We start from the raw sequence: 56,398 nt of genomic DNA, 5'->3' as shown, positions 1-56,398 counted from the left end.
CGGGTAGTCCTCGGGGCCGGTCGGGGTAGCCCTGGGGGAGGACCCCGGTGACGACCCTGGGACGACGCCCGGCAGGCCGCTTGAGCCGTAGCGTGAACCGGTGCTTCGCCTGATCCAGACCCTGCCGCGATGGCGGCTGCGCCATCCCTGGCTGTCCGACGCCGTGCTCGTCGCCCTCGTCGCCGTACCCCCGGTGATCGGCGAACGGCCCGGCTGGCGGCCGGTGTGGGTGCAGGTCGTGGTGTACGCCGCCTTCGTGCTGCCCCTGTTCGTGCGGCGCACCCGGCCGGTGGCGGCCGCCGTGGTCGTCACGGCAGCCTTCTGGGCGCAGTACCTGTGGCATGTGTGGGGTCAGGAACCGGGGCGCGGGGTCATCGCGCTGGCCGCGGTCTTCTACACCCTGGTGGTGCGGGGGCTGCGTCGGCAGGCGGCCGTCCTCGCGGTGTGCGCCGCGTGGTGTGTCCTGCTGTGGGTGCCGGACTGGCTGACGGCATCCGCCGCCCGGGACCGCAATGTGTGGTTCACTCCGGCGTCCGTGCTGTTCTGGCTCGCCGGATCCTGGATGTGCGGCGCGTACGTCCGGGCCCGCCGGGCCTACCTCGGCGAGTTCGCCCGGCGCGCCGAACTCGCCGAGTCGACGCGGCTGGCGCTGGCCCGTGCCGCTGTCGCCGAGGAACGGTCCCGTATCGCCCGTGACATCCACGACGTCCTCGCGCACGGCGTGACGGTGATGGTCCTCAACGCCGAGGGCGCCCGGCTGGCCGGTGCCACCGACCCCACGGCCGCCGACCGGGCCCTCGCGGTGATCGGCGCCACCGGGCGGGACGCGCTCGGTGAACTCCGGCGCCTGCTGGACGTGTTGCGCGGCGAGGAGGATGTGGCCGCGCACACCCTGGACGACCTCGCCCCGCTCGTCGCCCGCTGTCCCACCGACACCGTCCTCGAACTGCTCGGCGAGCGCGCGGAGGTGCCGGAGCAGGTGGTCGAGGAGACGTACCGGATCGTGCAGGAGGCGCTGACCAACGTGGCCAGGCACGCCGCGCCGGGCGCGCGGGCCCGGGTGCGCGTCGACCTCGGCGAGCCGGGCCCGCACCGCTGGATCCACGTCCGCGTCGACAACACGGCCGGCGGCACCCACGGCATCGACGGCACGGACGCCATCGCCGGCGCCACCGCCACCCGTCCCGCACCGCCCTCCGGCGGACGCGGCCTCACCGGCATGCGGGAACGGGCCGCCCGGCACGGCGGCACCGTGACGGCCGGTCCCACCCCCGACGGTGGCTGGCGCGTCACCGCGAGCCTGCGGCCCCAGCCGGTCCCGGCGGTGACCCGGTGAGCGCCCCGTCCCGGATCCTGCTCTGCGACGACCAGCAACTGATCCGGATGGGACTGCGCATGGTCATCGACAGCCAGCCCGATCTCACGGTGGTCGGTGAGGCGGCGGACGGGCAGACGGTGCTGGAGCGCAGCGCCGAACTCCGCCCGGACCTGGTCCTGATGGACATCCGCATGCCCGGCGTGGACGGCCTCGCCGCCACTCGCCGGCTGTGCGCCGGCCCGGCCGCGCCCAAGGTGCTGGTGGTGACGACGTTCGACCTCGACGAGTACGCCTACGGTGCGCTGCGCGCCGGGGCCAGCGGCTTCCTGGTGAAGGACGCGCTCGGCGAGGAGATCCTGGTGACCGTCCGCGCCGTCCTGCGCGGCGACGTGATGATGGCTCCCTCGGTGATCCGCCGCCTGGTGGAGCGCTTCGTGCTGCCGGAGAGCTCCGCCGCCCACACCGATCGCCTCGGCCTGGTGACGGACCGGGAACGGGAGGTGCTCACACTGGTCGCGCGCGGCCTGAGCAACCGGGAGATCGCCGGCCGGCTGCACCTCGGCGAGACGACGGTGAAGACCCATCTCGGCCGGATCCTGGCCAAGCTGGACCTCCGGGACCGCGTGCACGCCGTGATCTTCGCCTACGAGAGCGGACTGGTCCGGGTGGGCGCCTGAGCGGTGACGAGGGACTCCAGGGCGCGGGCGGAGGGCGAGCCGGGCTCGGCCGTGATCAGGACCACCTCCTGGTCGTCCTCCGGGACCAGCAGCACATCGCAGTTCAACCGCAGCCGGCCCAGCTCAGGATGGTCCAGGGTCTTGGCGCGGTGGCCCGGCGCGTGCACCGGGTGGGTCTGCCAGATCTTCCGGAACTCGTCGCTCTCGGCATGCAACTCCTCCAGCAGGGCGGCGAGTTGGGGATCCTGCGGGTAGCGTTCCGCGGCCCGGCGCAGCCGCGCCACCGCGATGTGCCCGAACTCCGGTGTCCCGGACGTCTCGTACGTGCGCCCCTCACCCAAGAAGCGCCGCCGGGCCAGGTTGGCGGTGTCCCGTGCCAGGTCGTCGCCGAGCAGAGCCCGGGCGGCCCGATTCCAGGCGACGACGCCGTAGGTGGCGTCGGTGACGATTGCCGCGGTCGCGGGCAGCCGCTCAAGCATCCGCGCGACCTGCGGGCGCACCCGCCGCACGGGCCGGGCGGCGGGCGGGGCGGCCGAGCCGGCCAGCCGGAACAGATGAGTGCGCTCGGCCGGGGCGAGCCGCAGCGCGGAGGCGAGCGCGTCCAGGACGCGGGGGGAGGGCCGGGGCCCGCGGGCCTGTTCGAGCCGGACGTAGTAGTCGACCGACATATGGGCCAGCTCCGCGACCTCCTCCCGGCGCAGGCCGGGTGTCCGGCGCGGGACGCCGTCCGGCAGGCCGACCTTCCCGGCGCTGAGCGCCGCCCGGCGTTCCCGCAAGAAGCGGGCCAGTTCCTGCCTCGCCATGCCGCTGCCTCCCAGTCCGGCCCGGTACAGGATCCTGCCTGGTACAGGTGATCCCTGGCAGGACGGCGCCGGCCGGGGAATCGTGGCCGGGCATGAACGATCGCACAGCACTCTTCACCGGTGCCAACAAGGGCATCGGCCACCACATCGCCCGCCTGCTCGCCGCCGAGGGTTTCACCGTGTACGTCGGCTCCCGTGACGCCGGACGCGGCACGGCCGCGGCGGCGGAGATCGGCGCCGGTGCCCACCCCCTGGTCCTCGACGTCACCGACGCGGACGGCGTCGCACGCGCCGCGGCCCGCGTCGACCGCCTCGACCTGCTCGTCAACAACGCCGGCATCGCCGTCCCCCTCGACCCGCCCGCCGAGGCCACCTTGGCGGACTTCCGCCGGACGTACGAGACGAACGTCTTCGGCGTGGTCGCCGTCACCAACGCCTTCCTGCCCGCCCTGCGCCGCTCGGCCCGGCCCCGCATCGTGAACGTCTCCAGCGGCACCGCTTCCCTCACCTGGAGCACCGGCCCCAACCCGCAATTCACCCCGGGCAACGGCTACGGCGCCGCCTACCGCTCCGCCAAGTCCGCGCTCAACGCGCTCACCGTCTTCTACGCCCAGACGCTCGGCGCGCCCTTCAAGGTGAACGCGCTCGCCCCCGGTGCACGGGCCACCGATCTCAACCCCCGGGCCAGGGCGGTGGGCGGCGACCCGGAAGAGGGCGCACGCGGAGCCGTACGACTCGCGCTGCTCCCGGACGACGGGCCGACGGGCGGGTTCTTCTCCTGGGACGGGACATCGGTGCCCTGGTGACCCCACACGGTCGCCGGGCACGGGCCTGCCTCGGCGGCGGACCGATGACCGAGATCGGGCGCCCGTACGCGCTTCATCCCTCGGCCACCGGGTCGGTGCGCGCCGCCGTGTTCACCTCGGGTTCCGGTCGGCCATCAGCAGCCTGGAGACGTCGGAGGAGCCGCCCGGCGCGGAGGAGGTCTTCCGGATCCTGCGCACCATGGGGGAGCGGGGCCTGCTGGAGTGCTTCCCGGCCTTGTCGATGGGGCGGCGTGCCAAGGCGCGGTCGTTCCAGCGGCTGGACGGCCCGGCACGACGGATCATGGTGACGTACTGAGCGCGGGGGCGGAAAATCCGGCACAGGGGCATAGACGCACGGACGGCTGGGCAAAAGTGATCTTGGAGGGTGCGATGCGCGAGGAGACGGGTGTCGAGCTGAGTACCGTGCCGAAGCTCATCGGCATCCACCATCGCGCCGACGCCGAAGGCACCGCGATCCGCCTGAGCCACGAGCACGACGACCACTCCTTCGTCGCGCCGGACGCCCTGGCCGGCTTGTTGCCCTCCGCCCACACCGGCACGCCCAAGGTTCTCGACGCCGCGCGGACGCAGCGATGAGTTTTCGCGGCCCGCAGAGTCTCACCATGGTCATCGACTGCCCAGGGAGGAACACGTGGCTCAGCTGCTGAGGGTGCAGAACTTCAACGTCTCCAGCGACGGAATCGGCGCCGGTGAGGACCAGACCTTCGAGAGACCGTTCGGCCACGTCGACCCCGGGAGGCTGTTCTCCTGGGCCGGTGCCACGGCGAGCTGGCCGATGCGCACCGACCCGGGCGGGAGCCGCGGACTCGACGACTACTTCACCCGGGACTTCGCCCGCAACATCGGTGCCGAGATCATGGGCCGCAACAAGTTCGGCCCCCAGCGCGGCCCCTGGCAGGATCATGAGTGGCGCGGCTGGTGGGGTGACGAACCCCCCTTCCGCACCCCGGTGTTCGTCATGACCCACCACAAGCGTCCCTCGTTCACGCTCTCCGACACCACGTTCCACTTCGTCGACGGCGACCCCGCCACGGTCCTGGCGCAGGCACGGGAGGCGGCGCAGGGCAAGGACGTCCGACTCGGCGGCGGAGCCACCACGATCCGGGAGTTCCTCGACGCCGACCTGGTCGACACCCTCCATGTGGCGGTCTCGCCGGTGAAGCTCGGGTCCGGTGTACGACTCTGGGAGTCCCCCGAGGAACTGCTCGACCGGTTCCACCTTGAGGTCGTGCCCAGCCCGAGCGGCGTGGCGCATCACCTGTTCTGGCGAAGGTGACACCGGGGCGCGGACACCCGACCGGCATCGCTGTGCAAGGGAGTGGTCTGTTTGTCCTCCTCCGCCTTCCGTACGGTCCCGGCCTCCGCCGACGTCGTGATCATCGGTGGTGGCGTGATGGGCGCGAGCACCGCCTTCCACCTCGCCGAGGCCGGGGTGCGGAACATCGTCCTCGTCGAACGCGGCGACCTCGGCCGCGGCAGCTCGGGCAAGCCGATCGGCGGGGTACGCGCCCAGTTCTCCGATCCGCTCAACATCGAGCTGGGCAACCGCAGTCTGCGTGCCTTCCGGGAGTTCGCCCACCGGCCCGGCGCCGACATCGAGCTCGACACCGTCGGCTATCTCTTCCTGCTCGACAGCGCACGGCAGGTGAGCGACTTCGAGGCCGGTGTCGGGCTCCAGAACAGCCTCGGCGTGCCGAGCCGCATGATCAGCCCCGAGGAGGCCCGGCGGCTGTGCCCGTACGTCAGCACCGAGGGCCTCGTGGCCGCCGCGTACTCCCCGGCCGACGGGCACGCCCGCCCCGCACGGGTCGTCCAGGGATACGCGCGGGCGGCGGCGCGGGCCGGTGTCACCGTCGCCACCCACACCGACGTCCACGGCATCGACGCGGCCGCAGACCGCATCGCCGCCGTACATACCGGCCACGGCCGCATCGCGTGCTCCACCGTCATCTGTACGGCAGGGGCCTGGTCGGCGCGGATCGGCGCCATGGTGGGCGTCGACCTCCCGGTGCGGCCGGTGAAGCGGCAGCTGGCGTTGACCGCGCCGCTCGTCCCGCCCGCCCCGCGCATCCCGTTCACCATCGACTTCTCCTCGACCGCCTACTTCCACAACAGCGATGACGGCCTGCTGCTGGGACTGGCGGATCCCGGTCAGGAGGAGGGCTTCGACACCACCTGGACCCCGCACTGGCTGGAGCTGTTCCGCGCGGTCGCCCGCCGCCGTGCCCCGGCGCTGGCCGAGATGAGGACCGTCGGCGGATGGGCCGGCCTGTACGAGGTCACACCGGACCACAACGCGCTGATCGGCCGGTCCGGCGCCCTGCCCGGTTTCCTGTATGCCACCGGATTCTCCGGCCACGGCTTCTTGCAGGCGCCCGCCGTCGGCGAAGTGATGCGCGATCTGTACCTGGGCCGGGAGCCGTTCACCGACATCGCGCCGCTCAGCGCCGACCGGTTCCGCCACGGCACCGGCACCCGCCCCGAAGCCCACGTGGTGTGAACCCCCGACCGAGAGGCCGAACCATGCCGACGATCAGCCAGTGGCGGCTGCGGGCCGCGTTCGCGGCGCGGCTGTCGCACATGTACGGGCAGGAGGTGCCCGCCTACACCACGCTCGTGGACGTCTCACGGGAGGTGAACGAGGACGTCCTGCGCGCGCGGGGAGCCGACGCCGAACGCCTCGGGTCCATCGGCCGGGTGACCGCCGAGCGGCACGGAGCCATCCGCGTCGGCAGGCCACGGGAACTACGGCAGGTCGCCCGCGTCTTCGCCGCTCTCGGCATGCACCCCGTCGGCTTCTACGACCTGAGGGAGGCCGCCGCCAGCGCCGTACCCGTCATCTCCACCGCCTTCCGGCCCGTCGACGGCGCGGAACTCGCACGCAACCCCTTCCGGGTGTTCACGTCCATGCTCACCCCCGCCGACCCCCGTTTCTTCGACGCCGACCTGCGCTCGCGCTTGGAGGCCTTCCTCGCCGGCCGCGAACTCTTCCCGCCCGAGCTGCTCACGCTGGCCGACCGCGCCGCCGCCGAGCGCGCGCTGCCCGACGCCGAGGCCGAGCGGTTCCTTCAACTGGCGGTCGCAGCTTTCGAGTTGTCAGCCGAACCGGTCGACCGGGCGTGGTACGAGACCCTGGAGAAGGTCTCCGCCGTCGCCGCGGACATCGGCGGCGTCCGCAGCACACACATCAACCACCTCACCCCGCGCGTCCTCGACATCGACGAGCTGTACCGCCGTATGACCGACCGCGGCATCGAGATGATCGACACCATCCAGGGCCCACCCGCCTGGCAGGGCCCAGACGTCCTGCTGCGGCAGACCTCCTTCCGCGCCCTGGCCGAACCCCGCGCCATGCGCGCCCCGGACGGCAGGGTCGTCAGCGGCACCCTGCGGGTCCGCTTCGGCGAGGTCGAAGCACGTGGCATCGCCCTCACCCGCCAGGGCCGTGCCCGCTACGACGAACTCCTCGGCCGTATCGACGAGCAGGCCGCCCAGAACCCCATGGAAGCCCGCGGGGACATCGCACGCGCCGTGTGGGAGCGGCACATGCCCGGCAGCGAGGAGGAACTCGCCGCCGGGGGACTGGCCTTCTTCACCTACCGGGTCACCGACGACCGGCCCCGCGACGGCAGCCGGCCGCCCACCACCCTCGCCGAACTGGTGCGGCAGGGCTGGGTCCGTGCCGAGCCCATCGTCTACGAGGACTTCCTGCCCCGCTCCGCCGCCGGCATCTTCCAGTCCAACCTCAGCGGCGACGGCACCCGCGACAACGGTCGGCAGGGCGCCGCGTACGACGCCGACTGGCTCTCCGGCGCCATCGGCCGCGACGTCCTCGACCCCTTCGCGCTGTACGAGGAGCAGCAGAACCGCTCCCTCGCACAGGTCGCCCGCGAGCTGGACCTCCCCGCCACCCTCGGCTGACCCTCACACCTCAAGGGACCCCCATGACCAGCACCGCACTGCCCACCACGGAAGAGCTGCGCACCCGCGCCCGTGCCGCCCTCGGGACCATCGGCGCCGACGTGCCCGAGGGCGACGATCTCCCGGCCCGCTCGCCCCTGACCGGCGAGAACCTCTTCGGACTGACGGCCGCCACCGACGCCGATACCGTAGACGCCGTCACCGCCGCCCGTACGGCGTTCCTGGCCTGGCGCGTCACGCCCGCGCCGCGCCGAGGTGAACTGGTCCGCCGGCTGGGCGAGTTGCTGCGCGAGCACAAGAGAGACCTGGCCGACCTCGTCACCATCGAGGCGGGCAAGATCCGCTCCGAGGCGCTCGGCGAGATCCAGGAGATGATCGACATCTGTGACTTCGCGGTCGGCCTGTCCCGCCAGCTCTACGGCCGCACGATCGCCTCCGAACGCCCCGGCCACCGGCTCGCCGAGACCTGGCACCCCCTGGGCGTCGTCGGCGTCATCTCCGCCTTCAACTTCCCCGCCGCCGTGTGGTCCTGGAACACCGCCATCGCCCTGGTCTGCGGCGACACCGTGATCTGGAAGCCCTCGGAACTCACCCCGCTGACCTCCCTGGCCTGCGACCACCTGCTCGCCCGCGCCGCCGCCGAGACCGGCGCCCCGCGCGACGTCCACCGCCTGCTCCTGGGGGACCGCGCGGTCGGCGAGAAGCTCGTGGACGACACCCGCGTCGCCCTGGTCAGTGCCACCGGCTCCACCCGCATGGGCCGGGAGGTCGGCCCTCGCGTCGCCGCCCGCTTCGGCCGCAGCCTGCTGGAACTCGGCGGGAACAACGCCGCGATCGTCGCCCCGTCCGCCGACCTCGACCTCGCCGTGCCGGCCATCGTCTTCGCCGCGGCCGGCACCGCGGGCCAGCGCTGTACGACCCTGCGCCGTCTCATCGTCCACCGCGACATCGCCGACACCCTCATCGAGCGGCTGACCGCCGCCTACACCAGGCTGCCCATCGGCAACCCGTTCGACGGCACCACACTCGTCGGCCCGCTCATCTCCACCTCGGCCCTTGACGCCATGCACAGCGCCCTCACCCGCGTCCAGGCCCAGGGCGGCAAGATCCTCGCCGGCGGAAACCGGCGCCTCGCCGAAGCGGCACCTGCGGCGGCCTACACCGAACCGGTCCTCGTCCGCGTCGACGAACGGACCGACGTCGTACGGGAGGAGACCTTCGCACCGATCCTGTACGTCCTCACCTACGACACCCTCGACGAGGCGATCACGCTTCACAACGATGTCCCCCAGGGCCTGTCGTCCAGCATCTTCACCCGCGACCAGCAGGAGGCCGAGATCTTCCTGTCCGCCGCCGGCTCCGACTGCGGCATCGCCAACGTCAACATCGGCACCTCCGGAGCCGAGATCGGCGGCGCGTTCGGCGGCGAGAAGGACTCCGGCGGCGGCCGGGAATCCGGCTCCGACGCCTGGAAGTCCTACATGCGCCCGGCCACCAACACCATCAACTACTCCAGCGAACTCCCCCTCGCCCAGGGCATCAGCTTCCTCTGACCGGGCACCACGCGAGGGACCGGCATGCGGCCATGACCGATCCCGTGCGGCCCCCGTTGCTCTTCCTGGACGTTCGACGGAACGCTCCTGCCCTACGACGGAGCACGGCTGCCCTCGACCCCTGAAGGCTGGGCCGCCTGGCAGGAGGCATCGAACCCTCAGCCGGCGAAGATCGACCTCGGACACGGCCCGCGTCTGCCGGCGCTGCCCTGCGCCCTGATGTGGGCCACCGCCTGGCGGGAGAACGCCAACGAGGTGACAGCTCCGCTGCTCGGGCTGCCCGAGCTTCCGGTGGCGGACTTGCCGGAGGGGGCCGAGGCGGGCGCGCCGAACTGGACGACCAGTGCCCTTGTCCGGGCCGCGGCGGGGCGCCCGTTCATCCGGGTGGACGACGCGATCACCGAACTCGACCGGGCCTGGCTGCCCACGCACCACCGAGGGCCGGCCCTCCTCCACCGCGTCGACTCCAGGACCGGACTCACGGAGCTCGGCTTCGCCGTGCTGGACGACCGGCCGACCCATTGCCTGCCACACGATGACCAGGTGGTCATGCCGTGTTCACCCGGGCGCCGCTGAGGGGCGCCAGTGTGCGGGGTCGTCAGCTCAACTGTTCGGCAGGGAGGGCATCATGACCGCACAGGCAGACACCCCGGACGGGTCGCCGACGGCTTCCGACGGGGTCAGCCGCCGTCACGCACTGGGGCTTCTCGGCACCGCGGGGGCGGGCGCGGCCGTCACCCCCTTGCTGGGAGCGGGCCCGGCGCAGGCCGCCCCGCTCGGCGCCCCGGCGCTCCACCGCACCGCGGACTCGGCCGGCGCACCTCCGGTGCAGGGGCTGCACCTGACCTTCGGGGCAGACCCGCGGACCCAGATGACGGTCTCGTGGCTCACCGACCGACCGGTGACCAGACCCGTGGTCCACTACGGCACGCTGGAGCACGGCTTCGGGTCCGGCGCGCCGGCCCGCACGGTCAGTTACGTCGATGGCATCTCCGGCCGTACCGTCTACGTCCACCACGCCTCGCTGAACCGCCTCACCCCCGGCACCGACTACCTCTACCTCGCCACGCACGAGGGGGCGACGCCCGACAGCGGTACGTTCCGCACGGCCCCGCGCGGACGCGAGCCGTTCACCTTCACCAGCTTCGGAGACCAGTCTGCTCCGCAGGTGACGTGGGCGGCGGACGGCACAGTGGCCCTGGACGCGAACTCGACCCCCGCGACGAAGGACATCGTCACCGGCATCGAACAGGTCGCCCCGCTCTTCCACCTCCTCAACGGCGATCTCTGCTACGCCAACCTCGACGTCGACCGGGTCCGCACCTGGAACAACTTCTTCACCAACAACACCCGTTCGGCGCGCTTCCGCCCATGGATGCCGGCCGCCGGCAACCACGAGATCGAGAAGGCCAACGGCGCGCTCGGCCTCGACGCCTACCAGGCCTATTTCTCCCTGCCCTCCACCGAGACCGACGCCGAACTGGCCGGTCTGTGGTACGCGTTCACGGTCGGTTCGGTCCGGGTGATCGTGCTGCAGAACGACGACAACTGCCTCCAGGACGGCGGCGACCACTACATCAGCGGTTACTCCGGCGGACGCCAACTCGCATTCCTGGAGCGGGAGCTGAAGGCCGCCCGCTCCTCCCGGGAGGTCGACTGGATCGTCGTCGCGATGCACCAGGTGATGATCAGTTCCTCGGACGCGAACGGCGCCGACCTGGGCCTGCGCCAGAAGTACGGCCCGCTGTTCGACAGGTACGGCGTCGATCTCGTCCTGTGCGGTCACGAGCACAACTACGAACGCTCGCTGGCCGTCCGGGGTGTCGTCCCGGGCAGCGAGACGCTCACGCCCCGCCCGGTCTCCCAGGCCACCGACTCCATCGACACGGGCATGGGCACCGTGCACATGATCCTCGGTGGCGGAGGCGTTTCGGGAACCACGAACCAGAAGTTCTTCACCGACGGCACCGCGAAGGTGATCACCGCGGTGTCCGCGACAGCTGGCGCGAACGGCAAGCGCACCTCCACCTACACCAAGGAGGAGGCGGTCTGGACGGGCGTCCGGGACGTCGAACACCCTTATGGCTTCGCGGCGTTCACCGTCGATCCCGGCCGGCACGCCGGTGACACGACACGGATGCACGTGACCTACTACAACGTGAACAAGCCGCACGGCGAGTTGTCGGTATTCGAGACCTTCACCCTGCACCGCAGGCGCTCGGACGGGCACGCCGAGCGGCCGTGACAGAGTGCCCGTGCAAGAGCCGATCACGGGAAGGACCGTTCATGGCAGCGGAGTTGACCGAGCAGGTGCGCAAGCGACTGGAGGAACCGAACTTCTGGTACGTGGCCACGGTGACGCCGGACGGGGCGCCGCATGTCACGCCGATGTGGGTGGGACTGGAGGACGGACTGATCGTCTTCAACACCTCGGTCGGCCGGATCAAGGAGGAGAACCTTCGCCACGACGCCCGGGTCCACCTCTCGCACGCCGACGCGGAGAACCCCTATGACCGGGTACAGATCTCCGGCCGCGCGGTGCGCTTCGTGACGGGGGAGGAGGCCGAGCGCGGCATGGACCGGCTGGCCCGCAGGTACCTGGGGCTCGACGGATACCCCTGGCTGATCGAAGGCGAGCAGCGGGTCCACGTCCTGGTCGAGCCGGAGCGGGTGCGCCACATCGTGGGCGTCGAACCGTTCCGGCCCGGCATCATCCCCTCGTGACCTGCGAGTAGAAGCCTCGTGACCTGCGAGTAGGGGCGAACGAACTGGTTCGTTTGACGCGCGAGGAGAGTCGTGTCAGGCTGAAGCGAACCATCTAGTTCGTTCGGTCATGGGAGGCCTGCCGTGTCTGGCACCGCTGTCACGGCCCCGCCGGCCCAGACGGGGCTGAGCGGCAGGCTGCCCCTGGTGATGGCGCTGGCCTGCGGGGTCGCCGTGGCGAACGTCTACTTCCCGCAGGCGATCACGCCGTTGATCGCCCACGGCTTCGGCATCGGCCAGGACGCTGCGGCCGTTCTGGCAACCGTCACGCAATTCGGCTATGCCGCCGGGATCTTCCTGCTGGTGCCCCTCGGCGACCGGCTGCCGCGGCGACCGCTCGTCACGCTGCTGTTGGCCGTGACCGCGCTCGCGCTGCTCGTCGCCGGCCTCGCCCCGGCCGTCGGGCCGCTGCTCGCCGCCGGTGCGGTGGTCGGCGCGGCCACCGTGGTGCCGCAGATTCTGCTCCCCATGGCCGCGGGCATGGCCGAGCCAGAACGCCGGGGTGCGGTCACCGGCACTCTGCAGGCCGGACTGATCGGTGGCATCCTGCTGGCCCGCGCCTTCGGCGGCGTACTGGGCGAGCACTTCGGCTGGCGCGCCCCGTACCTGGTGGCGGCCGCGCTCACCGGCCTGCTGGCCCTCGTGCTCGGCCTCACCCTGCCGCGCAGTGCCCCGGCCGTGCGCGACCGCTATCCCACCCTGCTCGCCGACACCCTCCGACTGTTGCGCCACGAGCCCCAGCTGCGGCGGTCGGTCTCCTTCCAGGTCACCGTCTTCGGCGCCTTCAGCGCGGCCTGGACCGCGGTCGCCCTGCTGATCACGGGCCCTCGCTACGGCTTGGGAACCCAGGCCGTAGGTCTGCTCGCGCTGATCGGCGCGGCCAGCATGTTCCTGGCGCCCGCAGCCGGCCGCTGGGTCGACCGGTACGGCCCCGACCGCGTCAACCTGGGGTGCGTCCTGCTCGCCCTCGCCTCTGGCGCGCTCCTCCTCACCGGCCTCGCGGGCGGTCCGGCCGGCCTCGCCGGGCTCGCCGCCGGGCTGCTCCTGATCGACGTGGCGGTGCAGTGCGGCCAGGTGGCCAACCAGGCCCGCATCTTCGCCCTGCGTCCCGAGGCTCGCAGCCGCCTCAACACCGGCTACATGACCTGCGGGTTCGTCGGCGCCAGCGCCGGCTCCTGGCTGGGGACGCGCGCGTTCACCCAACTGGGCTGGGGCGCCGTCTGCGCCCTGGTCGCCCTTGCCGCGCTCCTTGCCCTCGGCGCGTACCTGTCCGGCCGCCACGGCACCACGGCACCACGGCACAGAGTGACTCATGACGAGGTCTCCGCCAGGGTGCCGGAGCAGACCCCTCGCTCCGCCGCCGTTGTCCGCACGGCTCGCGCGTCCGATGACGGCGCGGGCAGGACATGGAACGGCGAGTCGGTCCTGGCATGCCATGCCGACCCGTTCGCCCATGGCATCCCGATGGATCGTGAACCGCTGCACCGCGCCCTGCGCCAAACCGGCCCCGTGGTGTACCTGGCGCGCTACGACGTCCACGCGCCGGTCCGCTACGAACAGGTGCACGCCGCCCTCGTCGACCGGCGGCACTCTGGGGCGGGCCTGCCGACTTCCGCCACGAGAAGCCCTGGCGGCTCCCGAGCCTGCTGCTGGAGGCCGACCCGCCCCGGCACGACACCCCGCGCCGGGTGCTGCGTGAGACCCTCGCCCCGCCGGCCCTGCGCCGGCAGCGCGCGAGGCGGCACGCCCTGGCCGGGAAACTGATCGACCAAGTCCTGGCCGATGGCGGTGAGTTCGATGCCTTCACCGCGCCGGTGGAGGGCTTCCCGCTGCGCGCGTTCCCGGACGCGGTGGGCCTCGACCCGGAAGGCCGGGAGAACCCGCTGCTGTACGGCAAGAAGGCCGTCAACGCCTTCGGCCCGCGCGACTACCTCGTCACGGCGGACGCTTACCGGATGACGGGTCTGTCAGCGTGGGTGGACGCGCAGTGCGCATGGGAGGCATTGAGCGAGGACGGCTTCGGCGCGGCAGTCCGGGGCCGCTGCCGACCGCGGTGAACTCACCCGCACGCAAGCACCGTTGGTGGCGCGGTCGCGGCTCACCGCCGGGGCAGAGCTTCTTCCTGGCCCCTGGGCCGACCCCGACCGCTTCGACCCCGCCCGCGACCCTCCGGCCACGTCGGCTTCGGCACCGCCACCCCGACAAGCCCCTGCGCTCGTGGGCGCCCTTGCCCGTGCGCGTTCACCCGGTTGCCTGACCAGCCGACGCGGGCCCAGGGCCGCTCCCGAGGTTCTTCGAATCCGCCGCATAGGATGGCCGAATGACCACAGTACTGCTGAAGACCTCGGCCGGAGACATCACCCTGGACCTCGATGAGGCGAAGGCCCCGAAGACGGTGGCGAACTTCGTCGAGTATGTCCGGGCCGGCCATTACGACGGCACCATCTTCCACCGGGTGATCCCGGGTTTCATGATTCAGGGCGGCGGCCTGACCGCGGACATGAAGCAGAAGCCCGCGCCGCAGCGGGTGGAGAACGAGGCCAAGAACGGCCTGAGGAACGACAAGTACACCGTGGCGATGGCGCGGACGTCGGATCCGCATTCGGCGAGCGCTCAGTTCTTCATCAACACCACCGGCAACGACTTCCTGAACTACCCCGGTCAGGATGGCTGGGGCTACGCGGTGTTCGGGAAGGTCGTGGCGGGCAACGACGTGGTGGACGCGATCGAGGGCGTGGCCACCACCTCCCGGGGCGGGCACGGCGACGTGCCGGTGGAGCCGGTGACGATCGAGTCCGCGCAGCTGGTCTGAGGCCGGTCACCGCCGCCCGCGTCGCCCGTCGCCGAGGCGACGCGGGCGTAGACCCCGCTCAGACGGTCAAAGGAACCGAGCCCAGCCACGGGGCACGAAGCAGACGCCGAAGGCCATGGGCGCTCACGGGCCACGGGCTGCCCGGCGGGAGCGTCGCCAGGATCTCGTACTCGACGGCACCGTCGACGTGCGGCCTCGTCGCACCTGCGGTCGCGCCGTACCTTCGGCGCGTCCACGGCATGCTGCAGCCCCTCGACAGACGAGCCGTACCGAACGCTTCGGCGATCCGGCGATCCGGCGACCCGCCGTCGGCACCTACGAGGAGCAGTTTTTGGCCGGCCTGGAGCGGAGCGGTCCCCTTGGTGAGGAGTAACAGCCCCGTCGGCCACCAGCCGACGTCAGGGTGACGCAGGCACGATGCCGTCGAGCACCGAGTCGACCACCTGCCTGGAGAACTCGGCGTCAGGCCGCGGCGCGTCGGGGTGGAGGAGCGAACGGGAGAGGACCGGGCCGACGATGAGCTCGCCGATGAGGGCCGGGTCCAGGTCCGGTCGGATCTCGCCGTGCCGCTGGGCCGCGGCGAGCAGGTCGTACAGGGCCTGTCGGCGCGGGCCGATGACCGTGCGCAGGAAAGCCTCGTTGAGCTCGGGCAGTGTGCGGATCTCCGCCGCCAGGACGGCGAGGTTGGTGCCGGAGTTCTCGCCGAGGTAGTCGCGCCGGATGCTCTCCAGGACACGGAACAGAGCCTCGCGCAGCGGCACGCCGGTGAGGACGGTCTCCTCCTCGACCTCGGCCTGAAGACGCTCCAGCACATGCAGCAGAAGCGCCTCCTTGCCGGGCCAGCGCCGGTAGAGGGTGGCCTTGCTGATTCCGGCCTGGCCGGCCACCGCCTCCATAGGCATCGCGCTCAGACCCATGCCGCGCTGCATCAGCCGTAGCACCGCCTCCACGATCCGGTCCTCCGTGCCCTCGCGGCGGGGCCGCCCCCGGTGGCGCGTCGCAGGCCGGACCGTGCCGACCGCGGTCCCTGTGGTGTCGGTCATCGCCCCATTGTCCCAGTGCCCGTGCGGCCGGAGCGGCTCCGGTGGTGCAAGACGATTGTGCTGCGCCACCGGGTGTTCGCAAGCTTTCCGCATGGAAGGGATTGAAACGTTTCAAATCCTTCTGTGCTGCTGACCAACGTGCCCCTGACGAAAGGAATCCGAGCCGTGGCCGAGGACAACGGAACCGCCCTGAGCCGCCGGCACCTGCTCGGCGTCATGACGGCGACGGCGGCAGGGGCGGCTCTCCCGCTCACCGCCGCGCCGGGGGCTCGGGCGGCGAGCGCGGCGGCATCCGCCGGACACGGCTCCGCACCCGCGCACCTGCGGGTCGGCTCCAGGGTCGAGCCGCTGGGTACGGAGACCGCGCCGACGTTCAGCTGGGTGCCCCCGGTGGCCCGGCAGAGCGCGTACGAGATCCAGGTCGGCACCGCACCCGGCGCGGCCGACATCTGGCACAGCGGGAAGGTGGCCGCCGCCGAGAGCGTCGAGGTGCCCTACCGGGGTGGTGCGCCACGCTTGGAGCAGACGTACTTCTGGCGCGTGCGCTCCTGGGACGACCAGGGCGTGCCCGGTCCCTGGAGCGAGTCCGCGACCTGGGAGACCGGCCTGCTGAAGGGCGAGCGCGACTGGTCGGGCGCGCGGTGGATCGGCGGCCGTCTGCCGCAGGACCACGACTGGCAGGACCTCACCGCGACGGTCGTCTTACATCCACTTCTGCGACTACATGGACGAGGTCGGCCGCAGGCTCGGCCGCACCGAACGCGCCGCCCACTACGCGCAGTTGGCGCGCACCCTGCGCCGGGCGTTCATCGCCCACTACTGGGACCCCTCCCAGGGGCACTTCACCCGTGGCAGCATCTCCAGCGAGAACGCGATGGCCATCGCCGTCGACCTGGTGCCCGGCTCGGACCTGGACCCCGACGACCCGCGCCATCTCGCCGGCACGAAGACGCTGGACGAGAACAGGAAGGCGCTCGCGCAACTCCTCGCCGACCGTATCGTGGCCGCCGGACACCACATCCAGAACGACATGTACGGCTCGCGCTACGAGTTCAACATCCTCAGCGAGTACGGATACACGGACCTCGCCCTCAAGGCCGTCACTCAGACCGGCGTTCCCGGCTACGTCCACCAGATCGCCGAGGGCGCCACCTCGCTGTGGGAGCAGTGGACCGACCGCCTCTCGGTCGACCACCACTACCGCTCCAACGTGGCCACCTGGTTCTACCAGAGCCTGGCCGGCATCAAGTCGACGTCAACTGCGTACGAGACACTGCGCATTCGTCCGTACATCCCCTCGGTCGCGGTCAACAGCCGTGTCCCGAAGGACACTCAGGACACCGACCTCGTGTCCGCGACTCTCGACCATGTCAGCGCCTCGATCGACACGGTGCGCGGCACGGTGAGCTCGGCGTGGCGGCGCCGCCCGGACGGCAGGATCGACCTCGCGGTGACCGTCCCCTACACCACGGACGCCGAGATCTGGGTTCCCACCCAGGGCCGGCCCGTCGCCGCACCAGCAGGAGCCGTCTTCGTCCGCGACGACGCCTCCGGTGGGGCTGCCTACCAGGTGTACCGGGCAGGGGCGGGGTCCTACCGCTTCAATGCCTGACCGTCTGAACTGCTGTACTGTGCCGAGCGGTTGGCGTCGGCACAGTGAAGTGCGTCCGGGCGGTGAGTCCGCGCCGTGCGGGAGGATCTCCTGGATGCGGGCCAGGTCCTCGGCGCAGAGCGTCCCGATACCCGAGCCGGGTCCGGGCGCCGTCGTCGTGGCCGTCGGCGCCGGGGTGGAGGGGCCGGCCGTCCGGCGACGAGGTGCTGAGCTGGGCGGTGGTGGGCTCCCTGCACATGGCCGGCGCCACGGGGTACGCGGCCGCCCGCGAGATCCTCCTGGAGCTGGTCGGCCTGGTCGCCACCGGAACCGTCGAGGTGCCGATCGCCGCCACGTACCCGCTCGACCGTGTCGCCGACGCCTCCGCCGAACTGGAACGGCGGCACAGCCCGGGCAAGATCGCGCTGGTCCCCTGAGCGGCCCCGGACCCCGGGCTGCTGCGGAGCTCAAACGAACTGGTTCGTTACCATGAGGGCATGGCATACGACTCGGCAGCGACCAGAGAGCGCATCCTCGCGGCGGCGACCACGGAGTTCGCCGCGCACGGCGTCTCCGGTGCCCGGGTGGACCGTATCGCCACCGAAGCCAAGGCCAACAAGCGTGCGATCTATGACTATTTCGGCGACAAGAACAAGCTCTTCGCCGTCGTCCTGGAGCGCGCGCTGGCAGAGCTGGCCGAGGCCGTACCGCCCAGCGAGGACCTGCCCGGGTACGCGGAGCGCCTCTTCGCCTATCACCGGGCCCGTCCCGAGGCACTGCGCCTGGTGATGTGGGAGGCCCTGGAGATCGGCGACCAGCCGGTCCCGGCCGAGGAGGCTCGCACCCGCCACTACCAGGACAAGATCGACGCCGCCGAATCCGGCGGCGCGGGCGGCGACGCCCGCACCCGCGTGTTCTTCACCCTCGCCCTGGCCGGCTGGAGCATCGCCATGCCCCAGTTGCGCCGGATGATCCTCGGCCCCGACTACAGCCTCGACGACCTCGGCGCGGACGTCGCCCGGGCCGTGCGGACCCTGCCGGCCGGCCAGGAGCAGCGGTAGGGCCGGCTCACGGCGCCGGCGGGCCCGAGTGCGATGCAGGCGAAGCCGAGCGCGATCCGGGTGCGCGGCCGGGAACGGAAAGCGATGTGCACGGCCGGGGCCGTCACCAGGCAGCACAGGTGAGGCAGCGCGGACAGTACGCCGGAGAGGGCCGGCGAGGCGTGTTCTCCACGATTCGCCCCGGCGAGGCCTGCGTGACCTGCCCCCGCAGCCTAAAGTGATCGACATGGCGATACCCGTACATGCCCTCGTGCACCGTCCGTTGACCGTACAGGCCGTCGCGGAGCTGGTCGCACTGCCGACGGCGCCGCAGGTGCCCGACGACTCCGACGCCATGACCGAGGAGATGCGGCGTCGCGGATGGGAATGGGAGCACCAACTCGTCTGCGACTCCTTCCGCACCGCTCACCAGCACGTGGTCTGCGACGAGTACGGCAACCCGTTCGGTAACGCCGGCTCACGGACGTTCCTCGTCTTCGGCGAGGTGTACCCCGTCGACCCGAGCGACGAGGACATGAGGAACGGTCCATGGCTGTACGGCTATATCGAGGGCTGGGAGCAGGTGCCCGGCTGGGTCAGCCGCAGACCGTCCACCGACGAGGACTGTGAGGCCGTACTCGCGCAGGCGGCGCAGGCGGTCACCGAGCACCTGGGCGAAGCCCCCGAGCGGACGACCGCGTCGTCGTACACCGCGGGTATCGGCCCCGAGCTGACGCACCGCATCTGGCGCACCCCCACGCACGCGCTCATTCTCGGGCCGACGGCCGACAACGGCCCCTACGGCTATCTCACGCACCTGCAACTGTCCTCCACGCCACTGACCTGCGCCCCCGACCTGCCCCCTGCAGGCGACAAGGTCGGCTTGGACAGATGGATCGCGGCGCATACCGACTGGTAGAGCGCAGGTGCACCGGCCTCCTGGGAGAGACGGGCGGTCAGAGGCAACAGCACGAGCGTCAGGGTTCCGACGAACGCCGCGGCAGTCTGTGCGACGAGCACCGTGGTGGCGTCCACGTCACCATCCGGCTGAAGGTGTCGACGAGTTCCTGGGTCGCTTCGCCGGCGATGCCCACACGGACGTCCAGGCGCGGAGCCTGTCCGGTTGCCCAGGCAGCCGAGCCGCGCTGGTGCCGGCGTCCGGACCTGCGTCGCAGCGTGCCGAATGCATCGATGCCCAGCTCGCCTGTGCCGCCGCCGGGAAACTGGCCCCGTATGCGCAGGGGGAGCAGGCGTCGGGGCGGGCGATCGAGGCCACGGCCCACTGGGATCCGCGGCTGTGGCCGACGACCGGCGGACTGTGCGCGATCGAGGTCGGCTTCACCTGGCTCGCGGCGTCGGCCCAGGGCACGGGTGTGAACACCGAGGCCAAGTACCTGCTGTTCCGGCACGCGTTCGAGAACTGGGGTGTGGCACGGGTGGATGTGAAGACGGACGCGCGCAACAGCCGGTCGCGGGCGGCGATAGCAGGGGTCGGCGCATAGTTCGAAGGTGTGTTGCGGAACTGGTCCCGGTCCTGGGTGCCGGGCGAGGACGGCCGACTGCGTGACTCCGCGATCTTCTCGATCACCATGGAGGAATGGCCGGACCGCCGCACCAGGCTCGAACAGCGCATGGCACGCGGCACTGAACGCAGGCGACCGGGAGCAGGTCTGCCGTCCCCCGCCTGAGCCCGAGCCCCGTGGACGCCGTGCCGTCCGGGCGAGTGACGGCGCCGGTGTCAGCGGCAGAGGGCGGTGAGCGGCGGCAGACCGAGCGGCCTGGTCAGCCGACACGCCCCTGGTCCATGCTGGCCCCTGCCCGCCCCGTACGTCCACAGGAGTCACCCCGTGCCCAAGCCCCGCTTCGCCGTCCTCGGCGCCGGCAGCATCGGCTGTCACCTCGGCGGACACCTCGCCGCCGCCGGACATGACGTGACCTTCATCGGCCGGCCCGCCGGAATGGACGTGCTGCGCGAGCGGGGACTCACGCTCAGTACGTCCGTGCGGCCGCCGGTCCACCTCACGCCGGACCGGCTGACCCTGGCCACCGGACCGGAGGCCGCGGCCGGCGCCGACTACGTGCTGGTCACGGTGAAGACGGCCGGCACCGAGGCCGCCGCGAAAGACCTCGCCGCGCACCTCGCCCCCGACTCCGTCGTGGTCAGCTTCCAGAACGGCCTGCACAACCCCGCCACCCTGCGCGCCGCGCTTCCCGGTCACACCGTGCTGGCCGGAATGGTCCCGTACAACGTGGTGCAGTCCGAACCGGGCACTGTGCACCAGGGCATGCCGGGCAAGCTCATGACCGAGCCCGACGACACGCTCTGCGCCGCCTTCCACGAGGCTGGCCTGGCCTTCGAGGCCCGCACCGACATGTCCGAAGTGCAGCACGCCAAGCTGCTGATGAACCTCAACAACGCGATCAACGCCCTCTCAGGGCTGCCGCTGCGCGACCAGCTCGGCCGACGGGCGTACCGCCGCTGCCTCGCCCTGTGCCAGCGCGAGGCCCTCGCCGCGTACCGGGCGGCTGGGGTCACTCCCGCCCGCCTCGGTCCTACGGCGCCCGGCGTCACCCCGTACGTACTCGGGCTGCCCGACGCCCTCTTCCGCCGGGTGGCGGCGGCCTCCCTCCGGATCGACGCCCACGCACGCTCCTCGATGTGGGAAGACCTGCAGCGCGGCCGGTCCACGGAGATCGATTCCCTGCAGGGCGAGATCGTCGCCCTGGCCACCGCTCACGGCATGGGCGCGCCCGCGAACGCGCGTCTCGCGGCCCTGGTGCACGAGGCGGAGGCCACCCCGCGCACGTGGACAGGACCGGAGCTGTACGCCGAACTGCGCGCGGCGCGCTGAACCGCGCGCAGCAGGTCAGTTCCTGTTCCTCGGGCGCGCGCCGAGGGCTGCGGCGAGACGCGAGCGCATACGGCGCACTCGGCACGGCACGGTGCTGGAGAGCCACGGAGGTCTTCGAGTGCCACCGGACAGGCGTGAAAGCGCCTTTTCAGAAACGCCGAGGCGGGCGGCCCGACACCGCCACGGAGATCCATGTCCCGGCCACCTTCCCCCAGTTGTTCAAGTCCGGCCTCGACGGGGACCTCGACTCGACGGCTGGGCCGCGGCCGGGACCACGGGGTGGTCGTACGACGAGATGTTGCCGTACTTCCGGCGCGCCGAGGACAGCGAGCGCGGCGAGGGCGCGTTCTGCACCCCGGTCTGGAACGGCCTGACCTCACCGTGCTCGCCTCGGCCCGCGCCCACCGCGGCGTCGTCGACGGCGGCCGGGCGACCGGCGTGGCGGTGGAGCGCGGCGGGGCCGTCGATGTGGTCCGCGCCGAGCGCGAGGTGATCCTGTCCGCGGGTGCCTACGAGTCCCCGAAGCTGCTGATGCTGTCCGGGATCGGCCCCGCCGCCGGCCTGTCCGCCCTCGGCATCGGCTTCGTACGCGAGGTGCCGGTCGGTCAGGGTCTGCAGGGCCACTACATGGTGCTGCTGAACTTCCGCGTCGATACCCAGTCCCTGACCAGCGCGCGAGGCCGCAGAGCGCCGCGCTGCCACAGACCGAGGGGCGCTGCCCGCTGACCTCCAACCTCGCCGAGGCCGGCGGGTTCTTCCGCGGCCGGGACGGCCTGGACGCCCCGGACCTGCAGTTCCACGCCGCCCCCGTGCCCTTCCATCAGGAGGGCCGCGGCCCGGTCACGGAGCACGCCCTCGCCATCGGCCCGTGCGTGCTCGCCCCGACCAGCCGCGGCGCGGTGACCCTGCGCTCCCCGCGCCCGGACGCCGCGCCCCGGATCGTGCACAACTGGCTGACGACGGCCGAGGACCGGGACGGCATCGTCGCCGGGACACGGATCGCCTTGGAGATTGCGGCGCAGCCGGCCGTGGCCGATCTCGTGACGGGGCCGTACAGTGACGCGCCGGACCCGGATGCCGACGACACGGAGCTCCTCGCCTGGGCGCAGCGGGCGGACCGGACGCCCGTCGTCATCTCAGCCGGCTCGACCTGGCGCTGCGGGCCGGCACCACCCAGCGGTATCTCAGTTTCATCGAGTCCGGCAGGTCCGTCCCCGGCCGGAACATGATCGTGCGCCTGGCCGAGTCGCTGGAACTGCCGCTGCGGGAGCGCAACGAGCTGCTGCCGGCCGCCGGATACGCGCCCGCCTACCCCGAAAGCTCGCTCGACGAACCGGCGCCGGCCCCGGTGCGCACGGCGCTCGACCACATCCTGCGCGGGCATCTGCCGTATCCGGCACCGGGGTGGACCGAGCCGGTGACCTGATCGCCGCAGACACCGCCTTCGACCTGATCACCGAGGGCGCGGCCGCCGAACTGGTGGGCCCGGGAGCCAACATCCACCGCCTCGCGCTGCATCCCCACGGCCTGGCTCCCCGTATCGGGAACCGCGCCGAATGGGGGCAGCACATCCTGGCGCGCCTCGGCCACCGGGAAGACCTGCACGCCGAGCTCGCCGGATACGTCGCCCATCTGGAGCCGTCCGCCGCGCCCCTCGGATTCGCGGTTCCGCTCCACCTGCGCTCCTCGTACGGCGAACTGCGCCTGATGACAACTGTGACGACCTTCGGCCACCGCCGTCGACGTGACACTCGCCGAGCTGAAACCGGAGGCGTTCCTGCCGGCCGACCCGGCGACGGCCGAAGCACTCCTGGCAGCCGTCGGCCCCATGGCCTCCGCCGCCGCGGGCCGGGCCCCCGAGAACACGCGGTCGGCCTTGACCGCGCCGTAGAGGGGTACACCTGTCAGCATGTCGGCGCGTCGGCCCCCTGGGCAGCAGGAGGAGTCCGCCATCCTGTCGATACGGCGCCCCGTCCGGATTCGGCGGACCGGATCCCCGGGCTCTGTCCGGTCCGGGCCCGGGAAGGAGAACGCCCGTATGACGCCTCCGCCCCCGCCTTCGTACGATGCCCCGTCCCCGCGGGAAGCCGCCGCCGGATCCCTCCTCGACGAGGCCCGCCGCCTGGCCCCCGACGCGGTCGCCCTGCGCCGCGCCCTGCACGCAGGTCCCGAGCTGGGCCTCGATCTGCCGGACACACAGCGCCTCGTACTGGACGCGCTCGACGGCCTCGGCCTGCAGATCCGTACCGGCCGTGCGCTGTCCTCCGTCACCGCCGTCCTCGCCGGACCGTCCGACGGACCAAGCATTCTGCTGCGCGCCGACATGGACGCCCTGCCGGTCACCGAGGAGACCGGAGCGCCGTTCGCCTCACGCACTCCCGGGCTCATGCACGCATGCGGGCACGACACCCACATGGCGATGCTGGTGGGCGCCGCCCGACTGCTTGCCTCGCGGCGCGAACGGATCGCCGGACGCGTCGTGTTCATGTTCCAGCCCGGCGAGGAGGGGCAGCACGGCGCCCGCCACATGATCGAGGAGGGCGTGCTGGAGGCGTCCGGACGCAGAGCCGACGCCGCATTCGCCCTCCATGTGCACCCCAACCTGCCCGCCGGCGCAGTGCGGCTGCGCCCAGGACCTCAGCTGGCGGCCTCCGACCGGTTCCGGGTCGTCGTCCGCGGGCGCGGCGGCCATGCCTCGGCGCCGCACACCGCCTGCGACCCGGTACCCGCGGCCTGCGAGATCGTCCTCGCCCTGCAGACGACGGTCACCCGTGGCCTGTCCGCCGACGACCAGGCCGTCCTCAGCGTGACGCAGCTGACCGCGGGCACCGCCACGGGCGTCATCCCGGACACCGCGGAACTCGGCGGTACCCTGCGCACCGTGTCCGAGTCCACGAGGCAGCGGATGCACGAGGCGATCGCCAGGGTGGCCCGGGGTGTGGCCGCCGCGCACGGAGCACAGGCCGAGGCGACCGTCGTGCCGGGCTACCCGATCACCGTCAACGACCCCCGCTTCACCGACTTCGTGCTGCGCACGGCCGAGGAGACGCTCGGTGCAGCGGCGGTGGGCGTGCTGCCGGCCACCCAGATGACGGCCGAGGACTTCTCCTACGTCCTCCAGGCCGTTCCCGGCGCCCTGGCCTTCCTCGGCGTGTGCCCGCCGGGCGTGACCCCGGACGAGGCCCCGGCACTCCACTCGCCCCGCATGACCGTCGACGAGGACGTGCTCGCCACGGGCATCGCCTGTCACGCCTCTGTGGCCCTGGCCTTCCTGGCGGGCGGCGGACCGCGGACCACGCCGTGACCGCCGCCGCGTCCCGCCTCGTCGCGGACGAGTTCGTGCCGCGCGCAGGCATCCCTGGGCAGGCGGATCGCGGGATCAGGCCGTCGCCTCCCGCATCCTGGCCGCCGTGCCCGGATCCTCCGGGAGGAACGTCCGGATGGCGATCTCGTCGAGCGTCACGTCCCGTGGCGAACCGAAGACCGTCGTGGTGTACAACTCCGTGAGCCCGGCGGCTGAGGTCCGTTCCAGCTGACGGCGGCCCCGCCAACTCCCCTGACGCGGCACTGAGAAACAACCCCATGGCATGGTTCGCGGCCCCTGCCCGACTGCGGGCGCTCAGGGCGGCCTTGTAGGTTGGGCCGTGGCCCCGCGGGGATCCGCCGGGCCGAACGCGAGGCAAGGGGGCGGGCGTTGGGTGTCGTACTGCTGGCGCTCGGGGGCACGATCTCGGTGGCGGGCAGGACCCAGGGAGCGCGGCTGACCGGTGCCGAGATCACCGCGGCCGTGCCGGGCCTGGCGGACCTGGGAATCCCTCTGGAGGTGAGGGACGTGCGGGCCGTGCCCAGCGGAAGCCTCACCTTGGCACAGATCCTCGACGTCGTCGACGTGGCCTCGCGGGCCGTGGCCGAGGGCGCGGACGGCGTCGTCGTCACACAGGGCACCGACACCCTGGAGGAGACGGCGTTCCTGGTCGACCTGGTGTGGCCGCACGAGGCGCCGTTCGTGCTGACCGGTGCGATGCGACAGCCGGCCATGGCGGGGGCGGACGGGCCGGCCAACGTCCTCGCCGCGGTGCGCGTCGCCGCGGCGCGGGACACCCATGGGGCGGGTGCGCTGGTCGTCCTCAACGACGAGGTGCACGCGGCTCGATGGGTACGCAAGACGCACAGTACGAGCCCCGCGACCTTCGCCTCGCCGAGCGCCGGTCCGCTCGGGCACGTCGTCGAGGGCCGGGTGCGGATGCTTCTGGCTCCGCCCCGGCACGAGCCGCTGCCGGCCGGGATCGACCGGGAGCGGCTCCAGGCCGCCCGTGTCGCCCTGCACGTGGTCACCCTGGACGACGACGGCACTCAGCTCCACGGCCTTGAGGCCACGCACCAGGGCCTGGTCGTGGCGGGTTTCGGTGTCGGCCACGTACCGGACGTGCTCGCGCCACGGCTCGGCGCACTGGCCGAGCACCTGCCCGTCGTACTGACCTCGCGCACCGGGAGCGGTTCGGTCCTGCGGCACACCTACAGCGCGCCCGGTTCGGAGACGGACCTGCGGCGCCGCGGACTGATCGACGGCGGCTTCCTCGACCCGTACAAGGCCCGGGTGCTGCTCCGGCTGCTGCTGGCGACCGGAGCCGGGCACGGCGACATCGTCGAGGCGTTCGCGTTGCGGGGCTGAGACCGTCCTGTGTACGGCTCACCCTCCGGGCCGGCCGAGGACCGCGGTGACCTCCAGCGCACACCGGCTGCCGTCGTGACCGACGCGATGGAGCACCGCTCCGGTGACTCGGCCCCGGCTTTCGGCGTGTAGCCGACCGCCGCGAACGACGAGATCAGCACGGACCATCAGCTCGCCGGGGTTCCCGGGCTGGACGGCCAGGATGGGCGAGGCAACGTGGTGGACCTCCTCGCAGTCGGCCACCACGGTGCGCCGGCCGCCGTCGGCCATCGGGCCGGCGGCGACGATCTCAGCGTATTCGGGCCTCAGCGGACCCGTCTGCCTGCTTGGTGAGCGCCCGCTGCATGAGGAAGGTGTCGATCCAGCGGCCGTGCTTGTGGCCGACCCGCACGAGGTGGCCGGCGTCGGTGAAGCCGGAGCGGCGGTGCAGGGCGCGGGAGGCGTCGCTGCCGGTGTCGGCGATGACGGCGATCATCTGGCGCATGCCGGCCCGGGCGCAGGCTGTGATGACCGCCTCCAGCAGCGCCGTGCCCAGCCCCTGTCCGGTGGCGTCGGGCGCGAGGTAGACGGTGTCCTCCACCGTGTGCCGGTACGCCGGCTTCGGACGCCAGGGAGACGCGTACGCGAAGCCGGTCACCGCACCGTCCGACTCGGCGACGAGGAAGGGCAGTTCCCGCGCCCTCAGGTCCGTCAGCCGTCCCTCCCAGTGGGCGACGGCCGGCGGGGTCTCCTCGAAGGTGGCGACGCTGTGGCGGACGTAGTGCGTGTAGATGTCGGCAACGGCCCTGAGGTCGGACGGGGTGGCCGGGCGGACGACCGGTGCGGGAGCTGCCATCAGGGCCTTCTTTCTCTATAGTGAAATACGTAGTTATTATAGAGGAATGCTGGATCTCGTGACCCTGGGTGGCCGTGTGCAGAAGGCGCGGCATGGACTCGGCCTGACTCTGCAGCAGTTGGCCGACGCGGCTGAGGTGAGCGTGAGCATGCTGTCGTCGGTCGAGCGTGGTCAGAAGGCGCCCACCGTCGTCGTGCTCGCGCGCATCGCGGACGGTTTGGGTGTACCGCTCGCCGAGTTGGTGGCCGAGCCGCAGGATCTGCGCGTGATCGTGCGCCGCGCCGCCGATCAGGACACCGTCGAGGAGCCGGGTCGCTGGCGACGGACGATCCTGACCCCGGTGGTGCCCGGCGTGAACTTCGAGTGGATCCGCACGGTCCTGCCCCCACGCTGTGACGCCGGTGAGTTCCCCGCCTACGCGTCCGGCTCACACGAGTTCGTCGTCGTGGAATCCGGCACTCTGCGCCTCACGCTCGCCGAACGTGCCGTGGACCTCGGCATCGGGGACTCGGTGTACTTCGCCGCCGATGTCGTCCACGGCTACGCCAACCCTGGACCGACGCCGTGCGCGTATTACGTCGCGGCCCTCATCATGCGGCCCCGGGTCGCTCGATAGCCGGGACGACGGCGACCGAAGAAGGGACGGAGCCCGCACCCGGGCTGGGCGCGGGCTCCCGGTATCACCGGTGCCGAGCGGCTAGTAGTTCGGTACCAGCCGCATTCGACGCGGTCGATCTCGTCGTACGCCGCCGCCTCGTACTCATCGCCGTTGTACGTCTCGATGAATCTATTGGTCACGGAATCCATTGGTCACGCCTTGGAAGTCGTGCGTGCCCGTTCCCGTTCCCGTTCCCGTGCAGTCCACCCAGATGCAGGTGCTGCCGTATTGCAGCCTCTTGAGGCCGGCCCCGGAAGGCTTCTCGTTCTTGGCCACCTTTTCGTACGGGACAGAGGTGACATCGAGGATCTTCGCGCCCCTGGCCTTCAATTCCGCGATGCGCATAACGCCAGTCGCATGAGTGACGAATCGGCGCCTTCTTCACAGCCTCTACTTCACTCGCCATCAGCCGGAGTGGCGCTTTCTTGTCCACTTCCAGGCTCGGTCATGCACTCGTCCTGTCTGCGCCGATTATATCGGCGCGTTCCCGTGTGTTCCGGTGCGTGAATTGCACATTTTTCGCCCGACGGTCACAGGTGCTGAATTCCGGTCGCGGATTCCGTACAGGTGGCCCCTCTCCATCCTGGGGTGGAGAGGGGTGAGGCCATGTCCATCGACCCGTGGGTGGTGGTGATCCATGGTGTCCGCGGAGCAGTCTTGAGTCATGGGATCGCTCCACTCGGCGCTCGGCGTACTCATCGGAATCTGTGTCCTGATCTTTTATGCGGCCTGGATAGCGGGCGCGCTCTACTTCGGCGCGAAGAGTCACGCCGGCGTGCGCGGCTGGTGGCGCGGGCAGCGTCGTACGTTGCCGCGCCGGATTCTCCTGATCGCTGGTGCCTACGTGGTCTCGGTGCTGCTCGAAAACTCCCGGGACTTCTGGCGGCATCTGCGGTACTGGCAGCCCGAGCTGGCCCTGCTGGGCGCCGCGCTCGCCGTCGCCTCGACCGCCCTGCTGCTGTGGGCCCGCTGGGTGCTGGGCACGATGTGGGCCAGCGTTCCGACGGTCCGGGAGCACCATGAACTGCGCACGGACGGTCCGTACGGCCTGGTTCGCCATCCCATCTACACGGGGCTGCTCGGCCTCGTCATCGGCGGCATGCTGGCCTGCGGCTTCGGCGTCTGGACCGCGGTCCTCATAGTCGCCGTTCCGTGGCTGCTGCTGCGGGTCAGGGCCGAGGACCGGCTGATGGCCGGCCGGTTCGGTGCGGCCTACGAGGCCTACCGCGCCCGTGTTCCGGCGCTGCTCCCCTGGCCGCGTCGCGACCGGGCGGGAGTGGGCCGCGGCGACCGTGTGCACCAGTAGCACCGGAGACCGGCGAGCGGGAGGGGCAACTCACCGGGGAGTCCGACCCGTTGCCGGGTCCGTGGCACGGCCCCGGGTGATGTCCCGAGCCGACGCTCTGGCCGCGTCGGTCATCGATGAGCCAAGAGTGCTCTAAAACAAGGACGGCTGGTCCGGATTCCGGACGGAATCGATATGTACCGGCCAGCCATGGGTGAACCGAGCGTGGGCGGCGGATGTGCGGACGGCCACCGTGCGTGAGACCGGACATCGGGCCGAAGGTGCGGAGTGCAGAGATGGCGGCGCTGATCGGCTGTCCGCCGTACCGGATGCCCGGCCGGATTCCTTCCTTGTTGTGGCGTGAGCGCATCGCCATACTCGTCGGCGTTTGGCATGGGCACGACTGGATCCTCAGGGGTCGGGGCGTACCCGTGTCTGTCATCCCTCCGGCCCCGACCCGTCGAGCGGGCGGGGCAACCCCCACTGGAGGCTTCACATGGCGCAACGCCGAACAGCTCTCACCACCCGCTCGCTCACCGGAGCGAGCGTCGCGGTTCTCATGGCCGGCGCGGCCCTGCTCCCCGGTGCCGGCTCGGCCACGGCCGCCCCCGCTTCCGCCGCGGCCACCCCGGCCGCCGTCCGTGCCGCGTCCGCCGCCGCCCTCGTCGCACGACTGGGCGACCGCGCCGCCGGCTCCTACTACGACGCCGCGGCCCACCGGTTCGTCGTCAACATCACCGACCGGTCCGTGGCCGACCAGGTCCGCGGCACCGGCGCCGTACCCAGAACCGTGCGCTACTCCACTGCCCAGCTGCGCGGCGTGCTGGGCGCGTTGACCCAGCGGGCACGGATCGCCGGCACCGCCTGGTCGATCGACCCCCGTCAGGACAAGGTGGTCGTGACCGTCGACCCGACGGTCACCGGAGCCAAGCGCACCCTGTTGAACACCGTGGTCGGCGCGCTCGGAGACAAGGTCGTCGTACGTCGCGCCGCCTCCGCGTTCAAGCCACTCATCGCGGACGGCGACGCCATCTGGGGCAGCGGTGTGCGCTGCTCCCTCGGGTTCAACGTCACGGTGAACGGAGCGCCGTACTTCCTCACCGCCGGGCACTGCGGCAACGCCTCCTCGACGTGGTCCGACTCCCAGGGCGGCGGCGAGGTGGGCCAGACCATCGACTCACAGTTCCCCGGCACCGACTACGCCCTGGTCCAGTACGACGACGCGAGCAGCGACCACTCCAGCGTCGTCGACCTCTACGACGGCAGCAGCCAGCAGATCACCCACGCCGCCGACGCCTACGTCGGTGAGTCGGTCCAGCGCAGCGGCAGCACCTCGGGTCTCCATGGCGGCACGGTCACCGGGCTCGACGCGACCGTGAACTACCAGGAGGGCTCTGTCTCCGGGCTCATCGACACCAATGTGTGCGCGGAGCCCGGGGACAGCGGTGGCGCGCTCTTCGACGGCGACGCTGCGATCGGGCTGACCTCGGGCGGCAGCGGTGACTGCACGTCCGGCGGCGAGACCTTCTTCCAGCCGGTGCCGGCGGCGCTGAACGCCGAGGGAGCCACGCTTCCGTAACCAGCGGGTTGCCGCGCATCCGCGCTCATCGCGGTCACGCCTCAACCGGTTCTCGTACGGGGCCGGTTGAGGCGTCTTCATGTCCGGGGTCCCGGGGCCGGGTCACCGCACGATGAAATCTCATACGTCACACGCGTTTCAGGCATCGGCGATTCGGCCAATCCTCGCCCCTCCAGGGCGGCTTCATCACGGTGGCCACGCGTTCGAGCCCTTGCGATTCAAGGGCTCCAGCGCGTCCGGAATCGAGTGCGTTCGAATCTCCAGGAGCGTCGTTATGCCGGGCACCGCCGAGCCATCCAGGTGCGGCGCCGCCCCCAAGGAGGAACGCAGATGACTGTGACCGACGCCTCGACGGCACACGCGAAGACGCCGCCCCCACCACCCCCGGCCACCATCACCTTCGAGGGGAAGCACGGGAAGAATCCCCTGGCGGATGCCGGTTTCGGGGCCATGTGCCGACGTCTTCCGGCCGTGCTCAGGCATACGTCGCGCATGGCGTGGGCCGTCGACAGGACCGGCGTCGCGGTGCTCCTCGTCTGCCAGTTGCTCACCGGCATCGCGGCCGCGGTCGTCCTCACGTTCACGGCCCAGGCGATGAGACACATCCTCGGCACCGGCGCGGTCTCCGAACGCCTGCACGCCGCACTGCCCGCTCTCGCCGTCGTGACGGTCGCCGCGGGCATCGGCCGGATCAGTGGCGCCCTGTCCTCCTATGCCGACGGGCGCATCACACCCCTGCTGATGACCGAGGCGGACATCGCCCTCGTGAACGCCGTGTGCCGCGTGGAGTCCTCCGCATACGGCGAGGACGGATTCGCCGACCGGCAGGAAGCCGCCGAAGTCGGCGTCACCAGGACCCGGACGATGGTGCAGGACGCCCAACGCTTCATGTCTGCCCTGATCCGCATGATCGCGGCGAGCGGTGTCATCACCGCGCTGCACCCGCTGATGCTGCCTCTGCTCCTGCTGGCCGTGCTCCCGGCCGGCGCCGGCGCCGTACTGTCCGCCCGCGTGGACTACGAGACCCACTACCTCAACATCGGTGACCGCAATGTGCGCTCCATGATGCGCTGGTGGGCCACCTACTCCCGCTACGGCGACGAGGTCCGGGCCAACGGCATGACCGGCTACCTCCTCTACTGGTACCGGGCCCTGTCCGATCGGATCGACCAGCGCACGCTGACCGCGGCCCCGCGGATGCTGCGCATCACCCTCGCCACCAGCGCCCTGGGCGGGATTTTCCTGCTGTGCACCTGGACGGCCCTCGCCTGGCTGGCCGTCACCGGCCGGGTCGCCCTGCCCGTCGCGGCCACCGCCGTCGTCGCCGTCCAGACCACGCTGGCCGCGCTCTCCCAGTTCGTCATCCACGGCGCCGCGATGTTCCACACCTCGCTCTACCTGGCAGACATGCGATCCTTCCTCGACATGGCCGCCGAACGCGCCCCGGAGCGAGGAGAACTGACCATCCCGGCACGCGTGGACGAGATCCGCCTGGACGAGGTCGTGTACCAGTACCCCGGCAAGGAGGAGCCGGCCGTCGCCGGCGTGTCGCTCACGCTGCGCCGGGGAGAGATCCTGGCCGTCGTCGGCGAGAACGGCTCGGGCAAGTCGACCTTGACCAAGCTCATCACCGGCATCCTGCTCGCCGACAAGGGACGAGTCGTGTGGGACGACACCGACCTGGCCCAGGCCGATCCTGACGCCGTGTGGCAACGCACCGCGCTCGTCCCCCAGGGCTTCGCATGCTGGCCCCTGCGCGCCCGAGAGAACATCACCCTGGGCCAGCCCAGGAAGTACGACGACGGGCCGGTGTGGGAGGTCGTCGACGCCGTCGGCATGCGCGAAGCGATCGAAAACCTGCCCCAGCAGCTCGACACCCTGCTCGCCAAAGAGCTCTGGGGCGGCGCGGAGCTGTCCGGCGGGCAGTGGCAACGACTCGTGTGCGGGCGCGCCTTGTACCGGCGGACACCCCTGCTGATCCTGGACGAGCCGACCTCGCAGATGGACGCCCGGGGCGAGCACGCCATCTTCCTGGAGATCAAGCGGGTCGCCGCCGAACGCATGACGATCGTCGTCACCCACCAGCTGGAGAACACGCGGCTCGCCGACCGGATTCTGGTCATGGACAAAGGACGAGTCATCGAACAGGGAACATACGAGGAACTCGCCCACGCGGACGGCCTGTTCGCAGAGCTCCTCGCCCTGGCCCAGGACCGGTGACCGCGTGGGACATCGCCTGACGACACAGAATCGAGACACACGTGACGGACATCTGGCAGACGATCACCCGCCTCGCCATCCGCTTGGAGAACCACTCCACGCTCCCTCGTGAACAGCGCATCCTCCTGCAGCTGCTCAAGATCCAGGAGGAAGCCGGCGAGGTCGCCGAGGCGGTGATCGGCGCCATGGGACAGAACCCCCGCAAGGGCCACTCACACACCTGGGAGGACGTCGAAGCCGAGGTCTGCGACGTCATCGTCACCGGCATGGTCGCACTCACCCGCATGAATCCCGACGCCGCGGCCGTATTCGCCCGGCACATGGAACGCATCGCCGGCCGAGACCTGGGCGAGAACCGTGACCGGGTCAGCGGGTGATCTTCTTGTAGAGGCACACCCGGTCCTGCCCAGGACCGTCGTAGTCGGTGTGTACGGGCAGGCCGTCGACCTCGCTGTCCCCGCTCTCCAGGGAGAACCCCATGGCGCGGTGGAACGCGATGGACCCCGCGTTCGTCGGCGAGGTGATCGCCCGGACCTCCGTACGACCCCGTTCGGCGGCATCGCGGAGGAACTCCGTGTAGAGGCGTCGTGCCATGCCCTGTCCGCGCAGCTTGGGGTCGACTCCCACGAAGTGGATGTATGCCTCGGTGTCGTTGTCGGCGGCATGGAAGCCGATGAGGAACGCACGGATGCCGGAGCCGTCCTCCAGGATCAGGCTGGTGCGGGAGAAGTACTGCAGGAACAACCTGGGCAGCAACAGGGACAGTTCCCGGGCTTGCTCGGGGGTACGTGAGTCTCCCCACCACTGCTGTACGCATTCCACGAGCGTGCCGTGGTCGGAAACACGGGCCGGGCGCAGTGCGGGCATTTCGGTCCTCTCGGTTCCGTACGTCAGTGAAGCCGACGCGTCGCTCAGTTCACGAACTCCATGTCAGCAGATGCAGCTGTGGGAGGAGCGCTTTGGTGCCCAGGTGCGGGATTCGCCGAGACCGGGGGAGCAGAGCACCACCAGCAGGCGCCCGCTGCGTCTGTCCGTCACCGGCGCGGTGCGTCAGCCTCCTGGGTGCGACAGAGAGCTGGAGTCGTGGACGACCGCGCCGGCGGGGAGCGCGGCAGCGAGGGTACAGACCGCGGCGGCGGCGCAGGCGGCAAGGGAGCGCAGCCATGTGGCCTTACGACGACGGTGCCGGAGACGGTTCGTCATACGTCCAGGTTGATCCTTCGCCCGCCCCGGCATCAGGGAGACCCCGGATCACGCCTCGGGGTCTCCCTGGGCGTGGCCCAAGCGTTCTTGTCGCGTGGGCTACAGGATCGCGGTCAGTTCGTAGTGCCCGGACGGCAGCCGGTACGAGGCCGAGCCGTTCGTGAAACCCAGGTACTGGACGCCTCGGGCGCGGGACAGGGGAGTTCTGCCCTCGCGGACGGTGGACGGGTCGGCGGTGGGGAGGGACAGGGTCGCCGTGCTGTTGGCGGGGACCGTCGCCCGGTAGGCGAGCGTCCGGTGCTCGGTCCGCCACTCGCTGACGATCTCACCGTAGGGCGATACGTGCGAGCCGGTCACGTGGGTGATCCGCCCGGTCGGGTCGAGGTGAGGCCGGAGGAAGAAGTGGCGGAAGCCGGGGCCGGCCGGGTCCTTGGCGATGCCGGCCATGCTCTCGTACATCCACTCCATGATCGCGCCGTAGGAGTAGTGGTTGAACGAGTTCATCGCGACCGGGCCGAAGCCGTCCTGATTGGAGTAGGAGTTCCAGCGCTCCCAGACGGTGGTCGCGCCGTTGTCGACGGAGTACAGCCAGGACGGCATGGCGTTCTGGTGGAGCAGCTTGTAGGCGAGATCGGCGTGGCCCTCGTCGGTGAGAACGGGGGCGAGGACGTTGACGCCGAGGAAGCCGACGGCGAGGGTGCTCTCGGCGTACTGGACGCGTGTGCTGTCGGGGTGGGCGGCCTTGTAGGCGGCGTCGTTGCCGATGTTCTCGGCGAGCAGCGTGACCAGTTGGCGGTGCTGGGCCTCGGTATCGTAGAAGCCGAGCTTGAGCACCCACAGCAGCGCGGTCTGGGAGTTGTCCTCGGTCTTGGTGGTACCGCCGGGCGAGGCGTCGCCGAGGCTGGAGCGCACGGTGAGCCGGCCGTCCTCGGTGCTCAGGTACTTGGTGATGAAGGCCCGTTTGATGTGCGCGAAGAGGTCCTGGTAGGCGCGGGCCTGGGTCGTCCGGCCGGTGGCCGCGGCCATGTCCGCCATCAGGCGCGCGCTGTAGCCGTAGTAGACATCGCTCATGAGCTGTGTGCTGGTCTGCTGGAAGGCGAGCCAGTCACCGTAGATCGCGCCCTGCCCGGCGTAACTGTCCCCGGTGCGCTGCCGGATCCAGTCCATGTACGTCGTCATGGCATCCCAACTGCGGTCGATGACGGTGGTGTCACCGGACATCTGCCACACCGTCCAGGGGACGACGACCCCACAGTCCGCCCAACCGCTCGCGGGCACCGGCGAGTTGTACCGGTTGCCCGGTGCGACATGGGTGAATTGGGCGTGGTCCTCGCCGTAGGTCTTCTGCGAGTCGATGAGGATGTCCTCGAAGTGGCTCAGGAAGGCGACGGCGTCGACGTTGTACAGGCCGGTGTTGGAGAACAGCTGGGTGTCGCCGGTCCAGCCGAGGCGTTCGTCGCGCTGTGGGCAGTCGGTGGGGACCCAGAGGTAGTTGCCGCGCTGACCCCAATGGACGTTGCTGATCAGCTGGTTGACCTTGTCGTCGTCGGTCGTGACCGATCCGATCTCGCGGAGGGCCGACGTGGCGACCCTGCCGGTCAGGTCGGTCACGGTGACCGGGCCGCCGGTGACGGTGACGGAGGCGTACCGGAAGCCGTAGAAGGTGAGCGAGTCCTGGTGGGTCTCGCCGAGCGGGTCGCCCTTGAGGGTGTAGACGCTGGTGGCCTTCGCGCCCCGCAGATTGGCGCGGTAGACCGAGCCCGCCGGGCCGTCGGCGCCCTTGCTCGCGTCGTTGAGCATCTCGCCGAAGCGGACGGTCACCTGGGCGCCTGCGGGCCCGCGCACGGTGTAGCGGGGTACACCGACCATGTTCTGTGCCAGGTCGAAGATCGCCGTGTCACCCTCTGCGAGGGTCACCGAAGCGGTGGCGGCCCTGGCGGGGTCGGTGACCGTGCGCGAGGCGTCGACGACGATGTGCCCCTTGCCGTTGGGGCTGCCGTCCTGGCCCGCGACCCCGGTGCAGACGGTGACGGAGTGCGGTCTACGGTCCCACTCGGGCGTCAGCCGGGCGCTCTCGCCGGGGTAGGCGACCAGCTTGGCGGCGGGGAAGCGGGTCGCGTACGGGTGCTCGGTGACGTCCGCCCACCCGGAGTCGTCGTAGCCGCCGGCCGTCCAGCCGGGCAACTCTTCGCGGGCGTCGTAGGTTTGGCCGTCGTAGATGTCGTCGGCGCGGTAGGGGCCGGTGTCCGTGGCCTTCCAGCCGGAGTCCGGCACGGTGACCAGGCTCTGCGTCGAGCCGTCGGCGTAGCGCAGCAGCAGTCGGGCCTTCAGGGCGAGCGGGTTGCCGTCCGGGGAGTAGTAGACGCTGCCTTGGGAGACGCGGCCGTTGTACCAGCCGTTGCCCAGGACGGCTGCGAGGGTGATCTTCCGTTCACCGGCGAGCAGTTCGGTGACGTCGTAGGTGAAGTAGCTGACCGTCGTGTCGTAGTTGGTCCAGCCCGGGGTGAGCAGTTCCTCGGTGGAGCCGCCGGAAGATTCTCCGTGCGGTGCGGTGACGCGGTGGCCGTTGACGTACGCCTCGTACACGCCGAGTGCCGACACGTACAGCCGTGCCGCGCGCACCCGCCCCCGGAGCGTGGCCTCGCGGCGCAGCAGCGGGGCGCCGGGGGAGTTCGGCTTCTTGCCCGCCATGGTGATCCAGCGGGCGCCGTCCCAGCCGGTCCTTCCGTCCGTGCTCAGCAGGCCGGTCTCGAAGAAGGCGACGGGGGCGTCGGGGACGCCCCGCCCGTCCTCGTCCCAGACCAGGACCGTCCAGAAGTAGCGGGTCGAAGGCCGCAGGGCCCGGCCTGCGTACCGTACGGCGACGGAGTCCGCCGAGGTGACGCGGCCGCTGTCCCACACGTCGGCCCGGCCGTCACGCAGGCGCTCGGTGGTGGTGGCCACGAGGAGCCGGTAGGCGCTCTGCCGGCGGCCGCGGGCCGAGGAGAGCATGCGCCAGCCGAACCGTGGCGCGGCCGCGTCCACGCCCAGTGGGTTCGTGCGGTGTTCGACTGTCAGCCCTGCCACGCCTGTGCCTCCTGCGGTCGGTACGGCCGCCCGTGCCGTGCCGACTCCGCCGATCCCGCCCGCCACGACCACCGGTACCGAACCCAGTGCCGTGGCCAGAACCGTCCTGCGGCGTATGCCGTCGTTCATGCCATGTCCCTTCGACTGAGGCTCGTTTGTATCGATTCAACTCGTCGCTCGACGAAGCTAGTGACGGATGTGGTGTCTGTCTACCGCTCTAGCAGCAGGAACATTCGACAGAATCAAACAGAAGCGGCCGTGGTGAGTGGGTGATTGAAACCGTTCAAAACCATGATGCTTAACTGGTCTGCGATGCGCGCGCCCGTCCCGCTTCACCAGGAGGTTCCGCATGATGTCGCTCGATCTCCATCCGATCTTCCGCAACAACCGCGACATCGAACTGGCGCTGCGCCAGTTCCTGTTCAAGGCCAACCATTCGGGCGAGTCTGTCGTGGAGATCATTCCGGGCAAGGGATCCGGGCGGCTCAAGGCTCGCGTACTCGCGTTCCTGGACCAGAAGCACATCCGGAAGCTGTATGTCCGGCGCGAGGTCGACACCGGCAACGCCGGACGGATCCTCGTCCACTTCCGGTGATCATTCGCGCCGCAAGAACCTTCTCGAAGAGGTGGGGCCATGGCGTTGGCCGGTGCGGTACGGGGGGTACCCGCCACCGCACAGGCGACCTCCACCGCACCGGTGCCGGGAACGGCTTCCCCCGCTGTGCACGCCATGTCCCTCGCCGGGGCCGTGCCGTCCTGCCGGCAGCTGACCGTCCAGGTGTGGCTGAAGCCGGGCCCGGCCGGTGGGCTACGACACCATGACGAGCGTCGGCACACCGAACGGCACGGCCGCCGGGCGCCGGCCACCGGTCACGCGCGCGGCCCGCTTGAGGCAGGGGCCGACGCGCAGGGGGTGCACGTGAGGTGCTGCGTGTCAGGACGGCTGCCGCAGCCACGAGTCGAGAGCCGCGTAGTCGTCGTCGGTGAGACCGAGGCGGGGATCGACGCGATGGAGCAGGGCGGGGCCGGGGTGGTGGACGGCGACCCAGGCACGATCGGTGTCGGTGACCTCGTCGTCGACCCAGGCGAAGGGGCGTCCTGCCGCCCGGTCGACGAGCGTACGGGTCTTCCAGTGCAGTCCGTCGCGTTCGTCCTGGTCGTCGAGGTCGGACGGCTCCGGCCAGATCACCACGGCCAGCTCAGGCAGTCCGATGCGGGGGCAGATGCACTCGTTGGCGTCAGCCATCCACGTCGTGGCCCAGACGATCTCGCACGGGAGGCTTTTCAGCCGGGTTCCGTGTTCGGGATCGATCCTGGTCAGCAGGGGATTCGCGGCGCCCGCACCCGGCCCCGGATCTGTCGCACGGATCGGATACCGCTGCCTCGTCGCGCCGAACGGGACGAGTGGCCCGTCGACATCCAGAAACAGCAGCGGACATCGTGCAGAACCGGTCACAACAGCACGATAGCCACCGCACCCAGGCGGGACCAGCCGTGGAACGGGCGAACGGCTCGGCCCTCCGCCGGGTCCTCGACGCAGGCCGGGACCCGGCGGAGAGCCGATGAGGCGCGCTAACTCGTGGAGGAGGGAAGGGCGAGCCGCTGGCCCGGCCGGATCATGTCCGGGTCGGCGCCGATGATGTTCCGGTTGGCTTCGTAGAGCCGCTGCCAGCCGCCGGTGACGGCGGCCTGCCGCGCGACGCCGGAGAGGGTGTCGCCCTCGACCACGGTGTATGAGCCGTCAGGGCGAGGGCCGGTACCGCGGTGCGAGCGGGACGTGGGTGCGGCGTGCCGGAGAGTGCTGGGGCGTTCGACCGGCTCGCTCCGCCCGCCGCCGCGCGTGAGGTGCGCCCGTACCGAGCAGACCGGCCATGCTCCGGGCCCCTGCCGGGCGAGCACCGCTTCCGCCACGGTGATCTGCGCCGCCCGGCTCGCCAGATCGGCCCGCGGCGCGTACGCGGTCCCGCCGTACGCCACCCACGTCTGCTGCGTGAACTGCAGCCCGCCGTAATTGCCGTTACCGGTGTTGATGCTCCAGTCGCCCCCGCTCTCGCAGCCGGCGACCCGGTCCCAGGTGGTGCCGGAGGCCGCTTGGGCGACGGCTGGTACGAGGAGCGGCAGAACGATGCCGAAGCTGCCGAGAACAAGGGCGGTGCGGAGCGACGGCAGGAGCCGTGGGGGCGCGGTGCGGCGGTGCCGCGGTCGTGCGGTCATAGGCCTTCCTCTCCACTGCAGTTCCCGCCCACCGGTGGTCCCCGGCGGGCTGTAGGAAGTACGGCAGCGACGCCTGGCCGCTCACAAGGCGCGAAGAGCTCACGGCCCGTCATGCGCCGTCACATGCCACCACCCCCTTCGGTGACGATCCGTCAGATACCGTGGGTTGCGAGCACGCAAGTGGGCAGGGGCGCATGGAAGTCGAGGCCCGCACGTGACAGGGCTCCGATCGGCCGGAGAGGGCGCCGCAGGGGCGGCGCACGCCTACGGCGGGGTGCGGGACGCTCCGCTCGGATGCGGCGGCCGGGATGGCCCCGTCGCAGTACCGGGCACTGCGGCGAACGGGGCAGGAGGCGCACACGGGCCCCGGCCGCGCGATGATCCGCGTCTTGGCCACCCAGGACAGCGGTCTGGGGTGCGTACTCATCCCCGTATGCGGATTGGGTAAGGGAATCTAGGTCAACGCTCACCTTCCCCCTTGAGCGAGGCGTCTGCCGTCCCCGTACTCAACGGTGCGACACAAGACGAAGTCACCGGCGAACAGCGCCGATTGACGGACCGTCAGGAAGGGATACGACGATGTCCTTCGCCAAGATCATGCTGGCCAAGAAGGCCAAGAAGAAGGAAGGCGGCGCCGCCGCCAAGGCCAAGAACCACCACAAGAAGCACCACCACAAGAAGCACAAGAAGGCCGCCGCCAAGTAGGACGGCGACACGGAACACGACCACACAGGCAGACCGTGCCGGGGTCCGTTCGCGCAACACGGAAGCGTGGCGGACCCCGGCACGCCGTCGGACCGGGCAGTGCCCAGGAAGCGCCGGCCATGCACTTCGCAGCACCCCTCACCATGTCCACGGACCGCTCCGGGACGGGAACCGCGGCCGGTGCCCCGACCCGGATGCGGCACGCCCGGATCTCGCCACTGGCCGCGTTCCGCACGTTCTGGCCGCTGGTCAGCGTCAACCGCGCGGCCGTACTGGTGGCCGCCGCGCTGCTGGTGGTGTCCGCCGGGTGCGACGCGGGCGCGATCGGCGTCGTCGGCGTCCTCACCGACGACGTGCTCACCCCCGGTGATCTCGCCGCCTTCTGGGGGCCCGCCGCCCTCTGGCTCGGGCTCGCCGTGGCCGGCGCGATCGCTTCCGCGGTGGGGGGCTACCTTGCCGGGTGGACCAGCGAACACTTCCTGCTCGGTCTGCGCGACCGGGTCTTCCAGCATCTGCAACGGATGCCCCCGGACGCCCTGGACCGCTTCGGCACGGGCGACCTGGTCTCCCGGCTGACCGGCGACATCGAGACCGTCGAGTCGCTCGTGGCCTCCGCGCCCGTCGAACTGATCACCTCCGCCGTCGGGGCGGTGGTGTTCGCCGTGGCGGCCTTCTGGACCAGCTGGCAGCTGGCCCTGATCACCCTGACCGCCGCCCCGCTGATCTGGTTCGGCGCCCGGTGGTTCGGCACCCTGATGCGCTCCGCCACCCGCGCCGAACGCGACAGCAACGGCCGGCTGGCCTCGCTGCTGGAGGAGAGCCTGGCCAACATGCCCCTGGTGCAGGCCTACGGCCGGCAGCAGGCCGAGCACGGCAAGGTGCATCGCGAGGGACGCACCTGGATGCGCGCCGGACTGCGGCAGATCCGGCTGTCGTCGGTGTACGGCCCGATGGGCGAACTGGTCGAGACCCTCAGCGTGTTGGCCGTGATCGGCGCCGGGGCCTGGCAGATCTCCGAGCACCACCTCAGCGTCGGCGGGCTGCTCTCCTTCGCCGCCTTCCTCGGCTATCTCCACCCCAGGCTCCAGGAACTCGGCGAACTCGTCGTCAGCGCGTCCTCCGCGACCGCCGCCTGCGAACGCCTCATCGAGGTCCTGCGCACCGGCACGGTCCGTGAGACCGCCGTACGGCCGGACGTCCCGCCGCTCGCCGAACCGGTGCGCGGCGCCGTGACCTTCGAGGACGTCGGCTTCTCCTACCCCGGCAGCGGCCGGCCCGTGCTGAACCGGGTGCGCCTGGACATCACCCCCGGCCTGCTCGTCGCCGTCACCGGGCCCAGCGGCACCGGCAAGTCCACCCTCGGCAAACTGCTGCTGCGGTTCCACGAGCCCTCCCGGGGCCGGATCCTGCTCGACGGCCGGGACATCGCCGAACTCCCGGTGGACGAGGTGCGCCGGCACATCACGCTGCTCCCGCAGGACAGCATGCTCTTCGACGGCACGGTCCGCGAGAACATCACCTACGGCCGTCCCGACGCCGCCGAGGCTGACGTGCTCGCCGCCGCCGTCGCGGCCGACGCGCACGGATTCGTCAGCGCGCTGCCCGACGGCTACGACAGTCCCGTCGGCAAGCGCGGCAATCACCTCTCCGGGGGCCAGCGCCGCAGGATCGCCCTCGCACGGGCCATGCTCCGCACCGCGCCCGTGCTGATCCTCGACGAGCCCACGGCCGGGCTCGACGACGACTCCACGGCCCGCATCATGGCCCCACTGCGCCGCCTTGCCGCTGGGCGCACAACCTTCCTCATCACCCACGACCTGCGCCTGACGGCCCAGGCCGACCTCGTCCTCCATCTCACCGACGGCACCGCGGTGATCACGGCGCCGGGGCCGTCGTCGACCACGGGCAGGGAGCCGGAGCACGAGGCGGCCTGACGTCCGGCGGAGCGCCTCAGGACGTAGCCTCGGCGAGCGCCGCCAGGGTTTCGAAGTCCCAGGTGAGAGTGCCTGAGCGCAGGTCCGCCGTGACCGCGTCGAGCCAGTTGAGCTCCGCGGTCAGTACGGCGCGCCGGTACTCGTCCTCCAGCATGGTGACCCGGGGCAGCGCCAGTTCTCGCGCGCCCTCGGCGGCGGCCGCCAACTCGGCGATCCGAGCCCGTACTTGGGCGGCGCGCGCGGACAGGTCGGCCTCCACCTCCCCCGGCAACAGCATCATGGTGAAGGAGAGTGCGGCGGGGAACTCGGGGTACTCCGCCCGCGGCGCCACGAGCATCTCCCGCAACCACTCACGCGTCGCCGCACGGCCCGCCTCCGTCACCTCGTAGACGGTGCGTTCCGGGTACTGCTGATCCCGGCTGGTCTCGCGCACCGCGATCAGTCCCGCTTCGAGCAGCCGGTCGATGGTCCGGTACAGGCTCGCCCGCTGGCTGACGTTGACGACCTGATCCTTCCCCCACTGCTTGATGAGCCGCTGGATGCCGTACGGGTGCAGTGGCCGCATGTGCAGGAGCGAGAGAACGGTGAGGCCGAGTGGGGAGCTGCGCATGGCCAGAGCCTACCGGAGCCAATCTCAGAAGAACTAGTTGACATGAGACTAGTTTCATTGCAACTATCAAGCCATGACGACAGCCACTCCGCTCACCGTGTCCGCCGAGCGCATCCACGCGGACCACGCCACCCTGAAGCGCCTGGGGCATTGGACCGAGGCCACCGACTTCGACGTACGAGCCCGCCGCGCCACCGTCGTGCTGGACCTCCGCTCCCCGCGGATCAGCTGGGACGAGCCGGTCACCGTGCACCTGAGGCTCGTCTCCGCAGCGGTCACCCTGCTGCTGCCCGAAGACGTCGCCGTGGACGGCCGGGACCTCGCCTTCTCCGGCCGCGGCCGCGTGAAGGACGCACAGCCCGGCACCGGCCCGGCCCGGCTGCGGCTGGCCGGCGCCGTCACCGACGGCGAGATCCGCGTCCGCCGCGGCGGCACCGCCCAGCTCACCGCCATGTGCTCGCGCGCCTACCTGGACGACCTGCGCCGCGCCCACCGCGAGGGCGGTCTGCCCGTCGTCGACGACCCGACCCGGGAGAGGGCCCACTGACATGAACCGCATCCGCACCGCCATCGTCATCGGAGGCGGTATCGCCGGCCCGGTCGCGGCCCTCGCGCTGCGCCGAGCCGGCATCGAGGCCGCCGTACACGAGTCCCACGCCACGACCGCCGACGGCATCGGCGGCGCCCTGAGCGTCGCGCCGAACGGCCGGGCTGCCCTCGGGCTGGTCGGAGTCGACCGGATCGGCGCCCCGATGAACGCCATCGTGCTGCAGAACCACAAGGGCCGGGTGATCACCGAGATCCGCCAGCCCATGCAGTTCAGCTGGCGCGCCGACCTGTACCGGCGGCTCTACGACCTCGCCCTGGACCAGGGCGTCGCGGTCCACCACGGCCACGAACTGGCCGACGTCCGGGAGAGCGGCACCGGCATCCGGGCCGTCTTCGCCGACGGCACCGTCAGCGAGGAGGCCGACATCCTGATCGGCGCGGACGGCCTGCGCTCCACCGTGCGCCGGCTGATCGATCCCCGAGCACCCCAGCCGCGCTACTCGGGGCTCCTCGGTTTCGGCGCCCGCGTCGACGGCGCCGGACTGCCGCCCACCGGCGACCGTATGTACATGTCCTTCGGGCGACGGGCCTTCTTCGGACATCAATCCTTCGACGACGGCACCGGCGTCTGGTTCGCCAACCTTCCGCACCCCTACCTGACATGGACGCACGTGCGGCAGACCACGAACGAGGAGTGGCTGCGCCGGCTGGGCGAGGCCTTCGCCGACGACCGCGTGCCCGCGCTGGAGCTGCTGCGGCGCACTCCGCCCCAGGACCTGGTGACGGCCGGACCCATGGAGGATCTCCCGCACGTCCCGCACTGGCATCGCGGCCGCATGGTGCTGGTCGGCGACTCCGCCCACGCCACGTCCCCCAGCTCAGGCCAGGGCGCCTCGCTCGCCGCGGAGAGTGCCGTGGAACTCGCCCGGGCGCTGCGGGACTTGCCGTACCCTCAGGCGTTCACCGCCTACGAGCGTGCCCGCCGCGGCCGGGTCGAACGCGTCATCGCCCAGGCCGCCCGCACCAACAGCGGTAAGGCCGCCGGGCCGGTGGGCCGGACGTTCCGGGACGCCCTCCTGCCGCTCTTCGCCCGCTTCGCCACCCCGGAGAGAATGGCCTGGCAGTACGACCACCGGATCAACTGGGAGGCTTCGATCGCCGCTTGAGGGCGGATCGGCGGCGGGAGCGGCACTTCGACCGCTCATCGCCGATCGAGACAACCGGCATCTCGGATCATCCCCGAGAAGAGGGAAGCGGGAGCGGTGTTCGGGCGGACGAGTCGTACGCCGAGGGAGGTGTCGCGGACCCTCGTCGACGAGCCTGTGTTCCGCGCAACTCGGGCTCAGCTGCGGCGACATGGCGGGGCGACGTTTGCGCACGCGACACCGGGCAACTCGATGTGGCACGCAACACGCAGAGAGAAGATGAAACGCAGTGACCACGCGAACCGCACCGAAAACGTCTCTTCGAGTGGCCGAAAGCGGCTGGGCCAAGGCGCGTCGCCTCCGGAACAAGGGCTTGCGTACCTGTGCCGCCGCCGTGGAGGGCGAGAGCGCCTCACCCACCGCGCACACAAGGGCTGAGTGGAACATCGTCAGGGGCGAGGACTGAGCCATCCGGCGTCCTCGCTCGGATCCGGGTGGACCGGGGAAACCGGGTGTGGCCGAGGGCGGAGAAGTGAGCGAGTGTGTCTCCTCCGCCCTCCGCCCCGCGTCACGGTCCGCCGCCTATGAGTACTCCTGCGTCCGGCACACCGCCTGCCGAGCCGAGTCCGTGAGGGTCGGGCGGCGCGGATGACCGTCCGCGTGGCGCGTTCTGGCGACGGCCGCCGTGAGCTGTCTGCGAACGGGTTCCGGCAAAGAAGTGCCCCGCACCGTGGTCACCACGTCGCTGGCCAGGCGATGCAGCTTGGTGTTGGTGTGCTGGGAGGCCGTGACCAGCACCTCCCATGCCTGGTCGGCATCCAGGCCGAAGGACGCCATGAGGATGCCGCGGGCCAGGTCGATGTCCGGGCGGGTGCGCAGCGCACGCCGGAGCTGGACGAGCTCGGTCTGCAGGAGGCCGTCGTCGGTGTCCTCCTGCCGCCGTCCGGGCTTCCCGGGGGGCGTGAGTTTCCCGGCGGGCGGGCCGGCGTCGTCGTGCCGGGCCGAGAAGAGGTCGTAGGTGTCCGTGAAGGTCAGCAGCCGCTCCGCGGCGGGGCTGGCAGCGGTGACGGTGACGCTCTTTCCCGTCTCGACCGCCTCGCGGCGCACGGCCAGCAGCACGTTGAGTGCGGAGCAGTCGGCGAACGTCAGCCCGCTGAGGTCCAGTTCGACTCCCTGCGCCGACCTCGCGAGCGCGTCGCACAGGGCGTGCCGCAGGCTCTGGCTGTCGTCGAGAAAGAACTCGCCTCTCACGGTGACGGTCACACGGCGGTGTCCCCGCCCCGCCTGCACCAGCAGCTGGGCCTTCGCAGGAGGAGACGGGCGGTGGCCGTTCGCACTGATCGACGGCCTCTCGGAGGATTGTTCCGGCATGATCGCCTCCTCCCCATGCCTGACTCCAGGCTCATCCGGCACCCCATGACACGTCAAGTCGTACCTGAATATTGTTTCGTGTTTTTGTGATCGTGAAAGCGCAGTCGTACGATTTGGGCATGGTGGTAGTCGACGGAGTGCCCGAGCCGCACACCGGATGGACGTTCCTGACCAGTCACGCGCGCGTCCTGGCCAGCATCGCGGACAACCACAACGCGCGTATCCGTGACATCGCGGCCCGCTGCCGGCTCACGGAACGTGCCGTCCAGAAGATCATCTCCGATCTGGAGCGGGACGGTTACCTGTCCCACACCCGCAAGGGGCGCGTCAACCAGTACCGGATCGATCCGAGCAAGATCCTGCGCCATCCGGCCGAGGCCGGCCTGACCGTGGCTTCTCTGCTGTCGATGCTGATCAGGGACGAGGCCGAGCGCCATGGCGCCGCCGAGCGGTCGCGGGCAGATTCCTGAGCAGGGCCGCAGCGGGCCGCTTCGCGTTCAGCCTGCCTTGCGGCCGTGCAAGAAGGGGGCGGTGTCCTCCCCGGCACCCTCCCGAAGCCCGTTCACGAACTCTCGCAGCACCTCCGGCGCGGAGCGCTCCGGTTGCTGCGGGCACGCGGGCAGGATCTGCGGCCGCGAGGCGGCGGCGCTCGCGGACTGGGCGGTCGTACGGGGGGTATCGGGCGGTCGTACGGGGCAGCCGTATCGGGCGGTCGTACGGGTCAGCCGTATCGGGCGGCGGTCCGGCATCTGCGCGGGCAGGCCGGCGTTCACCACGGGCTCGGCGGCGACGTTGAAGGCCTCTCGTGCGGCGGCGGAACGCAGCGCAAGACGGAACGCAGCGCAAGACGGAAGGCGCGCGGCGTCGTCCGTGTGCCGCACCTGTTCATCACGCTCGAAGACGTCCAGCGTCCGCTCCAGGCAGGCCTACTCGCGGCCGTATGCGAAGTCCGGCCGGCCCTGCGTCGGCCGGCTCTCGTCCATCACCGTCCTTGGAGCCCGGAGAGTACGCGCCGACGGACGAGGCGTGGACCAGGACCGGCACCTGTGCCGAGGCCACGGCCACCAGCGATTTCTCCCCGCACAGGGGTTGTCCTGACAATCCCTGCGCCCCTAGGGTCGCCTCGTACGGAGCAAGCGCTTTCTCCCTTGTGCTTGAATCCGTGTGCCGAGCCCTCAGGAGCGCCGTATGCCCTTGTCCGCACCCCGCCGCCGTGTCGCTGTCATCGGCACCGGCGCCATCGTCACCGGCAGTCATCTTCCCGCGCTCAGAGCCCATGCGGAGCGCGTCGAACTCGTCGCCGCCGTCGATGTGGACGAGGGGAGACTGGAGGCCTTCCGGCAGGAGGCGGGTGCGCGGGTCGCCGGGTTCACCTCGACCGAGGCCATGCTCGACGCCGTACGCCCCGATCTGGTTCTCATCGGCACTCCGCCCGCCCTGCACCGTGAGCAGACCGTGGCAGCGCTCAAGGCGGGCGCCTGGGTGCTGTGCGAGAAGCCGCTGTGTCTGTCGCTGGCCGAGTACGACGACATCGCCGCCGCCGAGGAGGCCTCCGGCGCCTATGCCTCGGTCATCTTCCAGCACCGCTACGGCTCCGGCGCCGTACACGCCCGGGACCTGATCACGCGCGGCGAGCTGGGCACCCCGCTGGTCGCGCACTGCCAGACCACCTGGCACCGGGACGCCGGCTACTACGCCGTGCCGTGGCGCGGCCGGTGGGCGAGCGAGGGCGGCGGGCCGACCATGGGGCACGGCATCCACCAGTACGACTTGCTGCTGCACCTGCTGGGGGAGTGGGAGGAGATGCGGGCCATGGCGGGCCGGCTGGTCCACGACGTCGAGAGCGAGGACGTCTCCACCGCCCTGGTCCGCTTCCGCGGCGGTGCGCTCGCCACCGTCGTCAACAGCGTCCTGTCTCCGCACGAGGTCAGCCGCATCCGCGTCGACTGCGCCGACGCCACACTGGAACTGACCCATCTGTACGGGCACAGCAACGACGATTGGGTGTACACCCCCGCGCCGCACGTCGATCCCGAGCGAGCCGCGGCCTGGCGGACCCCGGCGCAGGACGTGCCCAGCTCGCACACCGCCCAGCTCGGCACCCTCCTCGACGCGTTCGACCGCGGCGAGCGTCCCCCGGGCAGCGGTCCCGAGGCGCGCGCCACCCTGGAGTTCGCCGCCGCCCTGTACAAGGCGGCGTTCACCGGGCAGCCGGTGCGCGCAGGCGAGATCGGCCCTGGCGACCCCTACTACGCGGCCATGCACGGCGACCACCCCGACTGGGCCCCGAAGGAGCGCGCATGAGCATACGAGTCAGCCATGTCCACGGCGAGCACCTCGCGGTCCAGGCATCCAACGGAACCGAGATCCTCCGCTACGTCTACCGGCCCGACCCGGACGCCTTCGAGGCCCGCAAGCCCTACGCCCACCCGCTGCGCACCCTCGCCGGGCGCACGGTGACCGGGTACCGGCCGAACGACCACCGCTGGCACAAGGGCCTGCAGATGACGGCCAGTCATCTGTCCGGGCAGAACTTCTGGGGCGGCAACTGCTATGTGCACGGCGAGGGTTACCTGCGGCTGCCCGACCGGGTCGGCTCGATGCGGCACGACGGCTTCACCGAGATCGCCGTGACCGATGAACGCCTCGATGTCACCGAGGAGTTGACCTGGGTCGAGAACGGCGGCCGGGAATGGGCGCGCGAGGTGCGTGGCCTGGCGGTGCACTCGGTGGACGAGGAGACCGGCGCCTGGACCCTGGACTGGTCCATCCAGCTCACCAACACCCATGACGAGCCCCTGCTGTTCGGCTCGCCGACCACCGCCGGCCGCGAGATGGCCGGCTACACCGGGCTCCAGTGGCGCGGTCCGCGCGACTTCACCGGCGGCGCCGTGTTCACGCCCGACTCCGAACCGGGCGTCGGCGCCGGAAAAGTGATGGGCAGTCAGGGGCCCTGGCTGGCCTTCACCACTGAACACGACGAGACCGACGCCCACTCCACGCTCGTCTTCGCGCACGCCCCGGAGAACCTCGACCAGTCGTCCGCGATCCACGCCTCGCACTGGTTCGTCCGCTCCGAGCCGATCCCGACCGTCGCGTTCTCCTGGGCCTTCTTCGAGGAGTTCGCCCTGCCGCCGGGGGAGAGCTTCGGCTACCGCTACCGGGTGGTGATCGCCGACGGCGCCTGGGACCGCGACCGGGTCACCCGCCACCTGGAGGGCCTGCCGTGGTGAGTGAACTCTCCTCCCCACTGCCCGGCGCCGTCGGTCTGTCGCACCTGAGCGCCTACGACTGGGAGGCCGCCGACGGTGTCTGCGGCGGCAGCCCGCATCTGCACCTGGTCTGCACCGAGGCGTACGTCGTCACCGCCGGCCGGGGTGCGGTGCAGACCCTGAGCCCCGACGGCTACCGGGACATCCCGCTGGGGCCCGGCTCACTCGCCTGGTTCACCCCGGGCACCGTGCACCGCATGGTGCAGGGCGGCGATCTGCGGATCACGGTGCTCATGCAGAACAGCGGCCTGCCCGAGGCCGGGGACGCCGTGTTCACCTTCCCGCCCGAGGTGCTCGCCGACCCCGAGCGGTACGCGGCCGCCGCCACCCTCCCGCCGGGCACCGGCCCGGACACCGAGGCCGCCGCCCGGCGCCGCCGTGACCTGGCCGTCGAGGGCTATCTCGCCTTGCGCGAGGCCATGATCGCCGGCGACAACGGCCCGTACCGCGCGTTCCAGCGGGCCGCCGCCCGCCTGGTCCGGGCCCGGGTGCCCGCCTGGCGCGAGCTGTGGCGGGCCGGCGCCCTCGCCGCCGCCGAACGCACCGGCGCCCAGCTCGACGCCCTGGAGTCGGGCGAGCCGGCCTACCTCGCCGACGCGACCGCCTATCGGAGCGAGCCGAGCCGCCTGGGCGGCTTCGGGATGTGCGGGCGCCGGGACGAGTACGCCCTGCCCGGCACGACGCTGCCGTACGACGGCAAACCCGTGGGCCGGTAGCGGCGGCGGCTGGTTGGGAGACCTCCGAGAAGAGGAAGAGGTGACCTCGGCATGCCCGGACACAGGACAAAGGGGTTCTGCGCGTCGGCCGCCGCACTCGCCCTGTGCGCGGTGCTGGCCGGCTGCGGCGGATCCGGGGAGTCGGCCGGCGGCGGCAGGATCGTGCTGCGCTACACGTGGTGGGGCAACCCCGACCGCGCCGCGCGCACCGAGAAGGCCGTCGCCCTGTTCGAACAGCGGCATCCGGACGTACGGGTGCAGACGTCGTTCTCCGGCTACGACGCCTACAAGCAGAAGCTCGCCACCCAGGCCGCCGGCGGCGACGCCCCCGACGTGATGCAGCTCGACTACCGGCAGATCGACCAGTACGCCTCCGGCGGCGTCCTGCTCGACCTGGGCCGGCAGCGGCGGTTACTGCGCACCGACGGCATCGACCCCGGACTGCTCGCCACCGGCCGGGTCCGCGGCGCGCAGTACGCGGTTCCGCAGGGCCGGGGCACCGAGACCGTCGTCTACGACGTCCAGGCCTGGCGCCGCTCCGGAGTGCCGCTGCCCGGCCGCGGCTGGACCTGGGACCAGTGGGCCGGCGCGATGCGCGCCCTGGCGAAGAAGACCGGCCGGCCGGGCGGCACCGACCCCGGGCAGAGCGAGGACGCCTTCGAGATCTGGCTGCGCGGCCAGGGCAAGTCCCTCTACGCCAAGGACCGGGGGCTCGGCTTCACCGCCGCCGACCTCACCCGCTGGTGGACCTTCACCGACCGGCTGCGCCGCGAGGGCGCCGTATCGCCCGCCGAGCAGACCACCCAGCTCGACGGATCCGTCGAGAACACCCCGCTCGGCCGCGGCAAGGCCACCTCCGACGTCAACTGGGACGCCCCCGCCAGCGGTTACGGCGCCCTCGTCAAGGGCGGCGTGGCGCTCGCCCCGATGCCCTCCGGCGCGGACGGCACCCCCGGCCAGTACTTCAAGCCGTCGATGTTCCTCGGTGTCGGAGCCCACACCCGTCACGCCACGCAGGCCGCCCAGTTGATCGACTTCCTCGTCAACGACCCCGACGCGGCGAAGATCCTCGGCGCGACCCGCGGCATCCCCGTCAACGAGACGATCCGCAAGGACATCGGACCCCGGCTCACCGGCTTCGACCGGACCGTCGCCGACTACCAGGCCTCCCTGGAAGGCACCCTCAAGGATCCGCCGCAGGCCCCGCCCTCCGGCGACAACGCGCTGCAGACCACCTTCCAGCGCGACTACGACCAGGTGTCGTACGAGCGCATGTCGCCCCGCACGGCGGCCGAGAACTATGTCACCGAGGCGAAGGCGGAGCTGAGGTCATGACCACCACCGACGTCCCCGTACCCACCGCCCGCCGGTCCGCCGCCTCGGCACAGCGCCGCCCGGCACGCGAACGCCAGGGCGCCGCCTGGGTGTTCCTCTCCCCGTGGGTGCTCGGCGCGACCGTGCTGACTCTGCTGCCGATGGCCGTGTCGCTGTATCTGTCGTTCACCGACTACGACCTGTTCAACCCGCCGCACTGGGTGGGCCTGCGCAACTACGTGCAGATGTTCACCGAGGACTCGCGCTACTGGCGCTCGGTGCTGACGACCCTCACCTATGTCGTGATCGCCGTACCCCTCCAGCTGGGCCTCGCGCTGGTGGTCGCCCTCGCCCTGAAGGGCATGAAACGCGGCAAGGGCTTCTACCGTTCCGCGTTCTACGCCCCCTCGCTGCTGGGCGCGTCGATGTCCGTCGCCCTGGTGTGGCGGGCGGTCTTCAACGACGGCGGTACCGTGGACCATCTCCTCGGCACCGGCGGCTGGGTCAACCAGCCGGGCTGGGCCCTGCTGGCCGTCGCCCTGCTGACCGTCTGGCAGTTCGGCGCCCCCATGGTCATCTTCCTCGCCGGACTCCAGCAGATACCCGCCGAGCTGTACGAGGCCGCCGCCGTCGACGGGGCAGGAAAATGGCGGCAGTTCGTCTCCGTGACCGTGCCGATGCTGTCCCCGGTGCTGTTCTTCAACCTGGTCCTCCAGACCATCCAGGCCTTCCAGGTCTTCACCCCTGCCTTCGCGATCAGCGCCGGCAAGGGCGGCCCCGCCGACTCCACGCTGGTCTACACCCTCTACCTCTACGACCGGGGCTTCGTCGCCTCCCACATGGGCTACGCCTCCGCCATGGCCTGGGTCCTGCTGCTCGTCATCGGAGCCGTCACCGCCATACTCTTCCGCACCTCACGCTCCTGGGTCTTCTACGCCTCCGAGGGGGAGCGATGACCACAACTGCCCTTCACCGCAAGAAGGTTGCCTGGGGACGGATCGCCCTGCACGCCGGCTGCCTGGCCGCTCTGCTCGTCATGCTGTACCCGCTGGCCTGGTTGCTGGCCACCTCGCTGAAACCCGCGAACGAGGTCATCGCCAGCCTCGACCTGCTGCCCAGCCACCTCGCATGGTCGAACTACACCACCGCCCTGGACGGCGTGAACGGCGTCTCCGTCTGGCGGCTGCTCGGCAACTCGCTGCTGATCGCGGGCGGCGCCGTCCTCGGCAACGTGTTCAGCTGCTCCCTCGCCGCCTACGCCTTCGCCCGGCTCCGCTTCCGGATGCGCCGCCCGCTGTTCGCCTTCATGATCGCCACGATCATGCTGCCGCACCACGCGGTCCTGATCCCGCAGTACATCATCTTCAACAAACTCGGCCTGGTGAACACCTACTGGCCGCTGATTCTGCCGAAGTTCCTCGCCACCGAGGCGTTCTTCGTCTTCCTCATCGTGCAGTTCATGCGCGGCCTGCCCCGGGAACTGGAGGAGGCCGCCCGCATCGACGGCTGCGGGTCCTTCCGCAGCTTCTTCTCCATCGTCCTGCCGCTGACCCGGCCCGCCCTGATCACCACCGCGATCTTCACGTTCATCTGGACCTGGAACGACTTCTTCACCCAGCTCATCTACCTCTTCGACCCGGACAAGTTCACCCTCACCCTGGCGCTGCGCTCCTTCGTGGACGCCTCCAGCCAGTCGTCGTTCGGCCCGATGTTCGCGATGTCGGTGATCGCCCTGCTGCCGATCGTGCTGTTCTTCCTCGCCTTCCAGCGCTTCCTCGTGGAGGGCATGGCCAGCTCCGGGCTGAAGGGGTGAGCACGATGTCCCAACCCCGCACCCGCGAGCCGGGCGAGCTGTTCGGCCCCCGGATGACCCTGTTCGCCGACATGCTCAGCGTCGGCCTCGCCACCGCCGTGGCCTGCCTGCCGCTGCTCACCGCACCGGCCGCCCTGTCCACCGCCTGCGCAGTCCTGCGCGGCGTGGGGGAGGACCGGCCCGCCACCGCCGGACGGTACGCGGCGCTGCTCCGCCGACGCCTGCGCCGCGCCGACCTCGCGGCCGGGGCCCTGACCCTGGCCGTGCTGCTCCTCTCGGCCGCCGACCTCGCCCTGGCTCGCGCCGGCCTGCCCGGCGGCCCGCTCTTCACCGTCGCCGCCTCGGCCATCACGGCCGGCGCCTGCCTGGTCGGACTCCGCACCTGCGCCCGCCCCGAGTCCCTCACCGAGTGGGCAACGGCCCTGCGCGCCGCCGCCCGTGACACGGTCCACGACCCCGGCGGCACCGGCCTGATCCTCCTCGCCCTGGCCACAGCCGCCGCCGGCGCCTGGGCGCTCCCGCCCCTCGCCTTCCTGACCCCCGGGCCGCTGGCCCTGGCGCTCACCGCAGTCGACGTACGGCTCGCTGGGCGGCGGCACCGCTGACCGCGCACGGCGGATCACCGTGCGCCGCGGCGAACGTTCTCGGTCGAAAGCGGCGCCCTGGCCGAGTCCTTGTCGCACGGCCGGCCGGCGTCTCGTCGCCGCGCCCCCGGGCGGAGCACCTGAGCCGTCGCACGTTTCCCCTGGAAAGAACGGAATTCAGGCTCTCTTATCCGGAATGATCACCCTTCTTTTCCCCTTGTGTCCGATCAACCCTGCCCCGGCGCCGTACGACACGAATCTGGCCACACACAGCGGGCTCTTGTGACGCCTGTTCGGGCTCGATTACGATCCCGCTCGCTTCATCACCGCCACACTTTCTGCACAGTTTCGCCACAACGGTGAGGTGCTCAGTGGAACGGCCAGTGTTACGCGACTTCCGGCTTCTGTGGTCGGCCAACGCCGCCGACGGGGTCGGCAGTCAGGCCTCCGGCACCGTCCTCCCGCTGCTCCTGCTGGGGATGGGCAGCTCGCCCCAGACGGTCGGCCTGCTCGCCGGTGTCTCCACCGCCGTCGGGCTCCTGCTCGGCCCGCTCGTCGCGTTACCCGCCGACCGGGGCGCTCGCAAGCGGGTGATGACCGGGTCCGCGGCCGTCGCCGCGCTCGCCATCGGCTGTGCGGCACTCGCTCTCGCCGCCGGCCGGCCGCCCCTGGGCCTGATCCTCGCCGCCGTACTGGTCGAACGCCTGGCGACCGCCTGCTTCGAGGCGGCGGCCCGGGGAACGGTCGTACTCATCTGCCCGGGCCCCGAGCAGCCCCGGGCGATCGCCCGGCTCACCGCCGCCGACCAAGGCGCGCTGATCGCAGGCCCGATGCTCGGCGGGGTCCTCTACCAGGCCGCCCGCGCGCTGCCGTTCCTCGCCGACGCCCTCTCCTACGTCATCAGCGCACTGTGCGTCTCGGCCCTGCGCGCGGACCTCACCGCACCGGTCACGCGGCAGCGCGGCGAGGGACCGCTGCGGGAGGGCGCGGCCGGGCTGCGGCTGGTGCAATCCTCACCGGTGCTGCGGCTGGTCCTGGTCTGGGGCACCCTCGTCAACGCCGTCGTGGTGGCGCTGTACTACGGAGCCGTCTTCACACTCCGCCGAGACGGCCACGCCGGCGCCGTGCTCGGCGCGATCCTCGCCCTGTCGGGTACCGCGGGCCTGGCGGGCGCGCTCGCCGCGCCGCGCGTGGCCCGGCGCTACGGCGCACCACGGGTCGTGACCGCCGTGACCTGGCTGCTGGTCCCGCTCGCGGCCGCGCTCGCCAGTGTCACCGGGGCATGGGCGTACGGGCTGCTGTTCGGCCTGGTGTGTCTGCTGATGCCACTCGCCTCCGTCGTGCTCCAGACGCGTGCCCTCCAGGTCACCGAGCCCGCGTTGCAGGCCCGCACCGGAGCGGTCCTGGCCACCGCGACCACGGGTGCCGCCGCCCTGGCACCCGTCCTCGCCGGAACGCTCGCCGACCGGGTCTCCGACGCGGCACCCGCGGTCGTCTGCGGAGTGCTGCTGGCCCTGCTCGCGGCGCACAGCTCCCGGCGTCCGGTACGCGGCCTGCTCGCGGCGGAGGGCGTCCGGTGAGCGGCGGCTACCGGGTCTACCGGGCCGCCCTGCCGGAGGTGTGTGCCGGCGACCCGGCCAGGATGGTCTTCACCGCCGACGCCGAGGGCCGCTGCGAGGTGTTCGCCTGGGACGCCGCCACCCGCAGCGCCCGGCAGGTCACCCGGCGCCCCCGGGGCACCCTGCACGGCGCCATCGACCGGGACGCGTACGTGTGGTGGTTCGACGAGGACGAACACGGGGTGGGACGGTGGTGGTTCCAGCCCTTCGCCGGGGGCCCCGACCGGCTGGGTCTGACGAACGTCCCGGCCGGGCTTCCCCGGGGCCTGGCGGTGAGCGACCACGGCACCGTCGCCCTCGCGGCCGGCGACGGCCACGCCACCACCGTCCACGTGGGCCCACGCGGCGGTACTGCACGCACAGTGGCCCGGACCGACGGCCTCGCCACCCTCACCGGCATCACCCCCGGCGGCCGGCTGCTGGCCCTCGCCGGTGCCGAAGCCGTCACCGTCCTCACCCATGACGGCGCCGTACGGGCCGTCCTGCCCGCCGGCGACACCGGCCGGCTGTGGTGCCTGGGCTTCGCCCCTGCCGGGGACGGCGAGGAACTCCTCCTCGTCCGCGAGTGCGCCGACCGCTACGTCATCGCGACCTGGCGGCCCGGCACCGGACTGACCCTTCACGACTGGTGCGCCTTCGACACGGAGATCACCGCCCGCTGGGACGCCGACGGGCGTTCCGTCCTGGTCCGCCAGGACCGCCACGGCCGCTCCACCCTGCATCGCGCCGACCTCACCGCCCGCACCCGCACCGCCGTATCCACCCCACCGGGCACCGTTCTGGACGCGGCCACCCGGCCCGGACACGATCTGCACCACCTCTGGACAGCCGCCGGCCACCCGCCCCGGCTGCACTCCACGCGGGGCACCGCGCTGCCCGAGCTGCCCACGCTCGCCGGCCCGGTCCCCGGCACCCACCGGGACCTGTGGACCCCCGGCCCGGACGGGCCCGTACACACCCTGCTCAGCCTGCCCGAGGCACCGCACGGTCCGCCCGCCGCGGTGTTCCTGGTGCACGGCGGGCCCGCCGACCACGACCGCGACGCCTACGACGGCGTCGTCCACTCCCTGGTCGCCTCCGGCTTCGCCGTTGCCCGCGTCAACTACCGCGGCTCCACCGGCTACGGGCCACGCTGGCGGCGCGCCTTCGGGGACGGAGTCGGCCTCACCCAGGTCGAGGATCTGGCGTCCGTGCGCGCCGACCTCGTCGCCCGCCGGCTCATCCGCCCCGACGCCGTCGGCCTGTGGGGCACCTCCTGGGGCGGCTACCTCGTCCTGCTGGCCCTCGGCACCCGTCCCGGACTGTGGCAGGCGGGGGTGGCGGTCAAACCGGTCGCCGACTGCGTCGCCGCCCACCGCACCACCACTCCCGCGCTGCGCGCCCTCGACGAGCGGCTCTTCGGCGGCACACCCGACGAGGTTCCCGAACGGTACGCGCGCAGCTCGCCCATCCACTACGCCGCCGCGGTCCGCGCCCCGCTGCTGGTGGCGGGCGCAGGCCATGACGCCAAGTGCCCGCCCGGCCAGATCCGCGGCTACCTGGCCGCGCTGCGCGCGAGCGGAGTCCGGCACGAAGCACTGTGGCTCGACTCCGGCCACGACGGCTACGACGGCGGCGACCACGTCACCGTGCTGCGCCGGGCCCTGGTCTTCCTGGACCGGGAACTGCGCGGCCGGCCGGCCGCCCCACCCAGACACCCTGCTCCGTCCGGAGCGGGGGAGCACCACACCGGCGAACACGCCACGGAGAGGAGAAGGTCCCATGCAGAAGGACATCATCCACAACGACCCGCTCGCGGGTGACGAGGAGAACCGCAGGCCGGGCATCGGCATCA

52 protein-coding genes and 5 pseudogenes are annotated in these 56,398 nt (G+C 71.4%); 46 read left to right on the top strand and 11 right to left on the bottom strand.

All coding sequences use genetic code 11. The annotated features are described in order from the left end of the window. The first annotated feature begins 100 nt into the window (after window positions 1-100). A complete protein-coding gene (locus LE548_RS29670; protein ID WP_225100038.1) occupies window positions 101-1,336 on the top strand; it encodes a histidine kinase in 1,236 nt (411 codons plus the stop codon). Then, window positions 1,333-1,995 carry a response regulator transcription factor gene (locus LE548_RS29665; protein ID WP_225100037.1) on the top strand — a complete coding sequence of 221 codons (663 nt, stop codon included), beginning with the start codon at window positions 1,333-1,335 and terminating at the stop codon, window positions 1,993-1,995. Before LE548_RS29670 ends, LE548_RS29665 begins: the two co-directional genes overlap by 4 nt. On the opposite strand, the gene LE548_RS29660 is transcribed toward LE548_RS29665, so the two are convergent. Next, the gene (locus LE548_RS29660; protein WP_225100036.1) at window positions 1,962-2,798 is read right to left on the bottom strand and encodes a helix-turn-helix transcriptional regulator; all 837 of its coding nucleotides are present in this window, start codon (window positions 2,796-2,798) and stop codon (window positions 1,962-1,964) included. The genes LE548_RS29665 and LE548_RS29660 overlap by 34 nt on opposite strands. A gap of 92 nt (window positions 2,799-2,890) precedes the next feature. Between LE548_RS29660 and LE548_RS29655 the strand changes: the two genes are divergently transcribed. The 13 genes and pseudogenes from LE548_RS29655 (at window position 2,891) to LE548_RS29595 (ending at window position 14,674) form a co-directional block, all read left to right on the top strand. Then, window positions 2,891-3,604 (top strand): SDR family NAD(P)-dependent oxidoreductase, encoded by a 714-nt coding sequence (locus tag LE548_RS29655; protein ID WP_225100035.1) that lies wholly within the window; start codon window positions 2,891-2,893, stop codon window positions 3,602-3,604. Between the two features lie 142 nt (window positions 3,605-3,746). Further along, window positions 3,747-3,893, top strand: a pseudogene (locus LE548_RS29650) (LD-carboxypeptidase); the annotation flags it as partial. A gap of 101 nt (window positions 3,894-3,994) precedes the next feature. After that, a complete protein-coding gene (locus tag LE548_RS29645; RefSeq protein ID WP_225100034.1) occupies window positions 3,995-4,201 on the top strand; it encodes a hypothetical protein in 207 nt (68 codons plus the stop codon). 55 nt (window positions 4,202-4,256) lie between these two features. Continuing rightward, entirely contained in the window at window positions 4,257-4,901 is a 645-nt protein-coding gene (locus LE548_RS29640) for a dihydrofolate reductase family protein (RefSeq protein ID WP_225100033.1), read from the top strand. A gap of 51 nt (window positions 4,902-4,952) precedes the next feature. Then, window positions 4,953-6,125 carry an FAD-binding oxidoreductase gene (locus LE548_RS29635; RefSeq protein ID WP_225100032.1) on the top strand — a complete coding sequence of 391 codons (1,173 nt, stop codon included), beginning with the start codon at window positions 4,953-4,955 and terminating at the stop codon, window positions 6,123-6,125. 23 nt (window positions 6,126-6,148) lie between these two features. Next, window positions 6,149-7,546 (top strand): VOC family protein, encoded by a 1,398-nt coding sequence (locus tag LE548_RS29630; protein WP_225100031.1) that lies wholly within the window; start codon window positions 6,149-6,151, stop codon window positions 7,544-7,546. A 23-nt stretch (window positions 7,547-7,569) separates the two neighbouring features. Next, a complete protein-coding gene (locus LE548_RS29625) occupies window positions 7,570-9,099 on the top strand; it encodes an aldehyde dehydrogenase family protein (protein ID WP_225100030.1) in 1,530 nt (509 codons plus the stop codon). A gap of 32 nt (window positions 9,100-9,131) precedes the next feature. Further along, a pseudogene (locus tag LE548_RS29620) lies at window positions 9,132-9,675 on the top strand (hypothetical protein). A 52-nt stretch (window positions 9,676-9,727) separates the two neighbouring features. After that, window positions 9,728-11,344 (top strand): metallophosphoesterase family protein, encoded by a 1,617-nt coding sequence (locus LE548_RS29615; RefSeq protein WP_225100029.1) that lies wholly within the window; start codon window positions 9,728-9,730, stop codon window positions 11,342-11,344. A 41-nt stretch (window positions 11,345-11,385) separates the two neighbouring features. Further along, complete coding sequence (locus LE548_RS29610) at window positions 11,386-11,823, top strand: TIGR03618 family F420-dependent PPOX class oxidoreductase (RefSeq protein ID WP_225100028.1); 438 nt, start codon at window positions 11,386-11,388, stop codon at window positions 11,821-11,823. Between the two features lie 189 nt (window positions 11,824-12,012). Further along, a pseudogene (locus LE548_RS29605) lies at window positions 12,013-13,158 on the top strand (MFS transporter); the annotation flags it as partial. 392 nt (window positions 13,159-13,550) lie between these two features. Beyond that, a complete protein-coding gene (locus tag LE548_RS29600; RefSeq protein WP_225100026.1) occupies window positions 13,551-13,919 on the top strand; it encodes a hypothetical protein in 369 nt (122 codons plus the stop codon). A 263-nt stretch (window positions 13,920-14,182) separates the two neighbouring features. Further along, window positions 14,183-14,674 (top strand): peptidylprolyl isomerase, encoded by a 492-nt coding sequence (locus LE548_RS29595; RefSeq protein WP_225100025.1) that lies wholly within the window; start codon window positions 14,183-14,185, stop codon window positions 14,672-14,674. Between the two features lie 398 nt (window positions 14,675-15,072). Here LE548_RS29595 and LE548_RS29590 read toward each other — a convergent pair whose 3' ends face one another. Beyond that, complete coding sequence (locus LE548_RS29590; protein WP_225100024.1) at window positions 15,073-15,717, bottom strand: TetR/AcrR family transcriptional regulator; 645 nt, start codon at window positions 15,715-15,717, stop codon at window positions 15,073-15,075. 706 nt (window positions 15,718-16,423) lie between these two features. Here LE548_RS29590 and LE548_RS29585 point away from each other — a divergent pair. From LE548_RS29585 to LE548_RS29535, 11 genes and pseudogenes are all read left to right on the top strand, one after another. Continuing rightward, complete coding sequence (locus LE548_RS29585; RefSeq protein WP_225100185.1) at window positions 16,424-17,329, top strand: alpha-L-rhamnosidase C-terminal domain-containing protein; 906 nt, start codon at window positions 16,424-16,426, stop codon at window positions 17,327-17,329. A 218-nt stretch (window positions 17,330-17,547) separates the two neighbouring features. Continuing rightward, a complete protein-coding gene (locus LE548_RS29580) occupies window positions 17,548-17,745 on the top strand; it encodes a zinc-binding dehydrogenase (protein WP_225100023.1) in 198 nt (65 codons plus the stop codon). A 60-nt stretch (window positions 17,746-17,805) separates the two neighbouring features. Continuing rightward, window positions 17,806-18,369: a TetR family transcriptional regulator gene (locus tag LE548_RS29575; protein WP_225100022.1), complete on the top strand. Its 564-nt coding sequence runs from the start codon at window positions 17,806-17,808 to the stop codon at window positions 18,367-18,369. Window positions 18,370-18,595: 226 nt separating this feature from the next. Further along, window positions 18,596-19,267, top strand: coding sequence for a hypothetical protein (locus LE548_RS29570; RefSeq protein WP_225100021.1), 672 nt, complete (start codon window positions 18,596-18,598; stop codon window positions 19,265-19,267). 268 nt (window positions 19,268-19,535) lie between these two features. Next, a pseudogene (locus tag LE548_RS29565) lies at window positions 19,536-20,036 on the top strand (GNAT family N-acetyltransferase); the annotation flags it as partial. 159 nt (window positions 20,037-20,195) lie between these two features. Continuing rightward, window positions 20,196-21,200 (top strand): 2-dehydropantoate 2-reductase, encoded by a 1,005-nt coding sequence (locus LE548_RS29560; RefSeq protein ID WP_225100020.1) that lies wholly within the window; start codon window positions 20,196-20,198, stop codon window positions 21,198-21,200. 192 nt (window positions 21,201-21,392) lie between these two features. Next, complete coding sequence (locus tag LE548_RS46620) at window positions 21,393-21,926, top strand: GMC family oxidoreductase N-terminal domain-containing protein (RefSeq protein WP_225100019.1); 534 nt, start codon at window positions 21,393-21,395, stop codon at window positions 21,924-21,926. 83 nt (window positions 21,927-22,009) lie between these two features. Then, window positions 22,010-22,429 (top strand): GMC oxidoreductase, encoded by a 420-nt coding sequence (locus LE548_RS29550; RefSeq protein WP_225100018.1) that lies wholly within the window; start codon window positions 22,010-22,012, stop codon window positions 22,427-22,429. Further along, window positions 22,351-23,091 (top strand): annotated as a pseudogene (locus LE548_RS29545) (transcriptional regulator). The gene LE548_RS29550 and the pseudogene LE548_RS29545 overlap by 79 nt, the downstream one beginning before the upstream one ends. A gap of 147 nt (window positions 23,092-23,238) precedes the next feature. Next, entirely contained in the window at window positions 23,239-24,504 is a 1,266-nt protein-coding gene (locus tag LE548_RS29540; RefSeq protein ID WP_225100017.1) for a M20 family metallopeptidase, read from the top strand. A 390-nt stretch (window positions 24,505-24,894) separates the two neighbouring features. Further along, window positions 24,895-25,872, top strand: coding sequence for an asparaginase (locus LE548_RS29535; RefSeq protein ID WP_225100016.1), 978 nt, complete (start codon window positions 24,895-24,897; stop codon window positions 25,870-25,872). 289 nt (window positions 25,873-26,161) lie between these two features. Here the strand turns inward: LE548_RS29535 and LE548_RS29530 are convergent, their stop codons facing one another. Then, window positions 26,162-26,707: a GNAT family N-acetyltransferase gene (locus LE548_RS29530; protein WP_225100015.1), complete on the bottom strand. Its 546-nt coding sequence runs from the start codon at window positions 26,705-26,707 to the stop codon at window positions 26,162-26,164. 46 nt (window positions 26,708-26,753) lie between these two features. Between LE548_RS29530 and LE548_RS29525 the strand changes: the two genes are divergently transcribed. Beyond that, window positions 26,754-27,323 (top strand): helix-turn-helix domain-containing protein, encoded by a 570-nt coding sequence (locus LE548_RS29525; RefSeq protein ID WP_225100014.1) that lies wholly within the window; start codon window positions 26,754-26,756, stop codon window positions 27,321-27,323. Between the two features lie 171 nt (window positions 27,324-27,494). Here the strand turns inward: LE548_RS29525 and LE548_RS29520 are convergent, their stop codons facing one another. Continuing rightward, window positions 27,495-27,710, bottom strand: coding sequence for a hypothetical protein (locus LE548_RS29520; protein WP_225100013.1), 216 nt, complete (start codon window positions 27,708-27,710; stop codon window positions 27,495-27,497). A gap of 319 nt (window positions 27,711-28,029) precedes the next feature. Between LE548_RS29520 and LE548_RS29515 the strand changes: the two genes are divergently transcribed. The 4 genes from LE548_RS29515 to LE548_RS29500 all read left to right on the top strand — a co-directional run bounded on the left by LE548_RS29515 (window position 28,030) and on the right by LE548_RS29500 (window position 32,826). Continuing rightward, window positions 28,030-28,671: an isoprenylcysteine carboxylmethyltransferase family protein gene (locus LE548_RS29515; RefSeq protein WP_225100012.1), complete on the top strand. Its 642-nt coding sequence runs from the start codon at window positions 28,030-28,032 to the stop codon at window positions 28,669-28,671. A gap of 475 nt (window positions 28,672-29,146) precedes the next feature. Then, the gene (locus LE548_RS29510; RefSeq protein ID WP_225100011.1) at window positions 29,147-30,229 is read left to right on the top strand and encodes a S1 family peptidase; all 1,083 of its coding nucleotides are present in this window, start codon (window positions 29,147-29,149) and stop codon (window positions 30,227-30,229) included. A gap of 330 nt (window positions 30,230-30,559) precedes the next feature. After that, window positions 30,560-32,449, top strand: coding sequence for an ATP-binding cassette domain-containing protein (locus LE548_RS29505; RefSeq protein WP_225100010.1), 1,890 nt, complete (start codon window positions 30,560-30,562; stop codon window positions 32,447-32,449). 41 nt (window positions 32,450-32,490) lie between these two features. After that, window positions 32,491-32,826: a MazG-like family protein gene (locus LE548_RS29500; protein ID WP_225100009.1), complete on the top strand. Its 336-nt coding sequence runs from the start codon at window positions 32,491-32,493 to the stop codon at window positions 32,824-32,826. On the opposite strand, the gene LE548_RS29495 is transcribed toward LE548_RS29500, so the two are convergent. Together LE548_RS29495 and LE548_RS29490 are read right to left on the bottom strand one after the other, a co-directional pair. Beyond that, window positions 32,816-33,316, bottom strand: a complete 501-nt coding sequence (locus LE548_RS29495) for a GNAT family N-acetyltransferase (protein WP_225100008.1) — start codon at window positions 33,314-33,316, stop codon at window positions 32,816-32,818. The two genes, LE548_RS29500 and LE548_RS29495, sit on opposite strands and share 11 nt — an antisense overlap. 435 nt (window positions 33,317-33,751) lie before the next feature. Next, entirely contained in the window at window positions 33,752-36,847 is a 3,096-nt protein-coding gene (locus LE548_RS29490) for an alpha-L-rhamnosidase (RefSeq protein WP_225100007.1), read from the bottom strand. Between the two features lie 220 nt (window positions 36,848-37,067). Here LE548_RS29490 and LE548_RS29485 point away from each other — a divergent pair, with 220 nt between their 5' ends. Then, the gene (locus LE548_RS29485) at window positions 37,068-37,313 is read left to right on the top strand and encodes a Smr/MutS family protein (RefSeq protein WP_225100006.1); all 246 of its coding nucleotides are present in this window, start codon (window positions 37,068-37,070) and stop codon (window positions 37,311-37,313) included. Window positions 37,314-37,652: 339 nt separating this feature from the next. Here the strand turns inward: LE548_RS29485 and LE548_RS29480 are convergent, their stop codons facing one another. Both LE548_RS29480 and LE548_RS46135 read right to left on the bottom strand, forming a co-directional pair. Further along, window positions 37,653-38,174, bottom strand: a complete 522-nt coding sequence (locus tag LE548_RS29480; RefSeq protein WP_225100005.1) for an HAD domain-containing protein — start codon at window positions 38,172-38,174, stop codon at window positions 37,653-37,655. Window positions 38,175-38,290: 116 nt separating this feature from the next. Beyond that, the gene (locus tag LE548_RS46135; RefSeq protein ID WP_308030737.1) at window positions 38,291-38,932 is read right to left on the bottom strand and encodes a transglycosylase family protein; all 642 of its coding nucleotides are present in this window, start codon (window positions 38,930-38,932) and stop codon (window positions 38,291-38,293) included. Between the two features lie 579 nt (window positions 38,933-39,511). On the opposite strand from LE548_RS46135, the gene LE548_RS45605 reads away from it, so the two are divergent. Beyond that, complete coding sequence (locus tag LE548_RS45605) at window positions 39,512-39,637, top strand: hypothetical protein (RefSeq protein ID WP_263636724.1); 126 nt, start codon at window positions 39,512-39,514, stop codon at window positions 39,635-39,637. Between the two features lie 119 nt (window positions 39,638-39,756). Then, window positions 39,757-41,571 carry an ABC transporter ATP-binding protein gene (locus LE548_RS29465; RefSeq protein ID WP_225100004.1) on the top strand — a complete coding sequence of 605 codons (1,815 nt, stop codon included), beginning with the start codon at window positions 39,757-39,759 and terminating at the stop codon, window positions 41,569-41,571. A 16-nt stretch (window positions 41,572-41,587) separates the two neighbouring features. On the opposite strand, the gene LE548_RS29460 is transcribed toward LE548_RS29465, so the two are convergent. Continuing rightward, window positions 41,588-42,181, bottom strand: a complete 594-nt coding sequence (locus LE548_RS29460) for a PadR family transcriptional regulator (RefSeq protein ID WP_225100003.1) — start codon at window positions 42,179-42,181, stop codon at window positions 41,588-41,590. 73 nt (window positions 42,182-42,254) lie between these two features. Between LE548_RS29460 and LE548_RS29455 the strand changes: the two genes are divergently transcribed. Together LE548_RS29455 and LE548_RS29450 are read left to right on the top strand one after the other, a co-directional pair. Continuing rightward, window positions 42,255-42,728 carry a hypothetical protein gene (locus LE548_RS29455; protein ID WP_225100002.1) on the top strand — a complete coding sequence of 158 codons (474 nt, stop codon included), beginning with the start codon at window positions 42,255-42,257 and terminating at the stop codon, window positions 42,726-42,728. Between the two features lies 1 nt (window position 42,729). Further along, window positions 42,730-43,896: an NAD(P)/FAD-dependent oxidoreductase gene (locus LE548_RS29450; RefSeq protein WP_225100001.1), complete on the top strand. Its 1,167-nt coding sequence runs from the start codon at window positions 42,730-42,732 to the stop codon at window positions 43,894-43,896. Window positions 43,897-44,457: 561 nt separating this feature from the next. Here the strand turns inward: LE548_RS29450 and LE548_RS29445 are convergent. Then, window positions 44,458-45,246 (bottom strand): ANTAR domain-containing protein, encoded by a 789-nt coding sequence (locus tag LE548_RS29445; protein ID WP_225100000.1) that lies wholly within the window; start codon window positions 45,244-45,246, stop codon window positions 44,458-44,460. A 119-nt stretch (window positions 45,247-45,365) separates the two neighbouring features. Between LE548_RS29445 and LE548_RS29440 the strand changes: the two genes are divergently transcribed. Further along, the gene (locus LE548_RS29440; protein WP_225099999.1) at window positions 45,366-45,716 is read left to right on the top strand and encodes a helix-turn-helix domain-containing protein; all 351 of its coding nucleotides are present in this window, start codon (window positions 45,366-45,368) and stop codon (window positions 45,714-45,716) included. Window positions 45,717-45,743: 27 nt separating this feature from the next. Here the strand turns inward: LE548_RS29440 and LE548_RS46615 are convergent, their stop codons facing one another. Continuing rightward, complete coding sequence (locus tag LE548_RS46615) at window positions 45,744-46,022, bottom strand: hypothetical protein (protein ID WP_374116191.1); 279 nt, start codon at window positions 46,020-46,022, stop codon at window positions 45,744-45,746. Window positions 46,023-46,434: 412 nt separating this feature from the next. Between LE548_RS46615 and LE548_RS29430 the strand changes: the two genes are divergently transcribed. The 9 genes from LE548_RS29430 to LE548_RS29390 all read left to right on the top strand — a co-directional run bounded on the left by LE548_RS29430 (window position 46,435) and on the right by LE548_RS29390 (window position 56,366). Then, complete coding sequence (locus tag LE548_RS29430) at window positions 46,435-47,550, top strand: Gfo/Idh/MocA family protein (RefSeq protein WP_225099998.1); 1,116 nt, start codon at window positions 46,435-46,437, stop codon at window positions 47,548-47,550. Further along, a complete protein-coding gene (locus LE548_RS29425) occupies window positions 47,547-48,479 on the top strand; it encodes a PmoA family protein (protein WP_225099997.1) in 933 nt (310 codons plus the stop codon). The genes LE548_RS29430 and LE548_RS29425 overlap by 4 nt, the downstream gene beginning before the upstream one ends. Continuing rightward, window positions 48,473-49,234, top strand: coding sequence for a cupin (locus LE548_RS29420; RefSeq protein WP_225099996.1), 762 nt, complete (start codon window positions 48,473-48,475; stop codon window positions 49,232-49,234). Before LE548_RS29425 ends, LE548_RS29420 begins: the two co-directional genes overlap by 7 nt. Window positions 49,235-49,285: 51 nt before the next feature. Beyond that, complete coding sequence (locus LE548_RS29415; RefSeq protein ID WP_225099995.1) at window positions 49,286-50,569, top strand: ABC transporter substrate-binding protein; 1,284 nt, start codon at window positions 49,286-49,288, stop codon at window positions 50,567-50,569. Further along, on the top strand, window positions 50,566-51,504 hold the full coding sequence (locus LE548_RS29410; protein WP_225099994.1) for a carbohydrate ABC transporter permease: 939 nt from the start codon (window positions 50,566-50,568) through the stop codon (window positions 51,502-51,504). The genes LE548_RS29415 and LE548_RS29410 overlap by 4 nt, the downstream gene beginning before the upstream one ends. Next, window positions 51,501-52,361, top strand: a complete 861-nt coding sequence (locus tag LE548_RS29405) for a carbohydrate ABC transporter permease (RefSeq protein WP_225099993.1) — start codon at window positions 51,501-51,503, stop codon at window positions 52,359-52,361. The genes LE548_RS29410 and LE548_RS29405 overlap by 4 nt, the downstream gene beginning before the upstream one ends. A 5-nt stretch (window positions 52,362-52,366) precedes the next feature. Further along, on the top strand, window positions 52,367-52,966 hold the full coding sequence (locus tag LE548_RS29400; RefSeq protein ID WP_225099992.1) for a hypothetical protein: 600 nt from the start codon (window positions 52,367-52,369) through the stop codon (window positions 52,964-52,966). 362 nt (window positions 52,967-53,328) lie between these two features. After that, window positions 53,329-54,525 carry an MFS transporter gene (locus LE548_RS29395; RefSeq protein ID WP_225099991.1) on the top strand — a complete coding sequence of 399 codons (1,197 nt, stop codon included), beginning with the start codon at window positions 53,329-53,331 and terminating at the stop codon, window positions 54,523-54,525. A gap of 62 nt (window positions 54,526-54,587) precedes the next feature. Continuing rightward, window positions 54,588-56,366: an alpha/beta fold hydrolase gene (locus tag LE548_RS29390; protein ID WP_225100183.1), complete on the top strand. Its 1,779-nt coding sequence runs from the start codon at window positions 54,588-54,590 to the stop codon at window positions 56,364-56,366. The last annotated feature ends 32 nt before the right edge of the window (window positions 56,367-56,398 follow it).

It is taken from the genome of Streptomyces sp. CoH27, from assembly GCF_020181035.1.
Taxonomy (GTDB): domain Bacteria; phylum Actinomycetota; class Actinomycetes; order Streptomycetales; family Streptomycetaceae; genus Streptomyces; species Streptomyces camelliae.
The sequence above is the reverse complement of the archived record's forward strand: the minus strand, read 5'-3'. Positions and strand labels throughout refer to the sequence as shown.

What these genes read in the sequence shown, in the direction of transcription:
- LE548_RS29660 (WP_225100036.1), bottom strand. Translation starts at nt 2,798, where the DNA reads ATGGCGAGGCAGGAACTGGCCCGCTTCTTGCGGGAACGCCGGGCGGCG.
- LE548_RS29655 (WP_225100035.1), top strand. Translation starts at nt 2,891, where the DNA reads ATGAACGATCGCACAGCACTCTTCACCGGTGCCAACAAGGGCATCGGC.
- LE548_RS29645 (WP_225100034.1), top strand. Translation starts at nt 3,995, where the DNA reads ATGCGCGAGGAGACGGGTGTCGAGCTGAGTACCGTGCCGAAGCTCATC.
- LE548_RS29630 (WP_225100031.1), top strand. Translation starts at nt 6,149, where the DNA reads ATGCCGACGATCAGCCAGTGGCGGCTGCGGGCCGCGTTCGCGGCGCGG.
- LE548_RS29625 (WP_225100030.1), top strand. Translation starts at nt 7,570, where the DNA reads ATGACCAGCACCGCACTGCCCACCACGGAAGAGCTGCGCACCCGCGCC.
- LE548_RS29615 (WP_225100029.1), top strand. Translation starts at nt 9,728, where the DNA reads ATGACCGCACAGGCAGACACCCCGGACGGGTCGCCGACGGCTTCCGAC.
- LE548_RS29610 (WP_225100028.1), top strand. Translation starts at nt 11,386, where the DNA reads ATGGCAGCGGAGTTGACCGAGCAGGTGCGCAAGCGACTGGAGGAACCG.
- LE548_RS29595 (WP_225100025.1), top strand. Translation starts at nt 14,183, where the DNA reads ATGACCACAGTACTGCTGAAGACCTCGGCCGGAGACATCACCCTGGAC.
- LE548_RS29590 (WP_225100024.1), bottom strand. Translation starts at nt 15,717, where the DNA reads ATGACCGACACCACAGGGACCGCGGTCGGCACGGTCCGGCCTGCGACG.
- LE548_RS29575 (WP_225100022.1), top strand. Translation starts at nt 17,806, where the DNA reads ATGGCATACGACTCGGCAGCGACCAGAGAGCGCATCCTCGCGGCGGCG.
- LE548_RS29570 (WP_225100021.1), top strand. Translation starts at nt 18,596, where the DNA reads ATGGCGATACCCGTACATGCCCTCGTGCACCGTCCGTTGACCGTACAG.
- LE548_RS46620 (WP_225100019.1), top strand. Translation starts at nt 21,393, where the DNA reads ATGTCCCGGCCACCTTCCCCCAGTTGTTCAAGTCCGGCCTCGACGGGG.
- LE548_RS29540 (WP_225100017.1), top strand. Translation starts at nt 23,239, where the DNA reads ATGACGCCTCCGCCCCCGCCTTCGTACGATGCCCCGTCCCCGCGGGAA.
- LE548_RS29530 (WP_225100015.1), bottom strand. Translation starts at nt 26,707, where the DNA reads ATGGCAGCTCCCGCACCGGTCGTCCGCCCGGCCACCCCGTCCGACCTC.
- LE548_RS29525 (WP_225100014.1), top strand. Translation starts at nt 26,754, where the DNA reads ATGCTGGATCTCGTGACCCTGGGTGGCCGTGTGCAGAAGGCGCGGCAT.
- LE548_RS29520 (WP_225100013.1), bottom strand. Translation starts at nt 27,710, where the DNA reads ATGCGCATCGCGGAATTGAAGGCCAGGGGCGCGAAGATCCTCGATGTC.
- LE548_RS29515 (WP_225100012.1), top strand. Translation starts at nt 28,030, where the DNA reads ATGGGATCGCTCCACTCGGCGCTCGGCGTACTCATCGGAATCTGTGTC.
- LE548_RS29510 (WP_225100011.1), top strand. Translation starts at nt 29,147, where the DNA reads ATGGCGCAACGCCGAACAGCTCTCACCACCCGCTCGCTCACCGGAGCG.
- LE548_RS29505 (WP_225100010.1), top strand. Translation starts at nt 30,560, where the DNA reads ATGACTGTGACCGACGCCTCGACGGCACACGCGAAGACGCCGCCCCCA.
- LE548_RS29495 (WP_225100008.1), bottom strand. Translation starts at nt 33,316, where the DNA reads ATGCCCGCACTGCGCCCGGCCCGTGTTTCCGACCACGGCACGCTCGTG.
- LE548_RS29490 (WP_225100007.1), bottom strand. Translation starts at nt 36,847, where the DNA reads ATGAACGACGGCATACGCCGCAGGACGGTTCTGGCCACGGCACTGGGT.
- LE548_RS29485 (WP_225100006.1), top strand. Translation starts at nt 37,068, where the DNA reads ATGATGTCGCTCGATCTCCATCCGATCTTCCGCAACAACCGCGACATC.
- LE548_RS46135 (WP_308030737.1), bottom strand. Translation starts at nt 38,932, where the DNA reads ATGACCGCACGACCGCGGCACCGCCGCACCGCGCCCCCACGGCTCCTG.
- LE548_RS45605 (WP_263636724.1), top strand. Translation starts at nt 39,512, where the DNA reads ATGTCCTTCGCCAAGATCATGCTGGCCAAGAAGGCCAAGAAGAAGGAA.
- LE548_RS29465 (WP_225100004.1), top strand. Translation starts at nt 39,757, where the DNA reads ATGCACTTCGCAGCACCCCTCACCATGTCCACGGACCGCTCCGGGACG.
- LE548_RS29460 (WP_225100003.1), bottom strand. Translation starts at nt 42,181, where the DNA reads ATGCGCAGCTCCCCACTCGGCCTCACCGTTCTCTCGCTCCTGCACATG.
- LE548_RS29455 (WP_225100002.1), top strand. Translation starts at nt 42,255, where the DNA reads ATGACGACAGCCACTCCGCTCACCGTGTCCGCCGAGCGCATCCACGCG.
- LE548_RS29450 (WP_225100001.1), top strand. Translation starts at nt 42,730, where the DNA reads ATGAACCGCATCCGCACCGCCATCGTCATCGGAGGCGGTATCGCCGGC.
- LE548_RS29445 (WP_225100000.1), bottom strand. Translation starts at nt 45,246, where the DNA reads ATGCCGGAACAATCCTCCGAGAGGCCGTCGATCAGTGCGAACGGCCAC.
- LE548_RS29440 (WP_225099999.1), top strand. Translation starts at nt 45,366, where the DNA reads ATGGTGGTAGTCGACGGAGTGCCCGAGCCGCACACCGGATGGACGTTC.
- LE548_RS29430 (WP_225099998.1), top strand. Translation starts at nt 46,435, where the DNA reads ATGCCCTTGTCCGCACCCCGCCGCCGTGTCGCTGTCATCGGCACCGGC.
- LE548_RS29425 (WP_225099997.1), top strand. Translation starts at nt 47,547, where the DNA reads ATGAGCATACGAGTCAGCCATGTCCACGGCGAGCACCTCGCGGTCCAG.
- LE548_RS29415 (WP_225099995.1), top strand. Translation starts at nt 49,286, where the DNA reads ATGCCCGGACACAGGACAAAGGGGTTCTGCGCGTCGGCCGCCGCACTC.
- LE548_RS29410 (WP_225099994.1), top strand. Translation starts at nt 50,566, where the DNA reads ATGACCACCACCGACGTCCCCGTACCCACCGCCCGCCGGTCCGCCGCC.
- LE548_RS29405 (WP_225099993.1), top strand. Translation starts at nt 51,501, where the DNA reads ATGACCACAACTGCCCTTCACCGCAAGAAGGTTGCCTGGGGACGGATC.
- LE548_RS29400 (WP_225099992.1), top strand. Translation starts at nt 52,367, where the DNA reads ATGTCCCAACCCCGCACCCGCGAGCCGGGCGAGCTGTTCGGCCCCCGG.
- LE548_RS29390 (WP_225100183.1), top strand. Translation starts at nt 54,588, where the DNA reads ATGGTCTTCACCGCCGACGCCGAGGGCCGCTGCGAGGTGTTCGCCTGG.